Source organism: Paraglaciecola polaris LMG 21857, from assembly GCF_000315055.1.
GTDB lineage: Bacteria > Pseudomonadota > Gammaproteobacteria > Enterobacterales > Alteromonadaceae > Paraglaciecola > Paraglaciecola polaris.
On sequence record NZ_BAER01000064.1, the window covers coordinates 1 to 57,671 of the forward strand.

58 protein-coding genes (1 of these 58 running past the window's edge) are annotated in these 57,671 nt (G+C 42.6%); 36 read left to right on the top strand and 22 right to left on the bottom strand.

Annotation, left to right across the window (positions count from 1 at the left end; translation table 11 throughout):
• The 8 genes from GPLA_RS12375 to GPLA_RS12415 all read left to right on the top strand — a co-directional run.
• Positions 1-479, top strand: a 479-nt coding sequence (locus GPLA_RS12375) for a glycosyltransferase family 52 (protein WP_040514669.1), incomplete at its 5' end; no start/stop codon positions are given.
• 28 nt (positions 480-507) lie between these two features.
• Positions 508-1,584 (top strand): glycosyltransferase family 4 protein, encoded by a 1,077-nt coding sequence (locus GPLA_RS12380; RefSeq protein WP_007105261.1) that lies wholly within the window; start codon positions 508-510, stop codon positions 1,582-1,584.
• On the top strand, positions 1,584-2,606 hold the full coding sequence (locus tag GPLA_RS12385; protein WP_007105262.1) for an EpsG family protein: 1,023 nt from the start codon (positions 1,584-1,586) through the stop codon (positions 2,604-2,606). The genes GPLA_RS12380 and GPLA_RS12385 overlap by 1 nt, the downstream gene beginning before the upstream one ends.
• A 910-nt stretch (positions 2,607-3,516) precedes the next feature.
• Positions 3,517-4,641 (top strand): glycosyltransferase, encoded by a 1,125-nt coding sequence (locus GPLA_RS12395; RefSeq protein ID WP_007105264.1) that lies wholly within the window; start codon positions 3,517-3,519, stop codon positions 4,639-4,641.
• A 513-nt stretch (positions 4,642-5,154) separates the two neighbouring features.
• Positions 5,155-6,288: a glycosyltransferase family 4 protein gene (locus tag GPLA_RS12400; RefSeq protein ID WP_007105265.1), complete on the top strand. Its 1,134-nt coding sequence runs from the start codon at positions 5,155-5,157 to the stop codon at positions 6,286-6,288.
• A gap of 2 nt (positions 6,289-6,290) precedes the next feature.
• Positions 6,291-7,235, top strand: a complete 945-nt coding sequence (locus GPLA_RS12405) for a UDP-glucose 4-epimerase family protein (protein ID WP_007105266.1) — start codon at positions 6,291-6,293, stop codon at positions 7,233-7,235.
• Positions 7,236-7,248: 13 nt separating this feature from the next.
• A complete protein-coding gene (locus GPLA_RS12410) occupies positions 7,249-7,806 on the top strand; it encodes a sugar transferase (RefSeq protein WP_007105267.1) in 558 nt (185 codons plus the stop codon).
• 128 nt (positions 7,807-7,934) lie between these two features.
• A complete protein-coding gene (locus GPLA_RS12415) occupies positions 7,935-9,887 on the top strand; it encodes a polysaccharide biosynthesis protein (protein WP_007105268.1) in 1,953 nt (650 codons plus the stop codon).
• A 470-nt stretch (positions 9,888-10,357) separates the two neighbouring features.
• Here the strand turns inward: GPLA_RS12415 and GPLA_RS12420 are convergent, their stop codons facing one another.
• The 4 genes from GPLA_RS12420 to GPLA_RS12435 form a co-directional block, all read right to left on the bottom strand.
• Entirely contained in the window at positions 10,358-12,505 is a 2,148-nt protein-coding gene (locus GPLA_RS12420; protein WP_007105269.1) for a YjbH domain-containing protein, read from the bottom strand.
• On the bottom strand, positions 12,505-13,239 hold the full coding sequence (locus tag GPLA_RS12425) for a capsule biosynthesis GfcC family protein (RefSeq protein ID WP_007105270.1): 735 nt from the start codon (positions 13,237-13,239) through the stop codon (positions 12,505-12,507). The genes GPLA_RS12420 and GPLA_RS12425 overlap by 1 nt, the downstream gene beginning before the upstream one ends.
• 18 nt (positions 13,240-13,257) lie before the next feature.
• Positions 13,258-13,932, bottom strand: coding sequence for a YjbF family lipoprotein (locus tag GPLA_RS12430; protein WP_007105271.1), 675 nt, complete (start codon positions 13,930-13,932; stop codon positions 13,258-13,260).
• 109 nt (positions 13,933-14,041) lie between these two features.
• Complete coding sequence (locus tag GPLA_RS12435) at positions 14,042-14,389, bottom strand: hypothetical protein (RefSeq protein WP_007105272.1); 348 nt, start codon at positions 14,387-14,389, stop codon at positions 14,042-14,044.
• Positions 14,390-14,803: 414 nt separating this feature from the next.
• On the opposite strand from GPLA_RS12435, the gene GPLA_RS12440 reads away from it, so the two are divergent.
• Both GPLA_RS12440 and galU read left to right on the top strand, forming a co-directional pair.
• Positions 14,804-16,144, top strand: a complete 1,341-nt coding sequence (locus tag GPLA_RS12440; RefSeq protein ID WP_007105273.1) for a UDP-glucose dehydrogenase family protein — start codon at positions 14,804-14,806, stop codon at positions 16,142-16,144.
• 1 nt (position 16,145) lies between these two features.
• Entirely contained in the window at positions 16,146-17,039 is an 894-nt protein-coding gene (gene galU, locus GPLA_RS12445) for a UTP--glucose-1-phosphate uridylyltransferase GalU (RefSeq protein ID WP_007105274.1), read from the top strand.
• A gap of 76 nt (positions 17,040-17,115) precedes the next feature.
• On the opposite strand, the gene GPLA_RS12450 is transcribed toward galU, so the two are convergent.
• The 7 genes from GPLA_RS12450 to queF all read right to left on the bottom strand — a co-directional run bounded on the left by GPLA_RS12450 (position 17,116) and on the right by queF (position 23,243).
• Positions 17,116-17,424 (bottom strand): ComEA family DNA-binding protein, encoded by a 309-nt coding sequence (locus GPLA_RS12450; RefSeq protein WP_007105275.1) that lies wholly within the window; start codon positions 17,422-17,424, stop codon positions 17,116-17,118.
• A gap of 156 nt (positions 17,425-17,580) precedes the next feature.
• On the bottom strand, positions 17,581-18,588 hold the full coding sequence (locus GPLA_RS12455; protein ID WP_007105276.1) for an isocitrate dehydrogenase: 1,008 nt from the start codon (positions 18,586-18,588) through the stop codon (positions 17,581-17,583).
• A gap of 163 nt (positions 18,589-18,751) precedes the next feature.
• Entirely contained in the window at positions 18,752-19,546 is a 795-nt protein-coding gene (locus GPLA_RS24030; protein WP_007105277.1) for an HDOD domain-containing protein, read from the bottom strand.
• Positions 19,547-19,606: 60 nt separating this feature from the next.
• Complete coding sequence (locus GPLA_RS24035; protein WP_007105278.1) at positions 19,607-20,497, bottom strand: RasGAP domain-containing protein; 891 nt, start codon at positions 20,495-20,497, stop codon at positions 19,607-19,609.
• A 13-nt stretch (positions 20,498-20,510) separates the two neighbouring features.
• Positions 20,511-20,885 carry a DUF3192 domain-containing protein gene (locus tag GPLA_RS12465; RefSeq protein WP_007105279.1) on the bottom strand — a complete coding sequence of 125 codons (375 nt, stop codon included), beginning with the start codon at positions 20,883-20,885 and terminating at the stop codon, positions 20,511-20,513.
• Positions 20,886-20,973: 88 nt separating this feature from the next.
• A complete protein-coding gene (gene ppnN, locus GPLA_RS12470) occupies positions 20,974-22,329 on the bottom strand; it encodes a nucleotide 5'-monophosphate nucleosidase PpnN (protein WP_007105280.1) in 1,356 nt (451 codons plus the stop codon).
• Between the two features lie 74 nt (positions 22,330-22,403).
• Positions 22,404-23,243 carry an NADPH-dependent 7-cyano-7-deazaguanine reductase QueF gene (queF, locus tag GPLA_RS12475; RefSeq protein ID WP_007105281.1) on the bottom strand — a complete coding sequence of 280 codons (840 nt, stop codon included), beginning with the start codon at positions 23,241-23,243 and terminating at the stop codon, positions 22,404-22,406.
• A 128-nt stretch (positions 23,244-23,371) separates the two neighbouring features.
• Here queF and syd point away from each other — a divergent pair, with 128 nt between their 5' ends.
• On the top strand, positions 23,372-23,935 hold the full coding sequence (gene syd, locus GPLA_RS12480; protein ID WP_007105282.1) for a SecY-interacting protein: 564 nt from the start codon (positions 23,372-23,374) through the stop codon (positions 23,933-23,935).
• Between the two features lie 3 nt (positions 23,936-23,938).
• Here the strand turns inward: syd and GPLA_RS12485 are convergent, their stop codons facing one another.
• Positions 23,939-24,232 (bottom strand): hypothetical protein, encoded by a 294-nt coding sequence (locus tag GPLA_RS12485; protein ID WP_007105283.1) that lies wholly within the window; start codon positions 24,230-24,232, stop codon positions 23,939-23,941.
• 196 nt (positions 24,233-24,428) lie between these two features.
• Between GPLA_RS12485 and GPLA_RS12490 the strand changes: the two genes are divergently transcribed.
• The gene (locus tag GPLA_RS12490; protein WP_007105284.1) at positions 24,429-24,797 is read left to right on the top strand and encodes a DUF3192 domain-containing protein; all 369 of its coding nucleotides are present in this window, start codon (positions 24,429-24,431) and stop codon (positions 24,795-24,797) included.
• Positions 24,798-24,853: 56 nt separating this feature from the next.
• On the opposite strand, the gene GPLA_RS12495 is transcribed toward GPLA_RS12490, so the two are convergent.
• On the bottom strand, positions 24,854-25,084 hold the full coding sequence (locus tag GPLA_RS12495; protein ID WP_007105286.1) for a DUF2789 family protein: 231 nt from the start codon (positions 25,082-25,084) through the stop codon (positions 24,854-24,856).
• A gap of 113 nt (positions 25,085-25,197) precedes the next feature.
• Here GPLA_RS12495 and GPLA_RS12500 point away from each other — a divergent pair, with 113 nt between their 5' ends.
• Entirely contained in the window at positions 25,198-25,842 is a 645-nt protein-coding gene (locus GPLA_RS12500) for a GNAT family N-acetyltransferase (RefSeq protein WP_007105287.1), read from the top strand.
• 915 nt (positions 25,843-26,757) lie between these two features.
• Here GPLA_RS12500 and GPLA_RS12505 read toward each other — a convergent pair.
• The gene (locus GPLA_RS12505) at positions 26,758-27,000 is read right to left on the bottom strand and encodes a DUF3301 domain-containing protein (RefSeq protein WP_007105288.1); all 243 of its coding nucleotides are present in this window, start codon (positions 26,998-27,000) and stop codon (positions 26,758-26,760) included.
• Between the two features lie 60 nt (positions 27,001-27,060).
• Positions 27,061-28,086, bottom strand: a complete 1,026-nt coding sequence (locus GPLA_RS12510; RefSeq protein ID WP_007105289.1) for a DUF3549 family protein — start codon at positions 28,084-28,086, stop codon at positions 27,061-27,063.
• 91 nt (positions 28,087-28,177) lie between these two features.
• Here GPLA_RS12510 and GPLA_RS12515 point away from each other — a divergent pair, with 91 nt between their 5' ends.
• The 3 genes from GPLA_RS12515 to GPLA_RS12525 are packed head-to-tail and all read left to right on the top strand — an operon-like array spanning position 28,178 to position 29,759.
• Positions 28,178-28,525, top strand: coding sequence for a YqcC family protein (locus GPLA_RS12515; protein WP_040514675.1), 348 nt, complete (start codon positions 28,178-28,180; stop codon positions 28,523-28,525).
• On the top strand, positions 28,522-29,280 hold the full coding sequence (gene truC / locus GPLA_RS12520) for a tRNA pseudouridine(65) synthase TruC (protein WP_007105291.1): 759 nt from the start codon (positions 28,522-28,524) through the stop codon (positions 29,278-29,280). Before GPLA_RS12515 ends, truC begins: the two co-directional genes overlap by 4 nt.
• A 32-nt stretch (positions 29,281-29,312) precedes the next feature.
• Positions 29,313-29,759 carry a flavodoxin domain-containing protein gene (locus GPLA_RS12525; protein ID WP_007105292.1) on the top strand — a complete coding sequence of 149 codons (447 nt, stop codon included), beginning with the start codon at positions 29,313-29,315 and terminating at the stop codon, positions 29,757-29,759.
• Between the two features lie 98 nt (positions 29,760-29,857).
• Here the strand turns inward: GPLA_RS12525 and GPLA_RS12530 are convergent, their stop codons facing one another.
• Positions 29,858-31,276 carry a M28 family peptidase gene (locus GPLA_RS12530; protein WP_007105293.1) on the bottom strand — a complete coding sequence of 473 codons (1,419 nt, stop codon included), beginning with the start codon at positions 31,274-31,276 and terminating at the stop codon, positions 29,858-29,860.
• A 170-nt stretch (positions 31,277-31,446) separates the two neighbouring features.
• The gene (gene rpsT / locus GPLA_RS12535; protein ID WP_040514677.1) at positions 31,447-31,710 is read right to left on the bottom strand and encodes a 30S ribosomal protein S20; all 264 of its coding nucleotides are present in this window, start codon (positions 31,708-31,710) and stop codon (positions 31,447-31,449) included.
• 377 nt (positions 31,711-32,087) lie between these two features.
• Between rpsT and murJ the strand changes: the two genes are divergently transcribed.
• The 11 genes from murJ to GPLA_RS12590 all read left to right on the top strand — a co-directional run bounded on the left by murJ (position 32,088) and on the right by GPLA_RS12590 (position 46,403).
• The gene (gene murJ, locus GPLA_RS12540) at positions 32,088-33,659 is read left to right on the top strand and encodes a murein biosynthesis integral membrane protein MurJ (RefSeq protein WP_007105295.1); all 1,572 of its coding nucleotides are present in this window, start codon (positions 32,088-32,090) and stop codon (positions 33,657-33,659) included.
• A 126-nt stretch (positions 33,660-33,785) separates the two neighbouring features.
• Positions 33,786-34,712, top strand: a complete 927-nt coding sequence (gene ribF / locus GPLA_RS12545; protein WP_007105296.1) for a bifunctional riboflavin kinase/FAD synthetase — start codon at positions 33,786-33,788, stop codon at positions 34,710-34,712.
• 41 nt (positions 34,713-34,753) lie between these two features.
• Positions 34,754-37,582: an isoleucine--tRNA ligase gene (ileS, locus tag GPLA_RS12550; protein WP_007105297.1), complete on the top strand. Its 2,829-nt coding sequence runs from the start codon at positions 34,754-34,756 to the stop codon at positions 37,580-37,582.
• Positions 37,575-38,069, top strand: a complete 495-nt coding sequence (gene lspA, locus GPLA_RS12555) for a signal peptidase II (protein ID WP_007105298.1) — start codon at positions 37,575-37,577, stop codon at positions 38,067-38,069. The genes ileS and lspA overlap by 8 nt, the downstream gene beginning before the upstream one ends.
• Positions 38,062-38,505 (top strand): FKBP-type peptidyl-prolyl cis-trans isomerase, encoded by a 444-nt coding sequence (fkpB, locus tag GPLA_RS12560; protein ID WP_007105299.1) that lies wholly within the window; start codon positions 38,062-38,064, stop codon positions 38,503-38,505. Before lspA ends, fkpB begins: the two co-directional genes overlap by 8 nt.
• A 46-nt stretch (positions 38,506-38,551) precedes the next feature.
• Positions 38,552-39,496 carry a 4-hydroxy-3-methylbut-2-enyl diphosphate reductase gene (gene ispH / locus GPLA_RS12565; RefSeq protein WP_007105300.1) on the top strand — a complete coding sequence of 315 codons (945 nt, stop codon included), beginning with the start codon at positions 38,552-38,554 and terminating at the stop codon, positions 39,494-39,496.
• A gap of 273 nt (positions 39,497-39,769) precedes the next feature.
• A complete protein-coding gene (locus tag GPLA_RS12570; RefSeq protein ID WP_040514692.1) occupies positions 39,770-40,351 on the top strand; it encodes a PilV family protein in 582 nt (193 codons plus the stop codon).
• On the top strand, positions 40,348-41,235 hold the full coding sequence (locus tag GPLA_RS12575) for a PilW family protein (RefSeq protein WP_007105302.1): 888 nt from the start codon (positions 40,348-40,350) through the stop codon (positions 41,233-41,235). Before GPLA_RS12570 ends, GPLA_RS12575 begins: the two co-directional genes overlap by 4 nt.
• The gene (locus tag GPLA_RS12580; RefSeq protein ID WP_007105303.1) at positions 41,232-41,831 is read left to right on the top strand and encodes a PilX N-terminal domain-containing pilus assembly protein; all 600 of its coding nucleotides are present in this window, start codon (positions 41,232-41,234) and stop codon (positions 41,829-41,831) included. Before GPLA_RS12575 ends, GPLA_RS12580 begins: the two co-directional genes overlap by 4 nt.
• Positions 41,832-41,842: 11 nt before the next feature.
• Entirely contained in the window at positions 41,843-45,928 is a 4,086-nt protein-coding gene (locus GPLA_RS12585) for a PilC/PilY family type IV pilus protein (RefSeq protein WP_040514680.1), read from the top strand.
• Between the two features lie 28 nt (positions 45,929-45,956).
• On the top strand, positions 45,957-46,403 hold the full coding sequence (locus GPLA_RS12590; protein ID WP_040514696.1) for a type IV pilin protein: 447 nt from the start codon (positions 45,957-45,959) through the stop codon (positions 46,401-46,403).
• Positions 46,404-46,441: 38 nt separating this feature from the next.
• Here the strand turns inward: GPLA_RS12590 and GPLA_RS12595 are convergent, their stop codons facing one another.
• A complete protein-coding gene (locus GPLA_RS12595; RefSeq protein WP_007105306.1) occupies positions 46,442-47,014 on the bottom strand; it encodes a GspH/FimT family pseudopilin in 573 nt (190 codons plus the stop codon).
• A gap of 110 nt (positions 47,015-47,124) precedes the next feature.
• Positions 47,125-47,517 (bottom strand): type IV pilin protein, encoded by a 393-nt coding sequence (locus GPLA_RS12600; RefSeq protein WP_007105307.1) that lies wholly within the window; start codon positions 47,515-47,517, stop codon positions 47,125-47,127.
• Positions 47,518-47,744: 227 nt separating this feature from the next.
• Here GPLA_RS12600 and GPLA_RS12605 point away from each other — a divergent pair, with 227 nt between their 5' ends.
• From GPLA_RS12605 to GPLA_RS12630, 6 genes are all read left to right on the top strand, one after another.
• Entirely contained in the window at positions 47,745-48,263 is a 519-nt protein-coding gene (locus GPLA_RS12605) for a GspH/FimT family pseudopilin (protein ID WP_007105309.1), read from the top strand.
• On the top strand, positions 48,257-48,889 hold the full coding sequence (locus GPLA_RS12610; protein ID WP_007105310.1) for a hypothetical protein: 633 nt from the start codon (positions 48,257-48,259) through the stop codon (positions 48,887-48,889). Before GPLA_RS12605 ends, GPLA_RS12610 begins: the two co-directional genes overlap by 7 nt.
• A gap of 34 nt (positions 48,890-48,923) precedes the next feature.
• Positions 48,924-50,003 (top strand): hypothetical protein, encoded by a 1,080-nt coding sequence (locus GPLA_RS12615; protein ID WP_007105311.1) that lies wholly within the window; start codon positions 48,924-48,926, stop codon positions 50,001-50,003.
• Positions 50,004-51,668 carry a prepilin-type N-terminal cleavage/methylation domain-containing protein gene (locus tag GPLA_RS12620; protein ID WP_007105312.1) on the top strand — a complete coding sequence of 555 codons (1,665 nt, stop codon included), beginning with the start codon at positions 50,004-50,006 and terminating at the stop codon, positions 51,666-51,668.
• Between the two features lie 97 nt (positions 51,669-51,765).
• Positions 51,766-52,596, top strand: coding sequence for an ammonia-dependent NAD(+) synthetase (gene nadE, locus GPLA_RS12625; protein ID WP_007105313.1), 831 nt, complete (start codon positions 51,766-51,768; stop codon positions 52,594-52,596).
• Between the two features lie 24 nt (positions 52,597-52,620).
• The gene (locus GPLA_RS12630) at positions 52,621-52,959 is read left to right on the top strand and encodes a P-II family nitrogen regulator (RefSeq protein WP_007105314.1); all 339 of its coding nucleotides are present in this window, start codon (positions 52,621-52,623) and stop codon (positions 52,957-52,959) included.
• Between the two features lie 70 nt (positions 52,960-53,029).
• On the opposite strand, the gene GPLA_RS12635 is transcribed toward GPLA_RS12630, so the two are convergent.
• On the bottom strand, positions 53,030-53,515 hold the full coding sequence (locus tag GPLA_RS12635) for an FKBP-type peptidyl-prolyl cis-trans isomerase (protein ID WP_007105315.1): 486 nt from the start codon (positions 53,513-53,515) through the stop codon (positions 53,030-53,032).
• Between the two features lie 68 nt (positions 53,516-53,583).
• Complete coding sequence (gene ygfZ / locus GPLA_RS12640; protein WP_007105316.1) at positions 53,584-54,543, bottom strand: tRNA-modifying protein YgfZ; 960 nt, start codon at positions 54,541-54,543, stop codon at positions 53,584-53,586.
• A gap of 159 nt (positions 54,544-54,702) precedes the next feature.
• Here ygfZ and GPLA_RS12645 point away from each other — a divergent pair, with 159 nt between their 5' ends.
• Genes GPLA_RS12645 through GPLA_RS12655 form a run of 3 tightly spaced genes read left to right on the top strand, consistent with a single transcriptional unit; the run spans position 54,703 to position 56,464 of the window.
• A complete protein-coding gene (locus GPLA_RS12645) occupies positions 54,703-54,954 on the top strand; it encodes an FAD assembly factor SdhE (RefSeq protein ID WP_040514682.1) in 252 nt (83 codons plus the stop codon).
• A complete protein-coding gene (locus GPLA_RS24040) occupies positions 54,902-55,417 on the top strand; it encodes a protein YgfX (RefSeq protein WP_226993105.1) in 516 nt (171 codons plus the stop codon). The genes GPLA_RS12645 and GPLA_RS24040 overlap by 53 nt, the downstream gene beginning before the upstream one ends.
• Positions 55,418-55,477: 60 nt before the next feature.
• A complete protein-coding gene (locus tag GPLA_RS12655; RefSeq protein ID WP_051997673.1) occupies positions 55,478-56,464 on the top strand; it encodes a MaoC/PaaZ C-terminal domain-containing protein in 987 nt (328 codons plus the stop codon).
• Here GPLA_RS12655 and nadB read toward each other — a convergent pair.
• A protein-coding gene (gene nadB / locus GPLA_RS12660; protein ID WP_007105320.1) for an L-aspartate oxidase crosses the window boundary here: on the bottom strand, positions 56,457-57,671 show its 3' portion. The gene runs 390 nt beyond the window's last position; only the last 1,215 of its 1,605 coding nucleotides appear in the window; its start codon lies beyond the right edge, outside the window; the stop codon is at positions 56,457-56,459. The two genes, GPLA_RS12655 and nadB, sit on opposite strands and share 8 nt — an antisense overlap.

The window sequence follows — 57,671 nt, forward strand, 5'->3', positions numbered from 1 at the left end:
TTTCTATTTATGGTGACATGGATAACATAATTGATAATGTTATTTCTATAACGTTGTTTGATGAATTCAAGATACGTAGTCCGGAGAAAGTTTTAAAAAAAGAATGTAATATTCTTCTTGGAAGTTACTTTAACTATGTTTCAAAAAATGAAAGTCATTTATTAATTGATAAGTTAAGTACATATTTTGAAGAAAAAGAAAATAAATTTTACATACCTCACCCTATGGAATCAAAAGAATATTTCCACTTTATAGAAAGACTACCCCAGGGGGTTCTAGCTGAAGATTTGATATTGGAGCTAGGACAAGAATATGAAAAAGTCAATGTGTATGGTATTGCTAGTAGCGCTCTCTTTAATTTACTTGGGGTAAGTTGGGTAAATGTATATACGTTGATTTCAATCGAATTGACGGATAACTGCAACTCATTATCCAAGTCATTAGTTAATGACGGCGGAAGTCCATTTTATATTGAATAGGTTTCTTTAACCTAAGTTGGAGTTAGTGATGAAAAAAATTTGTTTCTTCATAAATAATATGGGCTATTCAGGGGGCACTGAAAGAGTAACTAGTGTTATAATAAACCAATTGTGTAATGATGGTTTTGAAGTTCACGTAGTTAATTTAAATGGTAGCGATGAGCCTTTTTTCTCACTGAACCATGCAGTTGTTTATTCCAGTCTTTCTAATGTCTCAGGTGGGGGCGTTAAAAACTTTTTTAAAACAGTTTTAAACTTACGCAATTACTTAAAAAAACATTCTATTGCGACATTAGTAGATGTCGAATCAATGTTAGCCATTTATGCAGTTCCTGCAGTTCTTTTTCTTGGAATAAATCATATTGTCTGGGAACATTTTAATTATCATGTTGACCTTGGCCGTAAAATACGACGTCTAGCGCGACATTTAGCCGCATTATTTGCAGATAACATAGTGACACTTACTGAGCGAGATAAACATTTTTGGCTTAAGGGAGCGTGTTGCCGTGCGGTTATTACAGCAATACCTAATCCTGTTTCTTTTGGAGTATCGTTGAACAAAGCTGATATAACAAACAAAGTGTTTTTGTCAGTTGGGCGACTTACAGATCAAAAAGGTTTTGATTTGCTTTTGGAATCCTGGCAAGAGGTAGTTAAATTTTATCCGGATTGGAAGTTAAAAATTGTCGGAAGTGGCGACAAAGGGGATTCCCTAAAGTCATTAGCTTTTAATCTCGGTTTAGCCGATTCAGTCGTCCTTATTCCGGCGACACCAAATATTCAGGAGCATTACATGAATGCTTCTATTTATGTGATGAGCTCAAGATTTGAAGGATTCCCTATGGTCTTGCTTGAAGCAATGCACTTCGGGTTACCAATAGTTTCATTTGATTGTGATACTGGACCTAGGGAGTTGATTGAGCCGGGTATTACAGGTTGGTTAGCTAAACCGGAAGATATAAATTCATTATCTGAAGTTATGATAAATGCTATAAACGCTTTTGGTGATACTGATTTTTATTCAGAAATTAGCTTTAACGCGGTTACTCGGGCTCGACTTTTTAGCGTTTATTCGGCTGTGGGTAAGTGGAAAAATCTATTATAATGCAAAAAATAGAACGTATTTTATTAGTTCGTAGAAATAGACTAAAGAATTTTTACCTTTTGGTTTTTTCTTTTTTATATGCTTTATCTTTTTCTCTATTATCAAATGATATTTTTAGAGATCGAGATAACTACACCGCATATGCTAGGAGTTTCGAAGAGATTTTTTTTCGATATGATTCTTTATTAGCTAAGTTTTTTAATGAACCATTGTTTTTGTTTTTTAATTACATAGCTTCTTTTTTTCTACCATCAGATTCTGTTCCAAAGTTTTTTGTTTTTATTATTTCTTTTACTATTTCTTTCTTTGTTTTCAAATCGAGTAAGAATTTTATAATGCTTTTGTTGTCGGTATTATTGTTACTACTTATACCACAACTAATTCATTTGCAATTAGTTACCCTAAGGCAAGGGCTGGGTGTTAGTCTAATAATTTGGGCTGTAATATTATCTAAAAAACAATCATTTATTGCTATTTCCATTTTTGCTGCCGGGTTCATTCATTCTTCTTTTTTCATTGTTTTTATTTTATTTATTGCAGATATGTGCGTCGGAGGCAACCATGGTGATAAGAGATATTATCTTAGGTTGTTGTTGCAGGGGGTTATTGCGATTTCCATCTCTTTAGTTTTTCTTTATCTGGCCCAAATGTTGGGTGTTAGGCAAGCTAACGCTGAACATTTGACTGGTAGTGTGAACATTAGTGGTGGTGGATTAATTCTGTGGTTTTCTGTCTTTTTTGTTTTTTTGACTAGATCTAGGTTTTACTTTTATAAGGATTTAAGTGTTAGGCTGTCGTATATTGGTTTGGTGTCATATTTATCTATGTATCTTATATCTCCTCTGGCAGGGCGATTTATAATCACGTTTTTACCGTTTATATTGGTAACTATGGTCAGTAGATTTAATTATAGAGAGATGTCTATTATTGTCTTGGTATTATTCCTTAATTCATTTTTCTATATAGATACTCTTAAAAATAACAGTCTAACTTCTTATGGTATAAAGTTTTTTAATTTATGAAATGGTTGTAGGACAATTAGCTGGGGACTTTGATATAAAATAATATCCAATAATTCAGTTTCCTGATTACCCATAACCAGCAGCGAGTCTCAATAAGCGTTATGGCATAGGCGGAGTTTTTAAAGCGATCTTCGCTAGCTTTGGCAGTAACGCCCTTAGATCGAATCCAATATTGAACGGGTAACAGCAATCCATCAAATACATTGACAACTGCCATCGCTACTAAATGTAAATGCAGTGCTTGAAATTGTCCCAAGTGTCAGGATTATATTTCACTATTTAAATAATTATTTAGTATTCAGGAGAAAAATAGAACTTTGATTATATAGAAGGGGGATGGTTAATTATATGATAAGTTGTATCAGATATGTTATTCAGAATGTATAGATAGTCATATAGTGGGTATTATTTATGTTTTGTTTCGATCTATCATGAAAAGAGATTTGAAGTTGTTTATAGTTATATTTGTCGCGCTAGCTTTTCTTCTCGGATTATTTATACTCGATATCATAGATATGAACATTATTGTTGATAAAATGATAAACAGAATTACAGACTCATCAAATACTAACATGGAACGGTATTTTTACGCGCAGGGGGCTTTATATTTAGCCAGAGAGAATTTTATTTTTGGGGTGGGCGCAGGGAATTATGAGAACGCGAGTTTGTATTATGGGTTCCACCAAACAAAGGATCCTCTTAATGCACTTATTTCATTTTTGTTTATTTTTCTGACATCGTTCGTTTTCCTAATTAAGAAAAGTAAATATAGCTCTAATATTAAATATAGCCATATTGTCGCTTTTTGTGCCCATTGTATTAAATATTCCTACTCAAGGAACTCCTTTATCTATGAAATATTTTTGGTTTACCTTAGGGTTGATCGTGGCAATAAGCAGGTTGATAAATTATGAAAAATAGTACAGTTATTCACGTAATATCAGGCTTGCAACAAGCTGGTGCTGAAACCTTACTCTTTCGATTATTGGGTTCTTCGCAGAAGAATGATTCGACAGAGCATATTGTATTATCATTAACGACCTTGGGGTATTACGGTAAAAGACTTCAGGATATCGGTATAGAGGTCCATGTCTTTAACTTAAGTAAATGGAATTTTGCTTTACAGCTTATTAATATTTTTAACTTTCTCAATAAGATTCGGCCTGCTTGTGTTCATTGTTGGATGTATCACGGTAATCTAATTGGAGGAGCGGTGGCAAAGTTATCAGGCATTAAAAATATTATCTGGAGTATTCATCATTTAGATGTTAACAGAAAATCGTTGAGCTTCTCATCGTATATAGCTTCGAAACTTGGCGGTTTTTTTTCTTCTGTAATTCCTCATAAAATTATTTATGTTTCTCAAGCGTCAATGGATGAACACACTATTAATGGTTATCATAATGGAAATAATTTGTTAATTAATAATTTTGTTGATACAGAAAGTTTTTTCCCATCTGTAGAGAAAAGATCCTTTATGCGCTCTAAATTTAATATAGATTCAGATGTTTTTGTGGTCGGGTGTGTGGCACGATGGAACACTTGTAAAGGTCATAAATATTTGTTTGCTGCACTCAATAAATTAAAACGTCAGGGGCGAGATTTTTGTTGCGTTTTAATCGGTGTTGGAATGAATCCATATAATGAAAATTTGATTCAGCTATTAACTACATTTGATCTTAATGAAAATATTATTTTAATGGATTGTGTTGATAATGTGGAAGATGTTTACCCTATGTTTGATATGCACGTCCTTCCAAGTGTCAGTGAGGCATTCGGATTGGTTACTATTGAAGCAATGTCATGTGGGATACCTGTCTTAAGTTCAAACGTTGGTTCAAGCTTTTTAATTATTAATAATAGTGAATACATTTATAATTATGATGATATTAACCTTCTAGCAAGAAGACTTATAAGTAGGATGGATAATTATAATGACAATAATTCTATTGGATTGATTTTAAGGGCTCGAGTACAGGAGTTTTTTAGTTTGAAGTCAGCGTTAGATAATTATCACATAGCATGGTTTCGGTAATGTCATAATTATTAAAGTCGATAAATTACTTATTAAAAAAATAGCGGCACATCCAAACATTAGTACTATGGTTATTTAAAAGAAATTCAAATGAATCTTTTTTAAGTTCAAGAAGTTTTATTTATGAACTAATTATGTACGTATATAGTTTAAAATAACTATTGTTGTTTTTAGTCGACGATGATTCGTCCGACGAACTTTTTTGATTCAACGTTGAATATATTTAAGGAAGATAATCAGATGGGAGCATTAAATACTCTAAACTTTCGTAACACATCGTATCAAGTATTTCGTTTTTAAACTGCAAGCGCCAATAATGGACTGTGTTAATTATTAATAAACTGGGTCGTGTCTGATAATCGTTAGAAATTTTATTCCAATGTTAATAACAAATGACCACGCACTTAGAAGGGAACTAAACACTTATCAAAAACCGATGAGTTACGGGGGCGAATAAATTGCTGATGCAGTTGTTCAAGTGTTTTTTGTGTGATTTAGAGAATTTTATCTATTATGAAAAAAATATTATTTATTGTTAACGTCGATTGGTTTTTTGTCTCTCATCGTTTGCCAATCGCATTAAAGGCTATCGAAGATGGTTATGACGTTCATCTTGCTTGTAGTTTTACCGATAAAAAACAGGAATTGGTTGATCAAGGAATTCACGTTCATGAAATAGATTTTTCTAGAAGCGGAAATGGCTTATTTAATGAATTACGTACATTGATAAGTGTTCGTTTATTAATTAAATGTATTCAACCTGATTTAGTGCACTCTGTCACCATCAAACCAGTTATTTATACTGGCTTGGTGATACGTAGCCTTAAACAGAGGCCAGCGTTTGTTGCCGCTATTTCTGGATTGGGTTATGTGTTTTCTGCAAAAGATTTTAAAGCTAAACTTACTAAAAAATTAGTTTCTTTTTTATACAGGTTTGCACTTTCTCACAAGAATAAAAGAATTATCTTTCAAAATAACTCGGATGAAAATATTTTAACAAAAGTTGCAAAACTTGATTCATCGCAAAAGGTTTTAATCCGTGGTTCAGGTGCAGATCTACAACACTATTCTTTTTGTAATGAACCTGACGGATCAACAATAAAAGTTGCGATGGCATGTCGTTTATTAAAAGAGAAAGGCGTTTATGAATTTGTAGGGGCAGCTAGGTTATTACTCGAGCAAGGGAAAAATGTGGAGTTCGTGTTGATTGGCTCTCCGGATCCAGAAAATCCTAACTCTGTATCAGCAGAAGAAGTAGAGTCGTGGCACAAAACAGGTTTAGTTAATGCGTTAGGACAGCGTAATGATATAAATCAAATTTTTTCCGCTTCTCATATTGTTACTTTACCGTCATATTACGGGGAAGGTGTACCTAAAGTGTTGATCGAAGCAGCTGCCTGTGGCCGCCCAATTGTAACCACAGATAACCCTGGATGTTGTGATGCTATTATTCCGTCGGTGACTGGTGTGTTGGTGCCGATAAGAAACGCTGGAGCTTTAGCTGAGGCAATTCTAACATTAGTTGAAGACCGAGCGCTCCGAATCAATATGGGAACTAAAGCCCGGGAGTTTGCTGAGCAAGAGTTTGATGTTAATAGTGTTGTTAGAAAACACATGGACATATACAGGTCTTTGTTGAGGGAATAAATTTGAACCAAGTTAAACAAAAGTTATTACTGACAGGTGCCACGGGCTTTCTTGGTACAGCTCTATTGAGTGGATTAGATCGATTTGAAGTCACAGTTTATGGACGGACTAAACCTAAAAAAATAGATTCAACACATTTTATTCATGGCGATATTGGATTACATTGTCGATGTATCAGTGCCTTTAAAGAAGTTGATATAGTGATACATTGCGCCGCTCGCGTACATATAATGCATGATAATTCATCGGCTCCTCTAGAAGACTTTCGCGAGGTAAATACCTACGGCACACTTAACCTCGCACAGCAGGCTGCAGATGCTGGTGTAAAACGTTTTATATTTATTAGTTCGATTAAAGTAAATGGTGAATCTACAGAGTTAGGCCTGCCATTTAAATCAGACGATAATTTTGTCCCGACAGACCCTTACGGTTTGAGTAAATATGAAGCGGAGGTCGGTTTACGGGAAATCGCAGCAAGAACGGGTATGGAAGTAGTTATTATCCGCCCACCATTAGTTTATGGGCCAGGGGTGAAGGCCAATTTTGCCTCTATGATGAAATGGGTAAATAAGGGGATTCCTTTACCGCTAGGTAGTGTTAATGCTAATAAGCGGAGTTTAGTTTATCTCGATAATTTAGTGGATTTAATTGTCACCTGTATTGATCACCCAAATGCGGCTAATCAAACTTTCCTCGTAAGCGACGACCACGACGTTTCTACTACCGAATTGCTACGTGAAATGGCCCGCGGAGATGAGCGGCCTAGTCGGCTAATACCCGTGCCTGTTGGTGTAATGCAGTTTGCCGCTAATCTAGTCGGTAAAGGTGCTGTTGCAGCGCGTCTGTTTGGATCGCTGCAAGTTGATATCGAGCATACTAAAAAAGTGTTAAACTGGTCACCTCCGGTTTCCTTTTCTGAAGGAATACGTCGTTGTTTTTATAAATAGGCTCGTCATTTCTATGTTATTGCGTTTATTCGATATTATTTTTTCCCTTTTGGGTTTGATTTTTGGTTTCCCCATCCTTGTCATTTTATTTTTTGTTGGCTTGTTCGACACAGGCTCGCCGATTTTTTGTCAAGAAAGGGTCGGGCGAAATAAAAAACCGTTTACACTGGTTAAGTTTCGTACCATGAAAAAAGATACAGCCTCAGTAGCGAGTCATTTGGCGAGTAGTAGTTCGATAACTAAGTTCGGGTATTTTTTACGCAGAACCAAACTGGATGAATTGCCCCAATTATGGAACGTGCTTTCGGGTGATATGAGTTTAGTTGGGCCAAGACCTAGCTTATTTAATCAGCTCGATTTAATAGCTGAGCGTGAATGTCGTGATGTATTAAATGTACGCCCAGGCATTACAGGTTTGGCACAGGTCAATAAAATTGACATGTCAGTGCCGATTTTATTAGCCGATACAGATGCTAAAATGTTACAAAATTTGACCCTAAGAACCTATTTCAAGTATATACTATTGACCCTCCTTGGTAAGGGGGCTGGGGATCGAGTGATCTCTGGTTGATATTTAACCAATTTCTCGAATTTAACTTCGTTTCGCTAAAATAATTTATGGTTGAATCTTTTGTTTGCTCACGGTTTAGAATTTTTAGTGTCGCTAATATTGATGATTGCTAGATAAAGGAGATGTAAATGGACTTTATGCAGGTGTTTTTTGCACTTCCTCGTTCTCAAAAACGTTTGGTTAGTGTCATTATTGATACCGTTTTTATTATCACCGCTTTTTTCTCGGCAATAGCGATGAGGTTAGACAATTTTCAGGTCTTATATGATGCTCATTATTGGCTTTTCATGCCGATTGTATGTTCTGCAAGTCTTTATGTTTTTGCTAAATTAGGCCTGTATAGGGCAGTGCTTCGTTATATGGGGTTACAGGCTTTGACCGCGATTGTGGCGGGTGTTCTTATGTCCACTTTAACCATCGTTTTAACTGCTTATTTTACGGGGCTGAGCTTACCGCGCACAGTGCCAATCATATATGCCGCATTTGCACTTGTTTTTGTCGGCGGCTCTAGAGCGGTAGTAAGAGCTGTATTTGGCAATGGAATTAAACGCGTTGGCGAGCATGTAATTATCTACGGGGCAGGTGTGAGTGGTCGTCAACTGGTTACTTCTTTGGCCCAGAGCAGCGAATATAGAACGATGGCATTCGTCGATGACGATCCCACTCTACACGGTACGGTTATTCAAGGGGTGAATGTTCATTCTCCATCGATTATTCGAAAGTTAGTTCAACAATATGGCGCGAGTAAAGTATTGCTAGCCATGCCCAGTGCTAGTCACTCTAGGCGAAAGCAAATCTTAATGACCTTGGAGCCTCTAGCGATACAGGTTTTAACGATCCCTGCTACTTGTGATTTAGTCAGTGGCAATAAAGTGTATTCCGATATCAAACAAGTTGAAGTAGATGATTTGTTAGGTCGAGACACAGTTGCTCCACGTGAGCAGTTGATGGCTGCGAATATTAAAGGTAAAAGCGTGATGGTGACCGGGGCCGGTGGCTCGATAGGCTCTGAATTATGTCGTCAAATCCTCAATTATTCTCCCAAAAAACTCGTACTTTACGAGTTGTCAGAATACTGCTTGTATTCAATAGAAAGTGAATTACGAGGCCAGGCTGAGTTACTCAATATTAAGGTTGAAATATTGCCCGTACAGGGGTCCGTACAAAAAGAAAACAGAGTGTTGGCTGTAATGGAGTCATTTAATGTGCAGACGGTTTATCATACCGCAGCATATAAACATGTTCCCTTGGTCGAACAAAATGTAGTTGAAGGCGTTAGAAATAATATTTTTGGTACTTTCTACACCGCTCGTGCTGCTATTGCGGCAAAAGTGGAAACATTTGTTTTAATCTCTACAGATAAAGCTGTCCGTCCGACCAATGTGATGGGAGCCACGAAAAGAATGGCCGAGCTTGTATTACAAGCATTAGATAAAGAAACGCATGATACACGCTTCTGTATGGTGCGATTTGGGAATGTATTGGGGTCATCCGGTTCTGTTGTACCTTTATTTAGAAGTCAAATTGCCGCAGGCGGTCCCGTAACTGTTACTCATCCAGAAATTACACGATTTTTTATGACGATACCTGAGGCTTCGCAACTGGTTATTCAAGCGGGGGCTATGGGAGAGGGCGGAGATGTTTTTGTTCTTGATATGGGAGCTCCGGTAAAAATTGTAGACCTCGCATATAAAATGATTCATCTAAGTGGATTTAAAGTCATTGATGATCGAACTGCTGAGGGGGATATAGCTATTCAATTTACCGGCATGAGACCAGGTGAAAAATTGTACGAAGAGCTATTGATAGGTGATGATGTAAGCGGTACTGCGCATGAACGCATAATGACCGCGCACGAGGTGATGTTAACCTGGGAAGTGCTTGAGCCAATCTTAGATAAACTTGATTTGGCCTGCCACGAGTTCGATCATCGAGTTATTAGGGACATTTTACTGACCACTCCTATAGGGTTTAATCCTAGTGATGGAATTTGTGATTTAGTCTGGTTAGAACGTAACAAAGATAAAATAGATACACCTGACACTAAAGTGGTTTCTTTTGCGTCTCGAAAGTCTTCGTAGTATAAGTTCCTAATGGCCTACTTAGAAAGTAGGCCATTTATTATTTATCTGTTCTTCCTACTCAAACTTTACTAACCACGTTTAAGAAGGAAGCGAAGGTCTCGTAAAGCACAAGCCGTTAGTAAATCTCCATATTCATCAACTGTAGCTTAGACAGCAAACTGAGATTACTCACCAGACGACCTTTTCCCTGACCCTCCCTTGATAAATCCCTTGAGGGACAATCTCTTCTCCTACACACTCTCGCTTGATTGTTGCAAAGGTTTACAGATTTGAATATTTGATCATTATTAGTCGTGTTCGTTGGTTAACCGAAATTGTTTAAATACCACTGATAACGAGTAATAAGACAGACTTGTCTCTACGGAGTTACTGCAAGCTCTTATTTCTAATTCATATAAAAACCGCTTAAGTGTCCTTAAGCGGCTTTATAGTTTTACGCTGACGTTATAAAGATAACGCTAAGTGCGTTACCTAGAGAAGGGGGAGCGTTCATCTGTGGTGTTGTATAGGGTTACAGGGCGTATTAAGGGTTGTCCGCCATCACGAGCAATAGGTATCCAAGGTAACTGACCTCGACCTTTCGATGATTTGAGTGAAAACAGATCAAATGGTATGGATAAGTAAAAGCCCTTAGTAAAGCTGCCTTCACCATATTCATCAGCACTCACATTCGTTATCGAAGCAAAAGCTCCGACCACGATGCCACTGTCGAAGCGTTTAGCGAAGTCTACTGTTACCCCTTTATCTTTTGCCAAATATTGACCAATGTTAAACGTTAACTGAGTATCGGGTAAAAAGCTTGGTTTCCAATAAATATTGGCGTGTCCAGTGAGCACCTTATAATCAAAAAATTCAAAATCATCTCTATATGAACGTTGTTGCACATAATTTATATCAAATCCAAAGGCAATGTTGCTGTCCACTGGGCGATAGAGCAGTTCGCCGCCTACACCACCGTACATGGCTTCTAGATAGCCACCATACACTTGCGCATATAGGTTTGGTGCTATGCGGTCGTTCCAATGTAAATATAGGTTTTCTAGGGTGACGTTTCTGTCAGAAACATATTCACGCACATTAGTACGCACTCTTGGCAAAGTGCTCGCTGCGCCGTCTGTAGTGAAGTTAAATTTGTCGAAGTTCTCAAACAAATTCACTTTTAATGTGCCGGCGACACTGGTTTTACCATTAAAGCTATAGCCACCGTTTAGCAATACGCCAGCTTGGTATAAGTAGAAGTCTTCAGGGTTGCCAAAAGTTTGGATCCAGAAGGTTTCAATACCGGTGAAGAAGCCTGACGTGTTCGCTGGATCATAGTTGGCTAACGTTTCTGCTTGTAGATCTTGGCGCTGATATGTGCTTTTTATATCAGGCTCAATGGTCTCGTAACGTGCTTGTTTTTTAAATTCATCAGCGTTTACCAGTGTTTCCACTATTGGCACCGAGCCGTTGGTATTGACGACTTTATAACTTTTTACTGACTCTGGAAGCTCAGACGCCATTATACGACCCATACGCTGTATTGCTTCGTCAGTGTCCCGATAACTAATTTGTTGCCCGTATAATGTTACTTGTTGCTCGTTTACGTCACTGGATGTGGTGATAAAACCGGCTTCGCTATAGAGATGTAAATTCATGCGCGCTAAGTTAACGTCGTCAATGACGGTCGCTTTGGGTTTAGCGGCTAATTCCCGTGGTGGGGGATCGAATTTTAATTGGCTCAACTGGTGCAGATTAAAGTTATAATTTATGCCAAAGCCTATGGTGTTGCCACGCTGGTAATTCACACTAAAATCGAAGTTATTCCATCTGTACGCAGCACCGAAATTCCAATTACTGTCTTGCTCTAATGCACCCGCTCGATCAGTAAGGTAATTATTGCCTTCGTATTCTACTTTTAAGCGCAGTGGCGCCCATGGGGTTTGATACTCAATGCCGCCGAACACTGACGCTGGGCCCTTAAAGAAGCGCTGATAATCTATTTTGCCGCCATTACCGGTGAAACCACCAGGGCGATTGCAATAACTATCAGAAACTTCGCAAAATGGGTTTGAAACGTTGCCAGACGTACCTAAGTATCCCCAACCCATATTGATATGAAAATTGATATCACCGACTTGTTTGCTTAAACCAATAAATTCACTTTCGAAAAAACCGGTACCGCCAAAGTCACGAAAACCCACCGAGAGCTCAGGCAAATAATAGCTTTCTTTGAGTAATCTAAATTTGGCGTCTATGCCCTTATCCTTAAGGGTTTGATTGCCGCTAAAACCAGGGAAAATACTGTAAGGACGATTCCGTACGTCTGTATATCTTACGGTTGCTTGCATCCATGGGAATAGCTGTAGGGTTGCTGACCAAAAACGATATTCGTCGTTGTCAGTGTAACTAACCCGTAAGTCACCTTCCGCTAACATGCGTGAGGTGGGAGTTTGAATAAGCCCGGTACCGCCGTGCACCATGAGTGAACTGCCCACTGGGGAGATATTCCAGTCGTCAAGGCTATTCGCGCTGTTTTCTTGTCCGTAAGCAATTGAGCAGCTAAAAAAAGATGCGATCGTTAGCCATTGAAGGGGCATTTTGTGTTTATTTTTTATTGTGTTGGATAGCGGCATTACAGCACCCTATTTGTAGCTAGGGAAACAAGAAGTGTGTTAATTTTCTCAAATTCTGGGTGAAACAAAGACTCTTTGAAAGGCACAAATAGCATGCTCCCTGGCATGGCTTCTTGATGCTGTTTATTCCAATAAGCCGAAGGTGTCAGTATGGCCCTTCCATCGGTTTGAATAATGTAAACGTAGTCTTGATTAGCAGCACTGATCCGTGCGGAACTCGCTACATATTCGCTCACATCAGTGTGTGGTTGATGTGCAACCACTAGTGTTTGTTCAACTGCGCCAAAAATGAATACAGTTTTACTACGCGAGCCTGCACTTAATATATAGCGCTCGTCGATTAGCAGCGGATTTTTTGCCGGCTGAATACGGGCTAAATCAATATCTATTGCAATGGGCGAACGTTTAGCTACCTGCCAACTCGATACCACTTGCATGAGTTGATCCGTCGCGCTAAGTAGTGACGTATCGTCTGCAGAAAAGCGTTTTTTAATGATGTTCAGATTATCCAGCAGGGCTTGGCGTGTTTTTTCAACCTCGCTATTTGATTGGTAAAGGGCCGCAGCGGGCCAGTAGATATTATTCTGGTCGGCCAAAGGGGCTAATGCATCTGATAAGCGAATAGAGCTAGGGTAGGTGTATGACTCATCTCCCCAAGTTAATGTGACTTCAGCGCGAAGTTCAGCACTCAGGAAACATGCAGCTAGGGCTGCGAGCGTTAAATAACTTTTCATGGTTTGAAACTTCACTTATCAGTTGAGTCTGGCGATGCGGCTAAGGTAAATAAACTCGATAGCTTCACTAACGGGTGACAACGTTTGCGTACTTTTTACTAAGGTTCCGCTTTGTTTATCAAACCAATAAAAGTTTTGCCATTCTCGGTTTAATCTTATGTAATCTGTTGGGGCATCGTAATCTAGTGATTCTACATATAAAGTGGTGTTTATATTTTTGTTCAATATATGCAAAGTTTCTGACCTTGGCTCACTGAACGATGAGCGAATGGGGTAGCCATATTCGTCTTCAGACCAATCTGCGCTGCGTTGCCAAGCTGATGCCTTGGATTGAAGCGGCAGTGTTTTTAGCGGATCAGAGTCCGTGTTTGATAGGTAAAGTAAGTTTTTATCTAAACCCAAGGTACGTACCACCCGGCCTTTTTCTAATATCAGCATGGCATTATCACCCGAAACCCATTTATGTTGCCCATTTTCGAGATAGGCGAGTGCCATAATGGCTTTAGGGCGCTCCCCTCGTTTGACTGACATAACGTCGGTTTTTGACGCGGAGACTTGCTCTGGGGTCATGCTTGCGTCTTGGGGGTCAGAGAACGCAATTTTTAACGTGTCGTAATATGCGTGATAGGTACCACTGCAACTGGTAGTGCCAGCTAATACAAATATGGCAAACACAATAGTTTTGATGTTCATGGGTGGGCGTGTGTCCGAGTTATTCTAATAAGCGCATTGTACTGAATGAAGATTAATGCCGTGGCAATAAAAAAGCCGCCAAAAGGCGGCTTTCAAAAATAACGTTATCTTATAAAGAAGTTGCTGTTGCAGTAACCGTAACTGGAGTCGTAACTGTTGCAGTAACTGTAGACGTCACAGTAGTCGTAGTTGAAGGTACACATTCACCGTCAACTAACGTTTCGCCGTCACCACAAGTTGGATCAATTGGATCAACAACTGTGTTTGAGTTACCGCGGTTGTTAGAAACAATTGCGCCAGCGATAGCTAAGCCAACAACCCCAGCAGCGATAGTACCAACGCCTACACCGCCTACAGTTGACTCAGATGCATTGTTGCCACCTGTGTTTTCTTGTGCCATTACTGAATTACCAGCAAGTGCTAATACTGCTGTTGCAGCCATAAGAATTTTTTTCATAATGTGATCCCTTCGTGTTAAGTAAAATCAAGACTGTCTAGATTCTAATGGAATAATTTACTGACCTCAATAGGTGTAGATAAAACAATCATTAAAATATTGATTGTATTGTAAAAACGTGTGACGTCGGAGACGTTTTTACAAGTACCCCAGGACGTTATATTTTGACTAATAAATTATTTTAAAGGGGCATCAGACGTCATTGAACGGCAAATCTTAATTAATACCATTCCCAATGGGGGGCAATAAAGGGTAAAATGTAAAGTTAGTCGCGAAAAAAAGACAGTTGGTAATGCCGCGAGCCCGAAAACCCTAGGGTTACATTTCGGCATTGTTTTTGCTGATAGGATCAAAAGTTTGTCATAATTGGGCGGTAACATTCGCCTGAATTTACAGTTAAGGAATATTACTTCGATGAAAGTTACAGTATTTGGGATTGGTTATGTCGGTTTGGTACAAGCCGCGGTGATGGCAGAAGTGGGCCATGATGTGGTTTGTGTTGATGTGGATCAAAATAAAGTCGACAGATTAAAACAAGGCCATATACCGATTTATGAACCTGGCTTGACACCTTTAGTGAATAGCAACTACGAAGCTGGACGTGTTGATTTTACTATTGATGCTGCGCGCGGTGTGGCCCATGGGGAAGTGATTTTCATTGCAGTAGGTACTCCCCCTGATGAAGATGGCTCCGCGGATTTAAAATATGTTCTTTCAGTCGCTAAAACCGTTGCTGAGCATATGGACTCTCACAAGATCATTATTAACAAATCAACTGTACCTGTAGGTACCGCTGATAAAGTCAGTGCTAAGGTTACCGAAACCCTTGCGTCTCTTGGTAAAGAACTAACTTTCGATGTGGTTTCCAACCCTGAATTTTTAAAAGAAGGGGCTGCGGTAAATGATTGCATGCGCCCTGACCGCATCATTATTGGTACAGAAAGTGAATCTGCTGAGAAAAAATTACGCGAGCTATATTCGCCGTTTAACCGTAACCACGACAAAATCATCGTTATGGATATTCGTAGCGCTGAGCTAACGAAATATGCAGCAAACTGTATGTTGGCCACCAAGATAAGCTTTATGAATGAAATGGCAAACTTGGCTGAGTTAATGGGTGCTGATATTGAAAACGTGCGCCGTGGTATTGGTTCTGACCCACGTATTGGTTACCAGTTTATTTACCCAGGCTGCGGCTATGGGGGTTCATGTTTCCCTAAAGACGTTCAAGCTCTTGTTCGCAGTGCTACAGGTGTTGGTTACAATGCGCGCGTGCTTGAAGCGGTAGAAGCGGTTAACTACGCCCAGAAAGAAAAATTATTTGAGTACATCATGCGTCACTTTGGTGGCGACGTGAAAGGCAAAACAGTGGCAATCTGGGGGCTTTCATTTAAGCCTAATACTGACGACATGCGCGAAGCATCTAGCCGTGTATTGATGGAAAGCTTGTGGGAAGCCGGTGCCAAAGTTAAAGCATACGACCCAGAAGCAATGGAAGAAACCCAGCGTATATATGGCAGTCGTGATGATTTGAACTTGGTCGGTACTAAAGAGTCTGCGCTTGATGGTGCTGACTTCTTAGTTATTTGTACTGAGTGGCAGGCTTTCCGTGCCCCTGATTTCGAACTAATTAAGCAGAAACTTGCAACACCGTTAATCTTTGATGGACGGAATTTATTTGAACCCAACATGATGTTGGAATACGGCTTGCATTACTATGCTATAGGCCGTGGATTATCAGTAAAAGGACAGTAAAATGAGTCAAGTAAAGAAAGCCGTCATCCCAGTTGCGGGATTAGGAACACGTATGTTGCCGGCAACCAAAGCAATTCCTAAGGAAATGCTACCCGTTGTTGATAAACCGCTTATTCAATACGTGGTTTCTGAGTGTGTAAACGCAGGGATAAAAGAAATTATCTTGGTGACTCATGCCAGTAAAAACAGTATCGAAAATCACTTTGACACCAGCTTTGAACTTGAAGCCACGTTAGAAAAACGTGTTAAACGTCAGTTGCTTGAAGCGGTACAGGCTATATGCCCTAAAGACGTGACCATTATGCACGTGCGCCAAGGCGTAGCGAAAGGGTTAGGGCATGCGGTATTGTGTGCACGCCCTATGGTGGGGGATGCGCCATTTGCTGTTGTATTACCTGACGTTATTGTTGATGACGGAACGTGTAATCCTAAGAAAGATAATTTAGCGGACATGGTTGCTAAATTTAACACCAGCCAAGTCAGCCAAATCATGGTGGAAAGCGTTCCTCAGGAAGATGTGAGTAAATACGGTATCGTGGATTTAGACGGTGCGACGCTTTCTCCTGGTGAGTCAGCGAAAATGCACGGCATGGTTGAAAAACCGAATCTTGCGGATGCGCCTTCTGATTTAGCGGTTGTTGGCCGTTATGTATTGTCTGAAAAAGTGTGGGATCTACTCGCTAAAACAGTGCCTGGTGCAGGTGATGAAATTCAATTGACTGATGCAATTGACTCGCTTATGCGAACCGAGCAAGTCGATGCGTATTACATGAAAGGCAAAAGCCATGACTGTGGTAGCAAGCTGGGTTACATGAAAGCTAACGTAGAGTTCGCCTTGCGTCACCCAGAATTAGGTACTGAATTTAAAGAGTTTTTACACACGATCGTGAAATAAATTCAGACTTGCTATAAGAAAAGCCGCATGATGTTTTCCATCATGCGGCTTTTTTGTACCTTTTATAAGTGAAGACTTATTTAACCTGTACGTGATCAGCTAATTTAGCCAGCATTTTTTTACCGATCCCTTTTACATTAGTAAGATCGTCAATGCTGGTAAATTTACCACTTTTCTCACGATACGCTATGATAGCGGCTGCTTTTTTCTTACCTATACCTGGCAAAGTGACTAACTGCTCGGCTGTTGCCGTATTCAGATTGATTTTTTGCGACTTCATTTGAGATACACTGCTTTTGTCTACTTGGGCCTCAGCAACTACATTGCCTACATAGCCAGTCAGTAAAACACCTGCAAAAAATAGGGTAGCGATAAACTTCTTCATAATGAAACTCCTTGTTTAATTGATCCATTTCGGTGCAATTGCACAGCATTAAGACTAGTCTGGGTTTCAAATTTGGTAAAGAAAAGTGCCGGAATAAAAGTCAGGCAAAAAAAAGTGGCCTCAATGGACCACTGCTTTTAAGGCATAAAATCGCTTTTACAGACGTTCTAACATGGCTTGTGTGAAATCACTGGTGCCGTGCTCGCCACCTAAATCACGGGTTGTTCTGTCGCCAGACTCGATCACTTGTTTAAGTGCGTAGCGAATTTTCTCTGCTTGCTCGCCCATTGCCAAATATTCAAGCATTTGTATTGAGGCAAGTATCACTGAAGTTGGGTTTGCGAGGTTTTTACCTGCTATGTCAGGCGCAGAGCCATGAACGGCCTCAAAAATGGCACAATCCGTACCTATATTTGCCCCTGGTGCCATACCCAATCCACCGACTAAGCCAGCGCAAAGATCAGACAAAATATCGCCAAATAGGTTAGTCGTGACAATAACGTCAAACTGGTGTGGGTTCATCACCAGTTGCATACAGCAGTTGTCTACGATCATTTCGCTAGACTCGATTTGCGGATAACGCTGGGCGACTTCACGGGCAACTTTGAGGAATAAACCTGATGTAGACTTAAGAATATTGGCTTTATGAACCGCTGTCACTTTTTTGCGACCATCACGTATGGCCATTTCATATGCATACGTTAGGATACGTTCAGCACCAGCACGAGTGACGATACTTGTGGCTTTTGCTTCGTTACCATCTTCAGATACCACTTGACCAAGGCCTGAATACATACCTTCGGTATTTTCACGAACCGTGACTATGTCAATATTCTCGTAGCGAGCTTTAGTGCCTTTGAAGGAAAGTACTGGGCGTAAATTAGCGTACAACTGGAATTTTTTACGCAAACTAACATTAATGGATGTAAAGCCTTCACCAACTGGGGTAGTGAGGGGGCCTTTCAGGGTCACTTTATTTTTAGCGATTAAATCTAATGTCTCTTGTGGTAATAGCTCGCCGTGATTTTCTAAAGCAACTAAACCTGCATCAGCGAAGTCATACTCAAAATCGCAACCGACTTTGTCTAAAATCTGTAATGCTGAATCAATGATATCTGGGCCTATGCCGTCTCCGCGAATTACAGTAATGCATTGTTTAGTCATAAACTATTCCTTAATGTTGGTATTAACGATGGTACGTCAAATCTTTGCTGTCGATAGCTGCACTAAGTGCAGTCTTAATAGGTCAGTGAGCCCGTATTTTTAGGGCGCGATTTATATCATGAATAAGCCGTAAAAACCAGCTGTGATGCGCTGTAACACGTTTTTATACGGGCGAATAGCTGTGACAAACTGAAAATGCGTTTTGTGATATTGACTGCACGTCCTCTTCACTTATCTGTAGAACGTTAAGGGCGTTTTGCCAGTAAACCTGACTTAGTGCGCAGCGCTGTGCACTAGCAAAATATAATTCTCTGGTGATCATCAAACTGATACCCAATAAGGCGGCGAGCTTTACTGAAATACTCGATCGCTGCGCGTCAATATAATGCACGTCATGGTAGTTCCCTAATGCGACAATTTCGTGACGCGGTTGCTGCCAGGATTCAGCCATAGAGATTGAGTGGCTGCGAAGCTGTTCTGGTTTAACACAACGGATCAACGAGCGAATATCATAGGCACAAGCGTTTAAAGGTTGCCATTTCAGCTGAATTTTTAACTGCGGATGCGTAAACAAACCCACACATGCGAAATACGACAAGGTGCAGGCTTGCTCTGGAATACCAATATCAGCAGCCTTGGCTATGCTGGCGGCTACGTGGCCACGTAGTTGGGCAAAATTAATGAAGTAACGCTGCAGGGGGAAATAATGCTGGTTCAGGCGGCTGAGTAATGCTTGTTGCATAATAATGCTGCCAGAGCGTTCGAAGCCGTGCATCATTAAGCCATGTTGTATGTCTTTACTAGGCAGTTTTTCACGGCTACTTTGTGACGCTGTATGGCGTAAATGTTGCGCGAATGCCGGCTCTCGAGCAATGGCTTGACTCAAGGCTTTCACGTCTTGAACGGGTTTATTTAATTGCCCCTGAATCGCGGTTAAGGTCGCGGGCGGGCGGCTCATTTTATAACTTTGCGTGAACGGCGATAGAATGGTTAATTTAGAGTCTTGCTTAAATGCCTGTCAATCTTTACCCCACCAGGTATTAAGCTGACTAAATTGCTTCATTTTTTGGACAGGGTAAACCCGTTTGATACGAGAGCGTGGCACCTTAAAGTGGGCTGTATGCTTCGATTGTTGACCTGAGGTGCTTTGTGGATAACAAACAACGCTGTTGTCGCACACCCCGATAACCATCCCTAACGCGCCATCATCCAGCATGATATACGCGCCGGGAGGCGTCATGCTTGGGAATTCCATTAAAGGGGCTAATAGTGGGGCTTCGGCGCTTGAGGTATATTGCAGTAAATGGTGTATCGCAGCTTGGAAACCGAGCTTTTTGTTACCTGTTTCGCCATTGATTAATAGCGCTAATCGAGCGGCCATCGCCACACATACCACGTCTACATTACTGCCGGACAAAGCTCGCATGTGGCGCTTTAGATCCTTATTCAACCATTGTACTTGGCGGAAACCTCTTAACCATACTCCTTGTTGATATTGGGTTAGTATCCGGCCAAAAGAGCGCTTTATCGAGTCTGAAGAGTCACTTTTATGCTCTTGGTCGGCGTTACCGGTAAGTGATCCGTTTAACGTACTTTGCTCAAACGCGAATAAGCTGATGGCCGCACACAGTAATTGCTGGGTGGTGGTTTCGTTGAATCGGTGGCGCGTACTGATCAATGCCGTCAGTAAACACGTGCTGAATATTAGATTATAGCTGTAGGGCAGGGATGTTTTGTAAAGATGGATTTGCGCAAAGATGAGTTCTGGGTGCTTTTTCGCGACCCCAAGTACGTCATTGCTAAAGTTTAACGTTTGCTGAACCAGACTACTTGGAGGTTCAGGTAGTCGGTATTGTGAAAGCAGTTTATGTAGGCTCTGATACTGCTGTTTAATCAAACTGTCAGGCAAAGAGTGTATAACCTTATAGGGTTAAATAATCTTGGTAAGCACTGTCACCCCAGGCGATCAGTTCATCATTTTTTAGCAACAATGCAGTGCATTCGTCTTGGGTGGTAATACCATCAGACTTGACATGTTGAGTCCGAAAAAACATCACTTGAAAAGTATCGTCAGCGGTTTTTTTGGCTTCACTGATATCTGGGCCACCTAAGAGCGCGAGTATTTGTTGTTTATGCAGGCCCAGTTCGAGTTTGGCGACTTGCACTTTGTTGTATTCTTCGCGGTCTTTCCAATCCATATCCTGAGCGTTATCAGGATAAAACAGCAGCACAGCCGCAACAAACACGCCATATAGAGCAGCGCCAATACCTATGCGAGTTACTATCTTTTTATTCATCAGATTTTATTTCTATCGTTATTCACATTAAAAAGCTGAGCGATATTTCGCCTTATGGATTAAAAATACCACGCTCAGCCTTATTTTATTACATAATTTCGTAACAAGGCACGTATTCGCTGCCAGGTAATTTCATGCGTTGCTGGACCACAAAGGATTGCAGTAACTCATCCATTAATGTCATAAGTTCACGATCCCCGTTGAGCTGAAATGGCCCTTGCTCTCGGATCAGTTTTACCCCATCGGCCTTGACATTACCTGCGACTATGCCGGAAAACGCTTTACGCAGGTTGGCTGCTAATTCGGCTTTTGGCTGGTCAAAATGCAGGTTCAACGCAGACATGCTGGTGTGCGTTGGTAGGAATGGCACTTGAAATTCAGGCTCTATTTTTAAGGACCAGTTAAAATCAAAGGAATCGCCTTTCGCTTTACGATAAGCACGTACGTCTGTACGTTTAGTATTGATGGTTTGCGCCACCAACTTCGGATCATCGACAATAATTTGATATAAAGATTGGGCTTCTGACCCCAGCGTGGCGGCAATGAACTTATCGATCGCAATGAAGTAGCCTTCACATACTTTAGGGCCTGTTAGAATAATCGGTAGCACCTGCTCCTTATTCTGCTCGTTGAGCATCAAGCCAAGTAAGTACAGCAACTCTTCTGCTGTTCCTGCGCCGCCAGGGAAAACGATAATGGCGTGGGACATGCGCACAAATGCTTCTAGGCGTTTTTCGATGTCTGGCATAATAACGAGTTCGTTAACGATGGCATTTGGTGGCTCGGCTGCAATAATGCTTGGCTCTGTGATCCCTAAGTATCGGCCATTACGATAGCGCTGTTTCGCATGGCCTATTGTCGCGCCTTTCATGGGGCCCTTCATGGCTCCTGGGCCGCAACCCGTGCAAATATTGAGTTCTCGCAGGCCGAGTTGATAACCCACTTCTTTAGTGTACTGGTATTCTGTTTCGCCAATGGAGTGGCCACCCCAGCACACCACTAAGTTCAATTCGGCAGTGTTTTTAATGGTTTGCGCATTACGCATCATGTCGAACACTTTATGGGTAATGTAAGCGGATTCGGCAACCCCCGGAAACTCCCGTCCATTAAAACTTTCACCCATGTGAAGTAAGTCTCTGAGGACTGAAAACAGGTGTTCGTGTACGCCTTTTATTAATTTTTCATCCACGAAGGCAATGGCCGGCGGATTTACGAGTTCGATTTTTACCCCTCGTTCACGACTGACTAAGCGGATGTCGAACTGTTCATTTTCATCAAACAAGTTTTCGCAGTTATCGGTTTCGGCACCACTGTTTAATACGGCAAGGCAACAGCTGCGAAATAGGTGATAAAGCGGGCTGTCAGCAGAGTGATTAAGTTTATCAACTTCTAACTTGGACAACTGGCTCATGGCCCCAAGGGGATTTAACTGAATACTTTTCATTTGCTTCCTTAAGTAAATAACGCCACTGATAGCTGAATGTTGACACTCAACGAGATAAAAAAACAATGAACGCTTTATTGACGAGCTAAACGTAGCTCAGGATAAATACTCTCAAAATTACTTCTAAATGGATTAATGTCTAAACCACCACGTCGGGTATAGCGGGCGTAGACAGTCAATTTTTGGGGCTTACAAAAACGCATGATGTCACTGAATATACGTTCAACGCACTGTTCATGAAACTCATTATGCTGACGAAAGGATATTAAATAACGTAATAAGTTTTCTTGGTCAATTTTGCGACCTTGATAACGGATCAATACACTGCCCCAATCCGGTTGATTGGTGATCAAACAATTGGACTTGAGTAAATGACTGCAAAGGGTCTCTTGCACATCTTGCTCTTCAACGGTCAGAATCGAAGGTTGTAAGGCATAGTTATCGATACTGATGTCCAAATCGTCAATGCACTGTGCCTCTAGTGTGCCTAGTTTTAGGCTCGGGAATGCTTTTCGAGCAAACAACTGCACATTGACTGGTAATCCTGCACACGCTGATAAGTCTTCACTGATCATTTTTTGCACATGATGAATAGATTCGATTTTACTTTGATTAAAGCTGTTTAAATACAGTTTGAAAGACTTAGATTCAACTAAATTGACCGAGTCACAGGGAACTTCACAGCGTAAAATAGCGACTTGGGGTTTACCTTTTAAGTTTAACCAAGATAATTCATAACCATTCCAGCGATCAACTCCATTAAATGGCAGTGAGTCGCCAAGATTAAGTTCATCCCTATTTAAACTGCGGGGCACTCCCTGAAGTAATTCTGGGCTGTAATACTCTTTGTACAGAGTCGCTTTACCTAACGTTAAGGTGCTTAAAATATCGGAGGGAAGCGATTTGTCTTGCATGGTAAGGACCTCAAGGTGATTAACAGGTTAGCTATATTTTACATCAGGTTATGGGGTATTTTATCAGAAGATAGCGCCAATTTAATGCTACATTACCCCGCATTTACAACTAAGCAAGAGCATATTTTATGACCTCAATGGTAAATCAAGCTTTAGACAACTTCATGATGCGCTTTTCAAGCTTTGCACAGGCGCATTCAGAGGTGACGACTATCGAGTTTGATGCTGACTGGCCATCGAAATGTTATCAATTAACGGATAGCGCTCAGCCTGTAAGCCCCACCTCGTGGAAGCCGATATTACGGACCGAAATGTCGGATTTCGCTGAGTTATCTAGCGCACTGGAGTTGGAGCTTCATCCTGATGTGGCAGTATTTTACTCACGTTATTGGAGTGACAATATATTTGCTGAACACCCAAGTGGCCGACTGCAAATTCTGCAAGCGTGGAATGGAGACGATTTTGATCGCCTACAGCAAAATATTGTTGGGCATATTTTAATGAAGCGGCGTTTACGTCAACCAGAAACGATATTTATCGCCTTAACAGATGAAGATGACTTTATTTTAACGGTGGATAATCAAACGGGGGCGGTCATGCTCGAGCAAGTTGGGCTAAAACCCAAAGCGCAAATATCGCCTAATCTTGCTCGTTTTTTAACTGAAATAGTCCCAACAACAGACGGCTTCTAGATTTTATTCTTCGTTTGATGCAAGTACGGTTGCTAAACGTGTGGTCAGCTCCAGCACTTGTTTTTCGAGCAGGGCAACCCTTACTTCCAATGATACTGGTGGCGGGGTTTGTTCAATAGAATGGTTAATTTTTATCACTTGATTCGGTTGAGCTTGCCAGCTTTGAATACCTTTTATGGTTTCAGGTATAGATAACTTTCCACCTGCACGACTTCTGACTAGCCCAACACTGGGTTTTTTACCTTCCTTTGCTAACGATTGGCACAAAGAAACAATATCCGATAAACGATTATTCATGGTTTTGGTCAATTCTGCGAAAATTTAGTCTTAACGACTATTTAACCCCAATGTATATACATTGTAAATGTAAAATATCCTTTAAAATCAGATGGATATATTTATGGCCTTTTTTTTGTATAGCTTGATTCATGTGAATATGGCAAACCCGCTAATTTCGCCTAAACCTCAGAATAAATAAAAACAGGAGTTATAAATGAAGCCACAAATATTGGTAGGTGCATTAGGATTATCCTTGTTGTTGTCCGGGTGTGTTATTTCCGTCGATGGGGACGGGCATGATGGTTACCACTCGGATTGGAAAAAACAAGAAAAAAACAATCGTAAAGAAGTAGCACGACTTGAACCAAACTTGTCCACCGGACAGGTTATGGAACGCTTAGGTGTCGCGGATTTTAGCGAATTTGTCAAAAAAGGCGATGATCAATATCATGTATTATATTATCGCACGCAGCGAAAAGAAGACGATGGTGTGACAACGAAAGATGAATGTACACCATTAGTGTTGAAGAATGATCAACTTGTTGGCTGGGGAGATGCTGCTCTAAGTATGTTGAATCAGTAAAAGCACTGCTAACATCATGCTCGTACTGAGCATGATGTTTACGTCTCGATTTGGATTTAGCGTATCCGGGTATTCAACTGATCGATCAACTCGGCCCATTCTGCATCTTCCAAAAGGGCGTTTTTAATAAATCCAGCTTGTGACTTTGTCCAGAATTCTGCATCTTCAATATGCACGCCTTGGCGCAATCCCTTGTGCTCATCAATGAAAGCTAAAATATCACGTTCTTCACCACCTAGACCCAGTTGTTCGAAAAGGTCGCCCATTGTTGTGTGATAATTTTCCATTGAATACTCCTGAAATTTTAATGGTTTATGTTTGACTTATATGTCGTTTTACAAAATATTAACATGTATTATGAATTTATAATGCGAATAAAAACCTCCTAGGAGAGATCAGCATGCCATTATCTCAAGCCGTTGTCGCCCCTGATATGGATAACATTAAAGCCGTCTACCTAGCGGCTGAAGATTTGAAAATAGCCGCCTCGATTCTATATCAGGCGTATCACGACGATCCGTTGTTCATGGACATATTTCAGTTTAATAAAGAGGGCTATGAATCGAGGTTGCGCTCAGCGATACGTGAAGAGTTGAATGCTTTCTGGCAAGCCCGCCAGCCTATGATCGGCTTGTTTGATGATGGTAGGCTGCTCGCGGTGGCGTGTTTAATTGGCCCTGATGCTGAGTTCGGTCCGAGTCGTTTCTGGCACTGGAGGCTCAAAATGCTATTGACCGCTGGATACTTTGGTACCAAGCAGATGGTAGATAAGGAGCAAAAAGTACGTGAGCATATTCCTGCAAAACGCTATCACATGTTGTCGTTTATCGGAGTTCACCCTGATTATCAACATTATGGGTTAGGGCATATATTGATGAGTGCAATTGATAGTGTGATGAAAGAAGATAGTGGCAGTGAAGGAATTGGTGTGTATGTAACCCTACCTAAATGCTTGTCGTTTTTCGAAGATGGTCAATATAAAATGCTTGAAGCGTTAGAAACTGGGCATATAACTGGGCATTTAATGTTTTGTGATCGTCAATAATGGTCAGGTTTGTCATTTTTATTTACATAAAAAAGACGTTGTAATTGAACTTTTTCAAAACCCTGCCCAATTTAGTTACCTAAGCCGTTTTTAAATTGTAAGTCATATCCCTACTTGCTTGTAAGACATCTCGTACAAGTATGTAGGATAAAGTCATTTTATTCCCTCAGCTTTCTCCCTCTCAATATTCCAACCTATTGTTATTTATAAATATAATCACAGATATTAGACTTTTGGCTAATATGTGTCATCTAAGTGTCACAGAAGCATGTCGAAAATGTTTTTGATTGTTATATAGTTTGTTTCGTCACAAGGAAACACGATGAGTCAGGAAGACACAAGGACGATCTAGGACAGGCTCAAGAAGAGCAACACGGTTTAATGAGTAAACTGTCACATGGATTATCAGGAAAGGCTCAGTAAGAGCAACCCATTTGGAAATGGGAAAAAGGAAAAGGACCCACTCAGGATGAGTGCCCATTCTGGATGAATGGAACAGGGATGGCAAGGAGACTTCTGGATGAAGTTGCTCTACTAAGAGCACAAGGAACGGGACATACTCAGGATGAGTTGCTTAAACGGAATTAAGCGCAAAGGATGCAATTAGGATCGCTGTCGGGAGGATGGCACTCACTTTGGAAAGTGATGAAAATGGATAAGGACACACTTAGGATAAGTGCAGCATTCAGGATGGATGACAGAAGGACAAGACATGGACGGTGAGATGTAGTTGTTGTGACGGAGCGCACAGAGGGACCTTCAATTTTTATGTAGAGGCGTGGCTTGATTCAATTCAGGTCGCGCTTTTGCCGTTTTTGGGGTTTAGTTTTTCATAACTTAACACTCAGAATGTTCACGTTGTCGTAAAGCGACGTATTGCCGCTCATGAGTGCATCGTTATTTACAGCCTTGCGATTAATCCGCTCGGTATGCCGGTGTCTCTACTTCTAGAACATGCTGTCCAGCCATACTTAACGTGCCCTGATAACTGTTTTCGCCGTTTCCTGAAAATTCAAAAATAAAGCTACTTTGCCAATCTAATTTCCCCCGGTAACTGCCGAGTCGTGTCTTGTTCCTTGCCACACTGATAAGCTGTAAGCCGTGTTGGTCACAGTATTGGGCTAGATGCAGGTTAGCTTTTTCAGTGATAGCGCGCATTCGCCAAAATTGAAAAACGACCAATAAAATAACTAAAAAAAAGTGTTAAATCGAATAAATTCATTGTTGTTGTCCACTGAATAAATGCCCGATCACTTGCGTTAAGGCGGGTGATTTATCTGGCCAACGAATAACAGCGAGCATGTGCTGACGAATATCCGGCAACTGCACTAAATCGCTGTATAAATTAGCACATAACGCCGTATCAATAGCAGCGAGCTGATTGATGTATTGGCGAAGTAGGGTTTCATCGGTCAGGAATTGCCAATGTCGTGCTGCAATTAATAACATGATATCCGCATTTGTACCGTGTTCTGAGTCGAGTACCCGTTGAATGGTGCGTTGCACCAAGGTTTTAGCAACACTTTGGCTAAGTGCGCGCAGCATCCATTGCACCTTTAACGGATCGTCAAATTGCTGTTCAGCCCAATCAATTAGATGCTGGCTGACATGTTTGTCTATAGCTTGATTCTCAAGTGACGAGGTAAGTGCTTGTTGTACTTGTGGGGCAACTGTCTGCATATGATTAATGATTAGCTGTGCACCGTCTTTACGGCGCACGCTGGCTGCGACATCGGCAATGCCTTGCAGCGCAACTTCCTGCCAGTTATACATGTTCGGTTGCGTAAAATAACGTAGTGCTGCAGCGTAATATTCGCTAGGGGGGAAATTAAGTGCAGTGCGACTGATGCTGTTAAAATCGGCTAATTGCTGTTGGTTGGGGACAAACGTATAAGGATTTTCAGGTAAACGCCCTTTAGCTTCTTTATTGCGCTCTAACTGTGCCCCAAGGGCATCGGTGATAATCTGCAAAAAGTGATTACGCGTGGCGGTAATGACTAAACCTTGCTCATCTATCGGCAGTTTCACAAACCAAATATACTGTTCGCGACTCAATTGGCGACTATAAAAAACAATACCAAACCAAGCATGTTGTTGGCGAGGGTAGGGGGCGACGATACTGGCGTTTTCAATATCTAAAAATGTTTGGGTGTCAGTAGCGCGAATGGTTCTGCCCATATCAAATACACTGTATTCGGTTTGCGCATGGAGAAGAAATTCACTGATGGAGCTGATTTGATTCATGTTTACCTATAAACTGCCGCGAAATATGCGGAAATAACCTGAATGTGGTGAAATAACACCCAATTTGAGACAACTAAATATGTGCCGAAGCATGCCATGTAGCGAGCAAGAAGTCCAAATACAGCGATTGTTAAATCGTCTGGAATCGGCGCTAAAGACAGCTGAACAATGGTCGTCTACCTCGCCGTCCTCTTGGGCGATGGAAAGTGAAGCCCCCTTCGCTTGCGACCGAATGAGCTTTGCCCAGTGGCTACAGTTTATATTTATTCCCAAAATGAACGATATTCTTAAGACACAAAATCCGCTACCCACTCGTATGGCATTATTACCTATGGCCGAGGAGTGGAATAAAGGTCGGCAAAAAAGTGCACCAGAGCGTCGTCAGGTGCTTGAGGTCATTGCACAAATTGACAGCTTATTCAGTGGTAAATTTATATGACGTTAAAAATTTTATATCAAGATGAGTATATCGTTGCTATTCATAAGCCAGCGGGCTTGTTGGTGCACAGAAGTATGATTGACCGTCATGAAACGCAGTTCGCGATGCAAATGTTAAGGGACCAAATTGGTCAACATGTATTTCCAGTACATCGTTTGGATAGGCCGACTTCTGGTGTGCTTATTTTCGCATTATCGGCAGATGTGGCGCGATTACTGGGAGAGCAATTTGCTGGGCATGATATTGCCAAAACCTACTTCGCTATTGTGCGAGGACATGTTAAAGAGCCTGGTACGATTGACTATGCCCTTAAGGAAAAGCTCGATAAAATAGCGGATAAGCGTGCTAATCAGGACAAAGCGCCCCAAGATGCGCAAACTGAATACCTACCATTACAGCATTTTGAATTACCCTTTTCCGTCAGCCGGTATCCATCTGCGCGATATACCCTTGTGCGTTTGCATCCTAAAACGGGGCGTAAGCATCAACTGCGTAGGCATATGTGCCATATCAATCATCCCATACTTGGAGATACCACCCATGGTGACGGTAAGCATAATAAATTTGCGCGGGATCAGTTTGCGTTTAACGGCTTGGCACTTACGTGCCAACAGATGAGTATTTATCATCCGGTCAGTAACGAAAAGCTGATAATAATGAATGATTTTGATCAAAGGATGTCTACTTTAATGTCACAATGGGGTTGGCAATTTCCGTCGACAGACGGGTTAGATTTAGTATCCGTTAATGGGTAAACTAGTTTCGTTTTAGTAATGGAAGAGCATGTATGAGTAAAGTAGGTATTTTTGTTGGTTCGGTATACGGTAACGCCCAACATGTGGCTGAGCAAGTGCAAGAATTGCTCACGAATAAACAAGTGGTTAGCGAAATTTATGACGATCCAAGCGTGGATGACTTTAAACGCTGTGACGGTTATATTTTTGTTTCTTCCACCACAGGACAAGGTGATATTCCACCTAACTTGGAATTTTTTGTATCTGATTTAAAAGATATGTTTCCCTTGATGGAGCAAAAACCATTCGCCGTTATCGGATTAGGGGATAGCAGTTATTGTGATTCGTACTGCGGTGCCGGTGAGCAATTGCAGGAGTTACTGCTTGAATTACAAGGGAAACCCGTCGCGGATATGCTTAAAATCGATGCTTGTGAAACCTTAGAGCCTGAGAAAGAGGCATTAGCATGGATTGAGCCCTTAACTAGTGAATTTGCCTAATCGACAATAATTAGCTAGGTTGCGGGGAAAAATGCCACATGAAAAGCGGCGTGATATTACCAATATCACGCCGCTTTTTTGTGCTGTTTATTCACAAATTAATGTGAGGGGGACTCACTCGCTGGAGCGGGTCGGGTGTCGACATCGGCATTGGCCATGAAGTAGGTCAGTAGGGCATAAGCTGCTTGGCTTTGGGCAAGTGACTTAGGATCCACTTTGTCTAAAGTATCATTGGCCGTATGGTGATAATCAAAATAGTAGGTTCCATCTTGTAACAATGAGACAACCGGCACCCCATGCTTAGGCAGCATAGAAACATCCGGTCCACCACCTGCTTGATTATTGCCTTGTTTTACGCCAATTCTTGCGAGCGCAGTAAACAAAGGTTTAGCTGCTTGAAGGGCATCTGGGGCGAATAAGGTATCTATTTGATAAATTTCACCAGCACCAAAGTCCGATTCGGCCGCCACGATAATGTTGCCTAATTCCGCTTTATGACGACGAGTGTATTCTTGCGCGCCGGTTAGGCCAAACTCTTCAGATGCATATAATACCACGCGGATTGTGCGTTTCGGTTGACCCGTAAGACTGTTAATCAACTTCGCCGCACCGGTTACTATGCCGACTCCTGCGCCGTCATCTAACGCACCAGTGCCTTCATCCCATGAATCGAGGTGGGCGCCGATAAGTACGATTTCTTCAGGGTGTTCACTGCCTGTGAATTCACCGATGACATTATAAGATGTTTGCCAGCCGTGTTCTTTTGCTCGCATTTCAACGGCGAGAGTGACGTCTTTACTTGCTGCCAGCATGGCTTCAAGATTATCCGCATCAGCATTTGATAGAGCGCCCGCCGGAATTTTTTCGACTTTTTCAGAGTATTGCATAACCCCCGTATGAGCAAAGCGTGAGTTATCGGTGCCCACCGAACGAATAAGCACTGCTTTCGCGCCAAGTTTGGCTGCCTCGATAGCGCCTTGTGAACGGCCTATTACCACAGGACCATACCCTTTTCCTGCTCGGTCACGTTGCATACGTTGATTGATGAACACGATTTTGCCTTGCACGCTGGCTGTTTCAGCTTGCTTTAAGGATGCAAGCGAGTCGAACATGACCACTTGCGTAATTAGCCCTCCTTCTGGGGTGGCGACCGAGCCACCGAGAGCGCTAATAAAAAGCTTTTGCTGATAAGGAGAAATGACTTTTGCATCAGCAATCCCCCGGGACCAGTTGCGTACTCGCACGGGCTCTTTGTAAATTTTATCGAAACCAAGCTCTTTAAATTTATTCTCTGCCCACAGCACTGCCCGTTTATCACCTTCACTACCGGCAATGCGTGGACCAACCTCAACCGTGAGTGATTTTACCACCTGATACGCCAAATCACTGCTCATAGCTTGTTCACTTATAAGCGCTAACTGACGTGCGTGGGGAGACGCGTTTTCCGTGGATGTGCAAGCACTGAGTAATAGTGTGCTGGTTAAGGCCAGTGCGTGATAAAAATGTTTGCCTGTCATGAGCTTCCCTTTAGGGTGGTTTTTTTTATGAGTTTGCAGTAATTTAAAGCAAACTGTCGTGAGCTGTCTGAAATAAATTGTTTCAAAGGGTGAGATTAGCTTCTGACAGGAATTTTAGGCACAAAAAAAGCGCCTAAGCGCTTTTTGACAATAAACCTTCTAAACAGATATTAAGCTAGTGCTTTAATCTGTGCAGACAAACGGCTCTTATGACGAGCAGCTTTATTTTTATGGATTAGACCTTTAGTTGCCATGCGGTCAATTAAAGGTGTTGCAGCTGCTAATGCAGCTTGAGCAGATGCTTTGTCGCCAGAAGCGATTGCAGCAAGTACTTTCTTCAAAGATGTACGTGTCATAGAACGACGGCTAGCGTTGTGCTGGCGGCGTCTTTCTGATTGTAGTGCACGTTTCTTAGCAGACTTAATGTTAGCCAAGTGGAACTCCCAAAAAATTCTAGTCAAAATTCAAGGGTGCGGATTTTGCCTATCAGACCTGCGTTTGTCAAATGCTTTCGCGTATTTATTGCGCAAAGTAGCAGTTAATTCTCAGGGTATCGTAATGCTGGATCTGAATTGAATTCACAATCAGCGAAATGGGCGACGTCAATAGGCATTCGCACCTGCCAATGCATAGTCTACCTGAGTTCTTCGGCAGAGCGAAGACAGAATGAGGGAAGATTGAACATTTAGTTTTTAAAATGACTCAACCAAAGCTTTTGACTGTTTTTTGTTTGAGTACTTCTAACTATTTAGGCCTTGGCGCATAATGCCCCGTCATGTTATTCGGATTAGTTCTTTTGTAAGGAAGTGGTGTGTCGAATCGTTTATTGAAATCCGGATTAATCGTCAGTTGTATGACTTTTTTATCGCGTATCTTAGGTTTGGTCAGGGATGTGGTCGTTGCTAACCTTATGGGCGCAGGTGCGGCGGCAGATGTATTTTTCTTTGCAAATAAAATCCCCAATTTTTTGCGGCGTCTTTTTGCTGAAGGGGCCTTTGCACAAGCATTTATTCCGGTATTGACAGAAGTCAGCAGTGAAGGTGATAAAGACGCCATGAAGCAGTTTGTGGCCAAGGTGTCAGGCACCCTAGGGGTGATTGTGACCGTTGTAACCTTTTTCGGTGTTATTGGCTCACCAGTGGTGACTGCGCTTTTCGGTGCAGGTTGGTTTATGGAATATTTAAACGATGAACCTCAAGGGGCTAAGTTTGAGTTGGCATCGTTAATGTTGAAAATTACTTTTCCGTACTTGATGTTTATCTCACTTGCTGGTTTAACGGGGGCGATACTCAATACCCTGAATCAATTTGCGGTATCAGCTTTCACACCTGTATTGTTAAATGTAGCGATTATCAGTTGTGCCATCTTCATGGCTGACACCTTTGATGAGCCTGGTTTTGCGTTGGCGTGGGGGGTCTTTATAGGCGGAATAGTGCAATTTGCGTTTCAGTTGCCCTTTTTATATCGAGCTGGTTTATTGGTTAAGCCCCAGTGGGGTTGGTCAGATCCTAAGGTGACTAAGGTTCGTAAATTGATGATCCCTGCGTTATTTGGTGTGTCAGTAGGGCAGATAAACCTATTGTTTGACACTTTTATTGCCAGTTTTTTGGTCACGGGCTCTATTAGTTGGCTTTACTACTCTGATCGTTTATTGGAGTTCCCCTTGGGGTTATTCGGTATCGCTATTGCCACCGTAATATTACCGACTTTATCCCGCAATCACGTAACGAATGATGCCAAAGGATTTAGCGCTAATATTGACTGGGCACTGCGCATCGTTTGTTTACTGGGTATTCCGGCGGCTGCCGGTTTGATGATCTTAGCTGAGCCGATGTTAATTGTACTTTTTAAACGCGGAGAATTTACGGCTCTGGATGCCACACTTGCGTCATACAGCCTTATTGCTTATGCGACTGGGTTATTAAGCTTTATGCTTATCAAGGTGCTCGCTCCAGGGTTCTTTTCTCGGCAAGATACAAAAACACCGGTTAAGTACGGTATTTGGTGTATGGCATCCAATATGCTGTTCAATTTAATTTTTGCTATTCCGTTTGGATATTTGGGCTTAGCGATTGCGACAAGTTTATCGGCGACCATGAACGCGGGATTGCTTTATAGCAAGTTACATCGTTTAGGGGTGTATCAGGTGTCCTCTGGTACGCTACGTTTCTTAGCTAAGGTGATGCTTTCTTCATTGATCATGGCCACTGGTTTACTCTACTATCGCCCAGCTATTACAAGTTGGTTAGCTTGGTCTCCTGGAACACAAATGGCCCAGTTAGCGATTATGATCTCAGGTGCCGGAGCGGTATTTTTAGTGAGTGCAGTCGCGCTCGGTATCCGGCCAAGACAGTTGCTGTCAAAAGCAATTCAGGTAAATTAACGTCAACATGCCTATAACGGGCTGTATCTCTGCGTGTAGTTCGTTATAATCCGTCGCTTTGATTTTAGCCAAACAGTATCAGCCTCGAGATTACACTTGAAACAGCTGACGTAAATGAGGAACAAAGTGGAATTAGTCCGCGGTTTACATAATCTTCGCGACAAACATCGAGGGTGTGTACTGACAATTGGTAAGTTCGACGGTGTTCACCTTGGTCATCAAGCGGTACTGAGCCAGGTCGTTGTGAAAGCTCGAGAACTGGGCTTGCCTGCGACTGTGATGGTCTTTGAACCTCAACCTGAAGAACTGTTTACCCCTGATAATGCGCCGGCGCGCCTGAGTTTGTTACGCGACAAATATGTGCAGCTTAAAGCATTAGGTGTGGATCGATTGCTGTGTTTGAAGTTTGATAAACGCTTTGCTTCTTTTACCGCTGAACAATTTGTTGAGCAGCTATTGGTAGAAGATCTTGGGGTGAAATTTCTAGTGGTAGGGGATGATTTTCGCTTTGGTAAAGGTCGAGTGGGTGATTTCTCTATGCTGCAAGACGAAGGCCGAAAATGTGGCTTCAGTGTTGTCAGTACCCAGAGTTTCCGCTTCGAGGATTTTAGAGTGAGCTCCACTGAAGTGCGCACAGCCTTGAGTGACGACAACTTTGAGTTAGCGGAAAAGATGCTAGGTCGTCCCTTTACGATTTCAGGCAAAGTACTGCATGGTGATAAAAAAGGTCGCACAATAGGATTTCCTACCGCTAATCTATTGCTGAAACGCTGTAACGCCCCCATCAATGGTGTGTTTGCCGTGCAAGTTGATATAGCAGGAAAAATGTACTCAGGTGTAGCGAATATTGGTACCCGGCCCACGGTTAATGGCCAGCGTTCTCAGTTGGAAGTGCATATCTTCCATTTTACTGGCAATCTTTATGGTCACTTTATTTCGGTGGCAATAAGGGCGAAATTACGCAATGAGGTGAAGTTCGATTCATTCGAGCAGTTGCACCAACAAATACAACGTGACGCCGAGCAAGCCAAGCAGCTACTCGGGGTTAACTGAAATTTAATGACGAATAACGACGATTTTGGATTTAGCAATCAATGAGTGACTATAAACATACTTTGAATTTGCCTGAAACTGAGTTTCCTATGCGTGGAAACCTAGCTCAGCGCGAGCCTAAAATGCTGCAAGACTGGACTAATAAAGCTTTGTATCACAAGATCCGCGCTGCTAAAAAAGGTAAAACACCTTTTATCTTGCATGATGGCCCTCCCTACGCCAATGGTGATATTCACATTGGCCACGCAGTGAATAAAATTCTTAAAGATGTGATTGTTAAGTCAAAAACTCTATCTGACTTTGATGCGCCTTATGTTCCTGGTTGGGATTGCCACGGCCTGCCTATCGAGTTAATGGTAGAAAAGAAAGTTGGCAAACCGGGCAAGAAAGTTACTGCCGCGGAGTTCAGACAAAAATGCCGAGACTATGCTGAAAAGCAAATTGCGGGTCAAAAGACAGATTTCATCCGCCTCGGTATTTTGGGCGAGTGGGATAAGCCATATAAAACGATGGACTATAGCTCCGAAGCGAACATTATCCGTGAGTTAGGTAACGTCGTGCGTTCAGGTCATCTCGAAAAAGGTTTCAAGCCGGTTCATTGGTGTACAGACTGTGGCTCAGCATTGGCTGAAGCTGAGGTGGAATATCAAGACAAAGTATCGCCATCTATTGACGTACGTTTCAATGTTGCAGATGAAAGCAGCTTTAGCGCTAAATTTGACACCACCGGCGCTGATGTAGGCGAAGGCACTATTTCAGTCGTTATTTGGACCACAACACCTTGGACGTTACCTGCTAACCGAGCTATTTCTCTTAACCCTGAGTTGGAATATAGCTTGATACAAGTGCAGTCTGATAAAGGTCCTGAGCGCTTAGTGATTGCTTCGGACTTGCGCGAGGAGTGTCTTAAGCGTTTCGGCTTTGAAGAAAGCAAAGTACTAGGCGTTGCATTAGGTCAATCACTTGAAAATATGCAAGTGCAGCATCCATTCTATGACTTCAGCGTACCGCTTATTTTAGGTGATCATGTTACCACAGATTCTGGTACCGGCTGTGTGCATACCGCACCGGGTCACGGGGTTGAAGATTTTAATGTAGGCCGTCAATATAATCTTGAAGTTGCTAACCCAGTTGGTGCAAACGGTGTGTATTTAGATAGCACTGAAATATTTGCTGGTGAGCACGTATTCAAGGCTAACGATCATGTAGTTGAAGTGCTTAAAGAGCGCGGCGCTTTAGTGCATTTCTACAAATACAGTCACAGTTATCCACATTGCTGGCGCCATAAAACGCCATTGATTTTCCGTGCTACCCCCCAGTGGTTTATCAGTATGGATAAAAATGGACTGCGTAAAGCTTCGATAGAAGAAATTCATAAAACACAGTGGATCCCAGAGTGGGGCGAAAGTCGCATTGAAAGCATGGTCGCTGGTCGTCCTGATTGGTGTATTTCACGCCAGCGTACGTGGGGCGTTCCGATTGCCTTGTTTGTGCATAAAGACACAGGTGAGTTACATCCTAATACCGACGCGCTTATTGAACAGGTTGCTGAGCTGGTTGAAGCTAAAGGCATTCAAGCGTGGTGGGATATCGATACCCAAGAATTGTTGGGTGATGATGCTGACACCTTCGTTAAAGTACTTGATACCTTAGATGTATGGTTCGACTCAGGTGTGAGTCATTATTTCGTGGTTGATAAACGAGATGATATTCCTGCGTCTGCAGATCTGTATTTAGAGGGCTCCGATCAGCATCGCGGCTGGTTCATGTCCTCACTGATGACTTCGGTTGCAACCAAAGGTCACGCCCCTTATAAGCAAGTGCTTACTCACGGTTTTACCGTTGATGGCAATGGCAAAAAAATGTCTAAGTCACTGGGTAATACTGTGGCACCTCAACAGGTAACCAACAAGCTTGGTGCAGATATTTTACGTTTATGGGTAGCATCAACGGATTATCGTAGTGAAATAGCGGTGTCTGACGAGATCCTTAAGCGCTCAGCGGATGCATATCGCCGGATCCGAAATACGTCACGCTTTTTACTCGCAAACTTAACAGGTTTTAATCCGAAAACTGATTTAGTGCCGTTTGCGGAAATGGTCGAACTGGACAAGTGGGCTGTTAGTCGTGCTCAAGCAATTCAGACCGAAATCATTAAAGCTTATGAAGATTACGACATGTTAGTTGTGACGCAGAAACTTATGCAATTTTGTTCAATCGAAATGGGCAGTTTCTACCTTGATATTATCAAGGACCGTCAGTATACCGCCAAGGGCGATAGCCATGCACGTCGTTCTTGCCAATCTGCGTTGTACCATATCGTTGAAGCGTTAGTACGGTGGATGGCACCTATTACTAGCTTTACCGCTCAAGAAATTTGGCAAGAAATGCCATGGCAAGAAGATGAATTTGTTTTCACTGGATCATGGTACACAGGCTTGAGTACACAAGCTGATAATACCGAGTTTAATGATGCATTTTGGCAGCAAATTTTAGCCGTTAAAGACGAAGTTAACCGCACGATTGAGCTTGCGCGTAAAGAAGGCACCATAGGTGGTTCACTTGAAGCGGAAGTCAAAATTTATGCAACGGCAGAACTTGCGAACCTGTTAGCTAAATTAAAAGACGAAGCGCGATTTGTATTTATTACCTCTTCTGCTTCTGTACAGTTAGTTAGCAGCAAACCTGCTGAGGCAACTGAGACTGACGTTGCGGGTTTGTGGTTGCATATTAGCGCATCAGAAGGCGAAAAATGTGCCCGCTGCTGGCATCATCGTGAAGATGTTGGCAGTGACGACACGCATCCTGAGTTATGTCAGCGCTGCGTGACGAACGTTGATGGTGAAGGTGAAACTCGCGCTTATGCTTAATTTATTTAAACAAAGTGGCCTGCGTTTTTTGTGGTTATCTGTGGTGGTGTTTGTCATTGATCAGGTAACCAAACATTGGATTGTGGCAAATTTAGAACCTTACCAAGCCATTCAATACACGTCATTTTTTAATCTGACTCACGTATATAACTACGGCGCCGCATTCAGCTTTTTAAGTGATGCTGGTGGCTGGCAACGCTGGTTATTTACTGGTATTGCGATTGCAGTATGTGGCTTAGTTACGTGGTGGCTAAAAGAAACGACTCGTCAACAAGTGATGTTGCCGGTAGCATTTTGCCTAATTATAGGCGGTGCCCTGGGTAACGTTTTTGATCGCTTGTTGCATGGTTTTGTTATCGACTTCTTGGTGCTTTATTATCAAGATTGGTATTGGCCTGCGTTTAACGTTGCTGATAGTGCGATATGTTTAGGTGCCATGTTGTTAGTGATAGATATGTTCAAAAATAAGGATAACGAGAATGAGTGATTCAACTGTAGTCATAACAGACAACAGTGAAGTGGTATTACACTTTGATTTGAAGTTGTCTGATGGTTCAGCGGCTGATAGCACGCGGGTGAACAATAAACCGGCTAAACTGGTTATTGGTGACGGTAATTTAACCCCCGGATTTGAAAGCTGTTTGTTGGGCTTAGTGGTTGGGGATAAAAAATCATTTACCCTTGAGCCTAAGGATGCGTTTGGCTCCCCCAATCCGGATAATATTTATCATTTGGATCGCAGCAAGTTCGACGGTGATACGCCAGCAGAAGAGGGCATGATCATGACTTTTTCTCAACCGGACGGCAGTGAATTGCCCGGTATCGTGCGCTCGGTGGCAGGGGCTTCGGTAACGGTTGATTTTAATCATCCATTGGCTGGACAAACTATTACTTTTGATGTGGAAATTATTTCAGTCGTTTAATTGTCAAATACAATGACCTCGGCTTCAGGAAAAACTAGGAAACATAATGCAAATTCATTTGGCGAACCCACGAGGCTTTTGTGCCGGTGTTGACCGAGCTATTACAATTGTCGAACGAGCTCTGGAAATTTTTTCACCGCCAATCTATGTACGCCACGAAGTGGTGCACAATAAATTTGTGGTCGATGGTCTTAAAGAGAGAGGCGCGGTGTTTGTCGACGAATTGAACGAAGTGCCTGATGATAGTATCGTGATTTTTTCTGCCCATGGTGTATCCCAAGCGGTGAGAAGCGAAGCCAGCGCTCGTGGGTTAAAGGTTTTTGATGCCACGTGCCCTTTGGTTACAAAAGTACATATGGAAGTCATGCGCGCCAGTTCAAAAGGAACGGAATGTGTGTTGATTGGCCATCAGGGACACCCTGAAGTCGAAGGGACCATGGGACAATATGATAGCGCCGATGGTGGCATCTATCTCGTTGAGTCGGTGGATGACGTGGCAAGCTTGGTAGTGAAAAACCCAGCGGCATTGTATTACTGTAGCCAAACCACTTTGTCGGTAGACGATACTGCCGATGTAATTGATGCTTTGCGCGCTAAATTTCCAGCGATTGAAGGCCCTCGTAAAGACGATATTTGTTATGCCACGCAAAATCGTCAAGATTCGGTTCGTGAGCTCGCTGCAGATTGTGATGTACTGCTAGTGGTCGGTGCACAAAATAGCTCTAATTCTAATCGTTTGCGAGAATTGGCTCAGAAAATTGGTGCTAAAGCCCACCTCATTGCAGATGCTGATTGTATTCAAAAAGAATGGTTGGCTGGTGCGACCAATATAGGTGTCACCGCCGGTGCTTCTGCCCCTGAGGTATTGGTTCAAGGTGTGGTAGAGCGCTTGAAGCAGTGGGGCGCAACTCATGCACATGAACGAGCAGGGCGCTTAGAAAATATTGAATTTGCAGTACCTAAAGAATTACGAGTAAAACAAGTTAGTTAGTCAATTCTATACATTAAACCTGTCAATGTTGTTATTAAGGTCGTTTTAGGGCCTTGATAATAGCCGATTTATGTATGTTCAGTAGCACGCCGCCAGCCAGTCAAATAACCGCATTTATACCTATAGCCTAAAGTCGATAACTAATCTTACCTATTAGTGCGCTAAGCTTCCCTATCATTATTATGCATGTGGTTAGCCGTTATCAGCAGCAAAAGCGCTAGTTTTAACCCGTTATCAAACGCCCTTTCATTGATCGCTATGAAAGGGGTGGGTATGGTTGAAATATTAGTGACGCTGTTTATCTTAACCGTGGGGCTACTTGGCGTGGCCTCATTGCAATTTGTAAGTGCGTTCTCCAATGCAGATGCTTTGCATCGTAGTCAGGCAGTCTTAGTGGCTCAGCAATTTAGCGAACGTCTACGCGCGGCCGCTGCACCATCTGTTACAGGTGCGGGCTTGGTGGTCGATAATCAATATTATGCTGATGATGTCTACAACTTTGCTGACTTGTCTTGTGATTCTTCAGCATTGCCTTACGAATGTTTTTGCTTGGCGATACCAGCGAGCGTTCCAAATTGTCAGCAGAATCAATGCAATGCCGCCCAATTTGCGCAGTTTGATACCTATGAAGTGTCATGCGCCGTTACCTCAGCCGCTCCCAGTCTGTTAATTTCATTGACCTGCGCAGATAATAATGTGCTCGATACCGACCGCTGCAGTGCTGGTGCTCGACAGCAAATTATGGTCACTTGGCCTGTTGAAAATTGGCAGAACCAGCAACGTATTCTCAACCCAGAATGTAATACCAATAAAGACAGTCCACACGATTGCGTAACACTGGATCTTACCCTGTGACCAAGAATGACCGTAATCCTAAACACCTATACTCAGCGTCTGGTTTTAGCTTGATTGAGTTGATGATTGCCCTTGCATTGGGGTTAGTCATATCGGGTGCCATTATTCAAGTTATGGTGAGCTCACGAGTGACCCAAGGTGTTAATCAGGCTGTGACGTCGGTGCAAGAAAATGGCCGATTTATTATCAGTCGCTTGCGCCAAGAAATGCTCATGGCTGGGCGTTACGATTTGCTTGAGCCTAGCTTGAATAAAGTTGTTGATGTGATTGAGGAGGCGAGTTTTGTGCTAAACCATCCCATTATTTTACCGGGAGATTTTGCATCCATGCCCCAACTTGGGACAATACAAGGCGCGACTGGGGCCAACGATGTGCTAGTTATCGGTTTACAAGGAAGTACCGACTGCAGAGGCAACCGCTTGGGATACGATCAAGGGGAAGAATTCTACGTGATAAATCATTACTTTGTGCAAAGTAATACACTGCGCTGTCGAGGTTTCGATGGGCGAGTATTAAGAGGCAAAATAGCCAGCAATAATTCGGTCGACAATAGTGCAGAGATTATTCTGGATGATGTTTATAGCTTTCAAGCGTTGTACGGTATCACGCACAACACGTTATCAGGGGATAATTCAGGACGACCAATTCGTTATGTTAGAGCTGATGAGTTGGCAGCATTGTTAGCAAACGGAAGCCAAGTTGTGGCCATCAAATTTTCTTTGCTTTTACGCGGTGATGGCGAAATAAAGTTGAATACCAGTAAGGCATATAAGCTTTTGAATGAAACGCCGATTACGCCAAACGGGACAGGCTTATTTAAACCTTTTGAAACCATGGTTACCTTACGAAATGTGAAAAACACCATGCGTAATAGAAAACTATGAGCACCCTACAAAGCAACGTTAATCGCTTTGGGGTAAAGCAGCGTGGTCTGGTTATGGTGTTTGCCTTATTAGTACTGGTGAGCTTGACCGTGCTGGGAATTGCCTCAGTCTCAAGTGGCTTATTGCAAAATAAGATGGCAGTGTCATTGCAAACTCAGACTCTCGCATTCGATGCTGCCGAAGCCGCTATTGCCGGGGTGGTATTTGAGTCAGAAGATAATATTGTGATAAGCGACTTAGTCATGGTTGATCCTCTTACTCAAGCGCGGCAGGCTCCCGCTTTGGATATACAGAATCAAACGCTACGTTGCCAAGAAGATGAAAGCTGGACCAATAGACGTGTAACGAGTGCTGGCCTTACATCCGGTGCACAGCATCAAGGGGAAGGGCATTATGATACCAGTCCCGCCATTGATAGCTGGTCACGCACAGCATACATTCGGGAACAGGCGTGTCTAGGCTCAAGCAACGTTATCAGCGGCAGCCACATTACTTGTCATGTTTTTATCATTAAAGGTTGCGGTCAAATGCAAGGCAGTAGCTCAATTGTCGCCAATAGTTTAACTGCTGCCGTGCTTGCGCCAGCGTCACAATAACCGGAGGGATTATGTTGCAGTCTAGAGTGTTATTTTTGCTGATTTGCCTGATCTCATCGGCGCACGTATTGGCAGACGATCTGGAAATATACTTCGGGGCCAGTACCGAGCAAGTTAAATACGATCCTAATGTGCTCTTTATTATGGATACATCTGGAAGCATGACCGCAAACGACGATACCAATGAATCGCGAATGCTCAGAGTGCAGAATGCGTTAAAAGAAACATTACGCTCGGTCACGAATGTTAATGCTGGATTGATGCGTTTTTCGGATTACGGTGGACCAATACTCTATCCTGTACGTCCTATTGATGACACTGTATCACCGGAACTCATTACGCCGATTGTTCAAGGTATTGATGATGCCACAGAGCGTGCTGGCTCAGTGAGTCTGACTAATAGTAGCTTGACCCTTTCCGCAGGGACTGAGCGCATCTATGCAGGGCTGCGTTATCAAACACTGAACATTCCCCAAGGTGCGACAGTGACAAGCGCTTATTTACGTTTCAGTTCTCGCGGCTATGATGCGTCAGCCACGCGCATTGATATAGCGGCAGAGCTAAGTGCTAATTCAACGCCTTTTGACAGCACATTGCAGAATATTAGCAATCGCGAACTCACCTCGAATCAAGTGGTATGGGAACAGAACAATAATTGGCCTTCTGTCGGCGATACCGTTGCTTCTGTTGACTTTAGTTCGGTGATCCAAGAAGTGGTTGATCAAAGTGATTGGTGCGGGGGAAATGACCTCAGTATTATTTTGATCACAGACGGCCTTAGTGCCCAAAGCAATCGTGTGGCCGACAGCTTCGAGCAAGGCGGGGGGTTATCACCACAATTGGTGGTGGTTTATGACGATACGACGGCAACTGGCTGTATCACAGGTGATTTAACCTATCAAATTGATAGTCAGTCGAATAACGCTGAAGAGCGCTCAAACGGCTATCCGTCAACGGGTAGCGAATTAACGTTTAACCCTAACAGTAATGATTATGTTGGTTTGCGCTTTCGCAACATTGCTTTGCCTCAAGGGGCAATCGTCAGTAATGCCTATCTAGAATTCACTGCTTATCAAAATAGTCAGAACAATAGTACCTCTATGACGATACAGGCGGCAAATGAGGCAGACCCAAGTAGTTTTCAAAATTACTCACGTTACTTACTGAGAAATAAAGCGAAAACGGCGTCCGTGACTTGGAGTGGCATTGGCCGCTGGTATCGAAATCGCGATTATCAAAGTCCGTCGGTGGCAGGTATCGTCAATCAGTTGGTTAATCGTGGCGATTGGCAGTCAGGTAATGACATGATGTTTATTTTGTCCGATTTTAATAATGCACGTGGCGCTTACACTTACTCAGAGCGCCCATCAGGTGCTGCAAAGTTAGTGATTGAATTTCAGGGAAACGCTACCCCAGGACAAACCTCTACCGTACGTGAGCACCTGGTCAGTAAAGTTGATGAGTTAAGCGCAAGTGGTTATACACCTATTGTTGATACGTTATACGAAGGTGTACTGTATTACGGTGGTTTAGATGTGGATTATGGGTTAAACCGCGGTAATAATTCCGTATCGAATACCGTTAGGCGAAATACTCGAGTCAGCCATAGACTTTCGTATGTCGGGCAAGATGCGACACTGCCTTCAGGGTGTGAAGAAGACAATTTAAGTTCATCTAATTGTATTACCCAACAAATTCCCCAGGGCGCACGTTATATTTCCCCAGTGACGGATCGTCAATGCCAGGTGAATAACCATATTGTTTTACTGTCCGATGGTGAGGCTAATAATAATCACAGTGTTGACGAGATAGAAAATTTACTCAGTGCTAGCTGCACCGGTAGCGGCGGTGAGAAATGTGGTTTGAGTTTGGTACGAAATGTCGCCGACTCAGAAGAGTCCGTTATCGATAGCCGCATCATCACTCATACAATTGGCTTTGCCGCTAATACCCAGGCGAATAGCTTTTTGAATCAAATCGCTCTGCAGGGTGGTGGTGGCTTTTATCAAGCCGATAATAGCCAAGAGTTACTCGGTGCGTTTCAATCGATTTTAAAAACGGTCAAAGACGTGAATGCAACCTTTGTTTCCCCGGGTGTGGCAGTGAATCAATTAAATCGTTTAACGCACAAAGATGAATTGTATTTCGCCTTGTTCAAACCCTCTGAAGGAAGCAATTGGCCTGGCAACTTAAAAAAATACAAGATAGATGGCGATACCATTCTTGATAAAAATGGTTTGCCTGCGGTGGATGATGGAAATGGCTTCTTTTCCGAGCAGGCGCACAGTTATTGGTCTGTATTAACCGATGGCAATGATGTGCGTCAAGGTGGTGCGGCGAGTAAGATGAGCCTTGCGCGAAGTCTGTTTACTTTTGCTGTGCCTGGTGCACTGTCTAATAGCGATAACCGGTTGCACGAAAGTAATACAAATATAACTGGGCAAGCATTAGCCATTGATATGCTGGACGATGCTAGTACAGTGCGCAGTAATCTTCTTAAGTGGGTGAGGGGCGTAGATTTAAAAGATGATGATGGTGATGGTGACACCTCAGATATACGTTTACAAATGGGCGATCCTATTCATTCACAACCTGTTATTGTTAATTACTCAGCGAATGACAGTGCCATTTTTGTGGCCACGAACCAAGGTTTTTTACACTCCTTTGATGCGCAAAGTGGTAGTGAGAATTTTGCGGTTATCCCCCAAGAATTACTCACCAATTTATATGAGTTTTATCGAGAAAATACCACTTCAAATCATATTTATGGCTTGGACGGGGATCTGGTTTTACGCCATTTCGATAACAAAATCTATCTCTATGTGGGTATGCGTCGAGGCGGCAGAAATTATTACACCTTTGATATTACCAGCAAAACCAATCCCCTTTTAGTCCATCAAATCATCGGCGGAAGCAGTGGCTTCGAAAAACTGGGGCAGTCTTGGTCGCGGCCTACGGTAACGAAAGTTAAAGTAGGTGAAACGATACGTAATGTACTTATTTTTGGTGGTGGCTACGACGTCGAGCAAGATAATAAGCTGGCGCGCAGTGCTGATACATTAGGTAATGCGGTTTTTATAGTAGATGCTGATAGCGGTGAATTGATTTGGTCAGCGAGCAACAGTGGGGCCGATTTACTGCTAAATGATATGCAATATAGCATTCCGGCTCGTATTTCGGTCATTGACAGAGATAATGATGGTCTAGCAGATCATATGTACGTGGCGGATCTAGGCGGGCAACTGTTTCGACTCGATATACACAATGGAACTGGGCGAAGCGATCTGGTCAGTGGTGGTTTGCTGGCGGATCTAGGCGGTGATCTCGCGGAAGACAACAGACGTTTTTATTACGCACCAGACGTTGCTCAAATAAGCAGTGTTGATCAAAATTTTTATGCGGTGGCGATTGGCTCTGGATATAGAGCGCACCCGTTAAATTCTGAAATCCAAGATAGCTTCTTTATGTTAAAAGATTTTGGTGTTTTTGCTCTCGATGAGCAGGGAAAGTATGGCTTACCTGAAAGTGCATTCACCCGAGACAATTTGTACGATGCCACGGCGCACCTGTTAACGTCTTCGGATGAATCTGTGCAATCTGCACAGGCAGAGCTATTTGCTAATCGAGCTGGTTGGCTGGTGGATCTGGCAAGTGGCGGTGAAAAAGTATTGGCTTCGCCGTTAATATTAAATTATCAGGTATTTTTTACCACTTACCTGCCCGCAACCGCTAACGACAGCCTTTGCGCTCCGCCAAGTGGCAATAGCCGAGCTTATTTAGTCGAGTTGATTAACGGTAACGCGGTAGTTGATTTAAATAATGATGATCAAACCACCCATCAAGATAGATACGCTAATTTGAAGCAAACGGGTATCGCTCCAGACACCAAGATTTTAATTGAAGATATTCTGCAGCCTGTTGTGTGTTTAGGTACTGAATGCGCTTCAGCGGTCATTGAAATGGATGAGCAAGGGGATGAAATAGCATGCACATCAGCATTTGGTTGTTTAGCGCAAAATATCTATGGTCGCTTTGAGCGGATCCAAAAAAGTAGTTGGAAAACTGAAATTGAAATTGAAAGACAAGAAAATGAATAAAACACATACGGAATATCAAGCACAGTCAATGGCTTGCAGTGGTTTCTCCTTAATGGAGTTGATGATAGCCGTTGCCATTGTGGGTATCGTCAGCACCGTAGCGTACCCAAGTTATCAGAGTTATGTTGTCGACAGTAAACGCAGCGTCGCTCAAGCTGACTTGATGGGATTTGCAGGGCAATTGGAGCGTCATAAATTAGCTAATTTTAGCTATGCAGGTGCAGCACAAGGCGGCAGTGATACGGGAGTACCCGTTATATTCTCATCACATTCCCCGGCCAGTGAGCCCACAGCCTCTAAAGCATATAACCTGACGATTGATACGTTAACAGGCAGTGGTTCAGCTTATCGTATTAAAGCGCAGCCATTAGTGACAAGTCATGGCGCGTTATATTATTACAGTGATGGGCGTAAAGCGTGGGATCAAAATGCGGATGGCAGCTTAACGACCGCGGAATTTTGTTGGCGATGTTAACCGACAAAAATATAACTGACTGATTATCAGCTTTCCTATCATGAACAGCTTAATGCGTTGCCATTTCGGTCTTCATATATCCTGTTGTTGTCGCTGTCTTGACTGGTTTTTACCCGCCCCTGTAAACTAACCATTAGTGCACGATGGGCAGACGCTTCACTGCCGCAAAACAGAATGTCTGCATTATTACTCGCGCCACCATTGGCTAAAAAACGCAGCGAAAATTGCGGCCCTTGCACTGAATGGCTGCTTTTTTCTATCCCCAAGGAAGCCAATAATGGCTCATTAGTGTTGCGTTGCCCATCAGCATTGGAATCAACAAAAACGATTTTTGCTTGGCTCCAGTTATTTGTACACACCTGATAATCGCTGCTCGCGCACATGATGGTTTCGACTTGATTGTCGATGGCGTGACCCCGGGCAAATTGTGCCAACGCACTAATTTGATTCATTTGGGCGGCAATCGCATTTTGCGAAATCGTCGCTTGTAAGCTAGGTGCTACACTTGCAGCTAGGACAATAACAATACTGACACTCACCATTAATTCAATGAGTGTGACACCTTGTTGGGTAAAAGGTTTTTTCAATTCGGATAGATAAACATTTTTCATCTTACTAGCTTATCGCTAATGTGTTTAGAATTACGTATGCACCAACACGTTAAGGTATTAAAAGCCGATTTATCGTTACAACTTTGGTCGCGTACTATTTCTGTGTAGAGCTACTTTGGCCAGCAACTTAACGGTTGTCGAAGCATAGATTGATCGATGCTCAATACAGTGCAACCACTATCCGTCAATTGTTGTTCTAAAGCTTGGGCCTGCAGCGTGAAGGTCGTGGCCGATATATTCGATACGCTAAATTCATACAAGTCGCTTACCGGAGGAGGCAATGCAATGGCATTCGCATATAGGTTGTGAGAAATGCGATAGCGCTCTTGTTGCAATTGCCATTTTAATAAGCTGTTTTGAGCGTCAGATCGGCGACTTTGGGTAATATGACTTTGGTAACTTGGTAGTGCCACCACTGCCAATATACCGACAATGGCAACGACCATCATCAGTTCAAGTAATGAGAATCCGTTGATGCGATAAATAATGGGTAAATGTTGCATGACGTTTCCTTGTAATTTGCTGCTCTTCACTGAGTTTTTTAATTGTTGAGTAATATATTTCTCAAACTTGACTATATTTATAAGCACAAATTTTATTTTTCGCTACGTAAAATGCAGTCAAAGCCCTATGTAATCGGCAGTACTGGCATAAGTTGATTACAATGCTCTTCGCTTTTGTTTGCGCGTTAACTTTCACGCTGTACCTTATTTTATGCACACGGATCGTCATGAAAACTTACCAAGGAATGTCATTGTTAGAGCTGATGGTGGTGATATCTATTAGCATGATATTGATGACAATCGGTGTACCTTCTCTTCTTGGTTCCAAACAAAAATTACGAACAAAGCAAGCAGCACAGGCGAGTTATTTTTTAATGCAACACGCCAGATCAAGTGCTATTGCATCAGGGCAGGAGATGTTTGTGAGCATTAATAGCTCCCAAGCATGGTGCTTGGGCTTAAATGTATCTGAACCATGTGATTGCCAATTGGCAGACAGCTGCACCGTATTTGGTGTTGAGTCACGTGTTCAATATATAGATTTCCCGGTTGTGGCCCTTTCTCAGTTACGCTTTGGTCAAAACAGTAGTGCTGTATTTGATGGTGCAAGAGGCATAGCCATGGGAAATTCTGGCTCTGTTGTGTTTGGCAGTGGTGGTGACGAGCTCAAGCTGATAGTCAGTAACATGGGCCGAGTTCGTTTGTGTGTGCAGGCCGGTGATATACGGGAGTACTCACAATGTTGAAGCAACTCAAAAGTGTTCAGGGCAGTTCATTGATAGAGCTGATGATTGCAATGTCTTTAGGTGTGTCGGCGTTATCCGCATTTTCTGCCTTTATTGGATTTGGGATAGGGGTAAACGCGAATTTACTCACGTCTTCACGCTTGAATGAAGAATTTACTGTGGTTACACAGCTTTTAGCTCGGGATATTGCTAGGGCAGGGTTTAATGGCAGTGCGTCTATACAGATAACAGATCCTTTGGCGGCAACTCAGCCTTTCTTAAATTCATTGAATGTGGGGCAATATCCAGACGAAAATGCGCAGAGTTGTATTTTATTTGCGTATGATCGTAATGCCAATGGTGTACTCGACACGCAAAATGGCAATGAGAATTACGGCTATCGTTTGCGCAGTAATGCCATAGAAATGCGCACAAATGGGGCTCAGTGTGACGCAGGTGGCTGGCACGATTTAACGGATCCTAATGTGGTACAAGTCACGCGTCTTCATTTCACCTTGCATGAATTTGTCAGCGGCGATCGCGTGCTCACTCAGGTTGAGATGAGTCTTGTCGCGCATTTAAAGCATAAACCGGATATTTCGCGCCAAAGTACATTACGTTTTATGGTGAACAACCATGGCCAATAAACATGTTTGCCGCAAAAGGCAGCTAGGAGCAGTCATGCTCGTGAGCGTTTCACTGCTATTAGTTATTGCTAGTTTGGTTACTGTGCATACCGGCCGGGTCAAATCTTTAGAACATAAAATATTACTCAATAGCCAGAATCAGGTACTGTCAGTCGCCGCTGCACAAGGTGGATTAGCTCATGGCATAAGCCGTATGAAAACTGATCCCAATTGGTTAGGAGAAGAGCATAGCGTCATAATGGAAAATAGTACCCGGGCAATCGTGAGGGCTGATTTTAACCAAGTACAACGCAACGATATGAACACACGCTGGGCTACTATTGAGTCTACTGGCCTATCTCCTGATGGGCTGAGTCGCCACAACGTAAGTGAACAAGTACTGCGTTATCCGTTATTAAATATTATTCCTAAGGCGCCTTTAATAAGCACCGCGCCCGTACCCGAAGCTCTTACACTGACATTAGGGGCAAACCCTAATGGAGGTGGCGTGGGCGTACCTGTTTCTATTTGGAGCGGTGAAGGTATTACGGACCTGAGTATTAACAGTGCAACCTGCACGTTGCAAATATTTGATGAAAACCGATGTGCCTTAGATGCGTACTCTGATCATACGCAAATCAGCAGTGATATTTTATCTCGTCATGAACAATTTCCTATCGACGTGCTGCAACACTATTTTCATATCCGTATGCCAGATTGGCAGTTTTTAAAAAGTGAAGCATCAAAGATAGTTAACGATTGCGAAGAGGCGACGTTGGGCGATAGCCGCGTTATTTGGGTGCACGGAGATTGCGAACTGGATGTTCGTCAGCACATTGGCAGTGAGCACACTCCGGTGATTTTAATTTTGGCTGAGGCTGCCTTATTGATGCCGAATGAAAGCCGTGTTTTTGGTATGGTGATATATATTAGTACCCACCTTCCTGCTGTGCCTAAGCGTATTGTAATGGCAACTGGTGCCCACATAAGCGGTACCTTGCTGTTACTTTCATCCATTGATAACGATATGAGCCAGCTCGTTATTCGGTATCACACTGATTTATTAGCTAGATTGCAGCAAGATGATGATATGCAGCGTTTGGGGAAAATCAGCGGTAGTTGGCGAGATTTTTAGATGAAAATTCAGTCAGGTTTCAGCTTGCTAGAAGTGCTTATTGCAACGGCCATTATGCTCTTTGGGATTGCAGGTTATGTGCAATTGCAATCCCACTATATAAAGTTGGATCACACATTAAATCTACGCCAACAAGCACTCACATTAGCGACGAAAAAATTAGATGACTTAAATAGTTTTAGTGTGCTGCAAAGGAGTGCTGGTCAAATTAGTTATCAGGATATTAGTTCTGATACGGGAGGGCTCATTGCTGCTGGGGAAATTAGCGTAAATCTATGGCGGGAACAGACGCAAACGATTCCTTTCGATTTACATTGGCGTGTGACCAATATGTATTTTGTCGATACAGACAATGATGATGAAGCTGACACTTGGTTGCCCGAGGGCAATGCTAACTTACCTGAAACCTTGCCAGCCATTGCACCTAAAAAAACATTACTCATTTCAGTAAGCTGGCAAGATCAGTTTGGTGAAGCCCTTGAAGTTACTCTGAGTAGTCAATTGACACCAGTACCCTTCGCACGTAGCGCACAGGCAGCAAATATGAACTTAGGCAGTGACACCCCTTTGCGCGTAATTTATCAGCCACCGATAGATGATATAGATGTGCTGCATAATGTGAGTTCAACGCAAGCGATACAAGGACGAGCACCCATTATTGACGCAGTCGGCGAAAATATCACGGTTGAAATTGAACAGACTCGCTTTGAAATTACCATACCGGAATATGAAAAAACCAACATCGAAAACCAACTTATTGTTAATTGTAATTGTCGACTAGCGGAACCTGGTTTAGGGAAAACGCCCGCCATGACAGTCATTGAATCTCAGGGGTTAGTCACCAAGTTAGGCCAAAATGTCATTAAAGGGCGGGGAACCGCTGCAAACGCCCAGCATTTCCAATGTGACCAATGTTGCAATAATCACCATGACAACCCTGATTCGGTGGCAACACAAAATTATTACCGTCTAGAGAATGGGGCTGCACACCATCACTATAAACGACTTGGTGAAAACAGTTTTCAAGAGGCGACTTTGGCTGGAGACGAATATCAAGAAGTCTGTCGTTTCAAACAAGTTGATGGATTTTATCATCTGGCAGCAGATTGGGAGTTATTGTCTATCACAGAATTCGAAATTCGCCATTTACACCTTGAAAATAATCAAAATGCCTACACCCATTTCATTAGGCAGAGATTAAAAGCATATATTCAAGGTAATGGCGTTTTGCCGCAGCTTGGCGGCAGAGATATACAGCTTCCAACCGGGCAATTTCAAATGGTAGGGCGTGCATTATATATGGAGCGTTTATACCGTCAGGATACTGAATATCTTAATGAAATTATTATTGATGGAGATGAAAACTGGTTAGCGCGAGTCCCGTTTTATGATGTGAATGTTACTTTAGTAGCAAATTGGCATTCGAGCGACGTTCAAACCGTAAATATCCTGCAACAAGCGATACAAACTGTTGAGAATGTTGAGCAAGATTATTATGCTAGTTACCAAAGAGGCGTAATTGAAACATTAATGTTAGGTCGAAGCAGAATTCATGCATCGATGAGTGGTTCTAATAGCGGTGTGGTTGGGCATAGCCCCTTGTCACCGTTTGAAGCGTCACGTACTACCGACGGTAGTGGGATTGAAGTAAATGTTCAGCCTTAACGAATACTGCTAATGCTTGTTAATTGTATTGGCAAATTAAAAGTGAGCTATACGTTTGTCGCCATTAATATCGGTTTACCCATAAAGTGAGAATGAGATGCACAAACAAGCGGTTATTGATCAAATGCGCGTGAAACCGCAAATTGATGTCGAGAGTGAAGTAACAATACGTGTAGAATTTATCAAAAACCAATTGATTACCTCAGGATTGCAAACGTTGGTTCTTGGGATAAGTGGTGGTATTGACTCATGCACGCTTGGGCGAATGGCTCAGATTGCAGTGAATCAACTGAATTCACAGTCAAAAAAAGAGTACCAATTTGTCGCCGTGCGATTGCCGTACAAGGTACAAGCTGATGAAGCTGATGCGCAGCTTTCCATTGATTTTATCCAGCCTAGTCAGTCGATCTCGGTCAATGTGCAGCCTGGAGTTGATGCTATTGATGAACAAACTACTGAAGCACTAAAACAAGCAGGGTTATTACCCTCGAATGATAACAAGCGTGATTTTGTAAAAGGCAATGTAAAGGCCAGAGCGCGAATGATTGTTCAATACGAGATTGCGGGTATGTTAGACGGACTGGTTTTAGGCACAGATCATTCAGCCGAAAATATTACCGGATTTTATACCAAGTACGGTGATGGGGCATGCGATTTAGCCCCACTATTTGGGCTGAATAAACGCCAAGTTCGACAGATTGCTAGCTATTTAGGCGCACCAGACAATGTCGTTAATAAGCCACCTACTGCTGATTTAGAAAGCTTAAGTCCGCAAAAAGCTGACGAGCAAGCACTGGGAATGAGTTATGATAATATTGACGATTTTCTTGAAGGGAGGCCCGTGCCACAGCAAGTGACTGAACGCCTATTGGAAATTTATAAAAAGACGCAACACAAGCGTGTACCCATTCCAACAATTTATGATTAAGCACACCATCTGGAGAATTACAAAGTGAAGAAAATCGAAGCGATTATAAAGCCGTTTAAAATGGATGATGTGCGTGAAGCACTTGCCGAAGTGGGTGTGAGTGGCATGACGGTTACTGAAGTAAAAGGCTTCGGACGTCAAAAAGGGCACACGGAATTATACCGTGGGGCTGAGTATAACGTAGATTTTCTGCCAAAAATGAAGCTCGAAGTTGTACTTCCTGAAAGCCAAGTAGAGTTAGCGATAGAAGCGATTATGAAAACAGCTCAGACAGGTAAAATAGGTGATGGTAAAATATTCGTTTATGAAGTAGAGCGAGTCATCCGAATCCGTACCGGAGAGGAAAATGAAGACGCGGTTTAGCTGTGTAGTGCTATGATTTAATAATAAAAAACGAGGCTAGCGGGCCTCGTTTTTTATTGAATCAGGTGTGTTAATGAGTATGTTCACATCCATCACCCGAATGAGGGTGACCATGGGCAATTTCTTCTTCTGTCGCGGAGCGTACTTCTAATATTTCTACGGCAAAGGTCAGCGTCAAGCCAGATAATGGGTGGTTGCCATCAACCACAACGATTTCATCATCTACGTCAAGGATCATGACTGATTGTTCGCCCTCATCGGTTGTAGCTCTGAATGTCATACCTGCTTCAATTTCCATACCTTCGAACATAGAGCGCGGTACTTCCTGTACGAGAGTATCGTGACGTTCGCCATATGCTTGTTCGGGCGCGATATCAACAACGAACTTTTCACCAACCTGTTTGCCTTCCAAATGGTCTTCTAACCCTTGAATTAGGTAGTGACTGCCTTGCAAAAACACCATCGGTTCGGCTTCTTTTGATGAGTCGATTTGAGTGCCATCTGGGGCATTCACAGTGAAATGCATAGTAACGACTGTGTTGGTGGTAATATTCATAGAGTATCCATAACGATTGTTGGCGAGCACATGAAATACCCGCCGATTAAAAATTTAGTATTAGTTTATTATTCTAATGAATATGGTAAGGATTGCACGGTAAATACCGTATCAGGGTGGGCTTTTAAGCGCATTTGTGAATTTACTTCCGTGTCATTTGCGACAACCGCCAAAAGCCAGCACTCTTCTCCTAAAGAAGCTGCACGTAACACAGTGCCGCCTCTGCGCCAGTTTTCGCCCGCAGGGGCTTCGAGAATATCGCCAGCAATGACATTTGCCGCTTGAGACGCTTTAAGTATAAATGCGGCACGTTTGTTTTTACCTAAAAACTTGGTGCGTGCCACTACTTCTTGGCCCATATAGCAGCCTTTGCTAAAATTGATCCCTTCAACCGCTTGCAGATTCATCATTTGCGGTACAAATTCGTTGCTCGTTACGGTACTTAATTGCGCGAGTCCTGCTTGAATATCAAGTACTTCCCACAAGGTGCTATTAGCAAACACGAAACTTGAATGTGCTGCAAGTTTTGCCTGACCGTCTTTAGAAAGAATGAGCATAAATCGAGGATTGGGATAGGTCAATGCCATGACGACGCCGTTGGCATTGCTGAAGGTTTGCCGATGTTCAAACGGTACATCACCAAATAATTCACTGATCGCCGATTCCAATTGTGGGCCTTGCCCTCCAAAACATGCCCATTGTTCTGTTTGCTCTGAAAAGTCGACTTTGGCAAATACGCCGTATTTTTTAAGTTCAGGCAAAGACACGGCGCTACTTTCTTTGTGGCTCACTAAAAGTACCGACTCATCATGCGCTAACGCGTAAAAAACATTCCAAGTCTTACCTTTAAAGTCACAGTGGCAGCCTAGAAGGGCTTCATGAGCACTCAATTGTGTCATATCAGTAGTGACTTGGCCTTGTAAGTACTTAATGCGTTCTTCACCACTGACGTTTACTACGCTTAAGTCGTCTAATAGGCAAATGAAATCAGCTGGGATATTGGCCGCGGTATCGATAGTGTTTATCACAGGTTCTTATCTCTGTTGGAAAGCATAATTGCTAAATAATATGAGGCTTAATTACTAATAAGCAAGGGTAAGTTGTGAGAAAGCAATCGCACTACGGAGAAGGATTCAAGTGTTAAAAATATGGTAAACTGCAGATGAATTTTCACAATAGGACGATCCATGTTTACCAAACAAAGATATGCGCGCTTGAAATGGGCTTGTCGGCGCGGAATGTTAGAGCTAGATGTTATCTTTATGCCGTTTGTAGATGACGGCTTTAATGATTTATCAGAAGCAGATAAAGTTATTTTTGAGAGCTTGCTTACCAGTGATGATCCAGATCTTTACGCTTGGTTAATGGGGCATCAGGCTTGTCATAATGCAGATTACAAGCGCCTTATCGAACATATTCTTAGTCGTGTCAAAGTATAGAATTGAAGTAAAACCTTCAGCAATACAGACTAAAATAGCCTGTATTGCCTATGCGGTAATGGTTGCCAGCGTGTTTGTATGGCAACCAAATGTTTTCACTTATCAACTGTTAGTACAAAGTACTTTGCTCTTACTTATATCTGTCTACTTCCTGTGGCGTTGGCTCAACCGAGAAAAATGCGACTTTGTTGTGCAGGTCAGCTACCTAGGGGAATGGAATTACCTCGATCAACGTGATGACGCTAATTGGTGGATAGGAGAGCAGTCTAAAATGTTTGCTGGTTTGTTGTGGGTGCAATTGATACCGTTTTTAAAACGTAATCAGCCAAACGTCGGGTCATCAGCTTGTTGGTGTTGGATATATCAGGATAGGGTGAACGAACAAGATTATCGTAGGTTGTGTCGTTGTATTATAGCCGCCCAGCAGCGCAGAGAAAAAGTAGATACGAATGCAAAACTTTGATTATATAATGATGAAATGCAAGCCATTCATTTATATTGCCCTCTATAGCAGCTATGTTGAATGACGGCACTAGTGACCCTTAGTAAGCTCCCAAGTACGGCTAACTTATTGTTACGAGCAGCACTGAAACGCGACCGGTTTTCTCATTTTATAACGTCAAATGACGTTTTACCTGCCACTGTACTGAGTTACGCACCCAAACAGATGAATAGGTTAAAAATTGACGCGTTTCATGCGGTCACTCAGTGGAACGTCCCAGCGTTGCATCCATGCTATTTGCACGTAATGAGCTTTCCGCTGCATTTAATGTTAATGCTGGATAAAGGATTTCCCTTTTCCTTGTTAGGATTAGTGCATATCAGTAATGAAATTATGCAGTCTCGGCCTATAAGTGCTGATGAGGATTGTGTTTTTTGTTGTTACTTCGGGAACTTAAAGTTACACCCTAAGGGTTATACATTTTCGATTCACACTGAGGTGCGGGTCAAAAATCAGCTATGTTGGTCATCGGTCAGCACCTATTTATATCGTCGTGCCCATACTGGCTATCAGGCATTGCTTGATAAAGAGGCCTATGCAGAGCCTGATAGCCAAACCTCACCAGCATCTGAGTTCGTAACAGCAAATCAAGCTGATAACGGAATTAGGGAAGAAAAGACGGTTGCGATTGAGCAAAGTTGGCTTTTAGAGCCTGCATTAGGACGCCAATACGCAAGAGTTTCCGGTGATTACAATCCAATTCATCTTACAAAAATAAGTGCAAGACTATTTGGTTTTAAGCGCGCTATTGCACACGGTATGTGGTCGAAATCCCGTTGCTTGTCGGCAATTGAGCACATTGAGACAGGGATATTTAACCAGGCATTTGAAACAGGTGTTCAATTTAGCAAGCCGGCTTTATTACCTAGCAATGTTATATTTTTGGCAAACTTAAACAAAAAAATAGGTTGTGATGAACAGGGTGCAAACAAACTACACATAAATTTTTTATTAAGCGGTGCGGGTGGCGGTACTCCCCACCTAAGTGGGAAGTTGCACACTATTTAGTGACCTTTCCAGGAATAATTGATGGGCTGGAGTTCTCGAGTAAGTCAGGATAGTCCAAATTATAATGTAATCCACGACTTTCTTTGCGCTGCTGAGCACATTTAACGATCAACTCGGCCACCGTTAGTAGGTTGCGCAGTTCTAACAAATTGTTACTGACTCTGAAGTAAGAATAGTACTCATCCACTTCTTGTTTTAGTAACTCTATGCGATGCTGCGCCCGAGCTAAGCGTTTGTTCGTGCGCACTATGCCCACATAGTCCCACATAAAAAGCCGCAGTTCGTGCCAATTGTGTTGGATGATGACTTCTTCGTCCGAATCTCCCACTTGAGACTCATCCCATGGCTGAATATCTTCACGAGAGTCTTTGTCGCCAAGGCGTTGAATAATATGATCGGCGGCAGAGTGGGCAAATACAATACACTCAAGTAATGAGTTGCTGGCCATTCGGTTCGCGCCATGCAAGCCTGTGTAGGCTACTTCACCTAAGGCATAGAGGTTATCTATGTCAGTTTTTGCATTGAAATCCGTTACCACGCCACCACAGCTATAATGAGCCGCAGGTACCACAGGTATTGGCTGTCGCGTAATGTCTATACCCAACGCTCGACACTTGCGATAGATATTGGGAAAGTGCTTTTTGATGAAATCTGCTGGTTTGTGACTGATGTCTAAATACATACAGTCAGCACCAAGGCGCTTCATTTCGAAATCGATCGCACGTGCCACTATGTCCCGAGGTGCTAGATCACCTCGTTCGTCAAACTTTTGCATAAACGGGCTGCCATCCGCATGGCATAAAAAAGCACCTTCACCACGTAGGGCTTCACTAATAAGAAAGTTTCGGGCTTCTGGATGAAACAGACAAGTTGGATGGAATTGGTTGAATTCCATATTTGCTACGCTACATCCTGCACGCCATGCCATAGCAATACCATCACCGCTTGATACGTCGGGGTTTGAGGTGTACTGATATACCTTGCTGGCGCCCCCAGTAGCTAAAGCGGTGAACTTACTACGGATAACTTCCACGTGCTCGTGTTTGCGATTCCACACATACGCTCCCAGTAATTTGTTAGGGGAGTCGGAACTTTTTATCAGATCAACAGCATTGTAGCGTTCAAAAATGTGTATGTTTGGATGGTGTTTGACTGCTTCAATTAAGGTTACTTGCACCGCCTCTCCGGTGGCATCGGCAGCGTGCAG

What these genes read in the sequence shown, in the direction of transcription:
- GPLA_RS12380 (WP_007105261.1), top strand. Translation starts at nt 508, where the DNA reads ATGAAAAAAATTTGTTTCTTCATAAATAATATGGGCTATTCAGGGGGC.
- GPLA_RS12385 (WP_007105262.1), top strand. Translation starts at nt 1,584, where the DNA reads ATGCAAAAAATAGAACGTATTTTATTAGTTCGTAGAAATAGACTAAAG.
- GPLA_RS12395 (WP_007105264.1), top strand. Translation starts at nt 3,517, where the DNA reads ATGAAAAATAGTACAGTTATTCACGTAATATCAGGCTTGCAACAAGCT.
- GPLA_RS12400 (WP_007105265.1), top strand. Translation starts at nt 5,155, where the DNA reads ATGAAAAAAATATTATTTATTGTTAACGTCGATTGGTTTTTTGTCTCT.
- GPLA_RS12410 (WP_007105267.1), top strand. Translation starts at nt 7,249, where the DNA reads ATGTTATTGCGTTTATTCGATATTATTTTTTCCCTTTTGGGTTTGATT.
- GPLA_RS12415 (WP_007105268.1), top strand. Translation starts at nt 7,935, where the DNA reads ATGGACTTTATGCAGGTGTTTTTTGCACTTCCTCGTTCTCAAAAACGT.
- GPLA_RS12420 (WP_007105269.1), bottom strand. Translation starts at nt 12,505, where the DNA reads ATGCCGCTATCCAACACAATAAAAAATAAACACAAAATGCCCCTTCAA.
- GPLA_RS12425 (WP_007105270.1), bottom strand. Translation starts at nt 13,239, where the DNA reads ATGAAAAGTTATTTAACGCTCGCAGCCCTAGCTGCATGTTTCCTGAGT.
- GPLA_RS12430 (WP_007105271.1), bottom strand. Translation starts at nt 13,932, where the DNA reads ATGAACATCAAAACTATTGTGTTTGCCATATTTGTATTAGCTGGCACT.
- GPLA_RS12435 (WP_007105272.1), bottom strand. Translation starts at nt 14,389, where the DNA reads ATGAAAAAAATTCTTATGGCTGCAACAGCAGTATTAGCACTTGCTGGT.
- GPLA_RS12440 (WP_007105273.1), top strand. Translation starts at nt 14,804, where the DNA reads ATGAAAGTTACAGTATTTGGGATTGGTTATGTCGGTTTGGTACAAGCC.
- galU (WP_007105274.1), top strand. Translation starts at nt 16,146, where the DNA reads ATGAGTCAAGTAAAGAAAGCCGTCATCCCAGTTGCGGGATTAGGAACA.
- GPLA_RS12450 (WP_007105275.1), bottom strand. Translation starts at nt 17,424, where the DNA reads ATGAAGAAGTTTATCGCTACCCTATTTTTTGCAGGTGTTTTACTGACT.
- GPLA_RS12455 (WP_007105276.1), bottom strand. Translation starts at nt 18,588, where the DNA reads ATGACTAAACAATGCATTACTGTAATTCGCGGAGACGGCATAGGCCCA.
- GPLA_RS24030 (WP_007105277.1), bottom strand. Translation starts at nt 19,546, where the DNA reads ATGAGCCGCCCGCCCGCGACCTTAACCGCGATTCAGGGGCAATTAAAT.
- GPLA_RS12465 (WP_007105279.1), bottom strand. Translation starts at nt 20,885, where the DNA reads ATGAATAAAAAGATAGTAACTCGCATAGGTATTGGCGCTGCTCTATAT.
- ppnN (WP_007105280.1), bottom strand. Translation starts at nt 22,329, where the DNA reads ATGAAAAGTATTCAGTTAAATCCCCTTGGGGCCATGAGCCAGTTGTCC.
- queF (WP_007105281.1), bottom strand. Translation starts at nt 23,243, where the DNA reads ATGCAAGACAAATCGCTTCCCTCCGATATTTTAAGCACCTTAACGTTA.
- syd (WP_007105282.1), top strand. Translation starts at nt 23,372, where the DNA reads ATGACCTCAATGGTAAATCAAGCTTTAGACAACTTCATGATGCGCTTT.
- GPLA_RS12485 (WP_007105283.1), bottom strand. Translation starts at nt 24,232, where the DNA reads ATGAATAATCGTTTATCGGATATTGTTTCTTTGTGCCAATCGTTAGCA.
- GPLA_RS12490 (WP_007105284.1), top strand. Translation starts at nt 24,429, where the DNA reads ATGAAGCCACAAATATTGGTAGGTGCATTAGGATTATCCTTGTTGTTG.
- GPLA_RS12495 (WP_007105286.1), bottom strand. Translation starts at nt 25,084, where the DNA reads ATGGAAAATTATCACACAACAATGGGCGACCTTTTCGAACAACTGGGT.
- GPLA_RS12500 (WP_007105287.1), top strand. Translation starts at nt 25,198, where the DNA reads ATGCCATTATCTCAAGCCGTTGTCGCCCCTGATATGGATAACATTAAA.
- GPLA_RS12505 (WP_007105288.1), bottom strand. Translation starts at nt 27,000, where the DNA reads ATGCGCGCTATCACTGAAAAAGCTAACCTGCATCTAGCCCAATACTGT.
- GPLA_RS12510 (WP_007105289.1), bottom strand. Translation starts at nt 28,086, where the DNA reads ATGAATCAAATCAGCTCCATCAGTGAATTTCTTCTCCATGCGCAAACC.
- GPLA_RS12515 (WP_040514675.1), top strand. Translation starts at nt 28,178, where the DNA reads ATGCCATGTAGCGAGCAAGAAGTCCAAATACAGCGATTGTTAAATCGT.
- truC (WP_007105291.1), top strand. Translation starts at nt 28,522, where the DNA reads ATGACGTTAAAAATTTTATATCAAGATGAGTATATCGTTGCTATTCAT.
- GPLA_RS12525 (WP_007105292.1), top strand. Translation starts at nt 29,313, where the DNA reads ATGAGTAAAGTAGGTATTTTTGTTGGTTCGGTATACGGTAACGCCCAA.
- GPLA_RS12530 (WP_007105293.1), bottom strand. Translation starts at nt 31,276, where the DNA reads ATGACAGGCAAACATTTTTATCACGCACTGGCCTTAACCAGCACACTA.
- ileS (WP_007105297.1), top strand. Translation starts at nt 34,754, where the DNA reads ATGAGTGACTATAAACATACTTTGAATTTGCCTGAAACTGAGTTTCCT.
- lspA (WP_007105298.1), top strand. Translation starts at nt 37,575, where the DNA reads ATGCTTAATTTATTTAAACAAAGTGGCCTGCGTTTTTTGTGGTTATCT.
- fkpB (WP_007105299.1), top strand. Translation starts at nt 38,062, where the DNA reads ATGAGTGATTCAACTGTAGTCATAACAGACAACAGTGAAGTGGTATTA.
- ispH (WP_007105300.1), top strand. Translation starts at nt 38,552, where the DNA reads ATGCAAATTCATTTGGCGAACCCACGAGGCTTTTGTGCCGGTGTTGAC.
- GPLA_RS12570 (WP_040514692.1), top strand. Translation starts at nt 39,770, where the DNA reads ATGGTTGAAATATTAGTGACGCTGTTTATCTTAACCGTGGGGCTACTT.
- GPLA_RS12580 (WP_007105303.1), top strand. Translation starts at nt 41,232, where the DNA reads ATGAGCACCCTACAAAGCAACGTTAATCGCTTTGGGGTAAAGCAGCGT.
- GPLA_RS12585 (WP_040514680.1), top strand. Translation starts at nt 41,843, where the DNA reads ATGTTGCAGTCTAGAGTGTTATTTTTGCTGATTTGCCTGATCTCATCG.
- GPLA_RS12590 (WP_040514696.1), top strand. Translation starts at nt 45,957, where the DNA reads ATGGCTTGCAGTGGTTTCTCCTTAATGGAGTTGATGATAGCCGTTGCC.
- GPLA_RS12595 (WP_007105306.1), bottom strand. Translation starts at nt 47,014, where the DNA reads ATGAAAAATGTTTATCTATCCGAATTGAAAAAACCTTTTACCCAACAA.
- GPLA_RS12600 (WP_007105307.1), bottom strand. Translation starts at nt 47,517, where the DNA reads ATGCAACATTTACCCATTATTTATCGCATCAACGGATTCTCATTACTT.
- GPLA_RS12605 (WP_007105309.1), top strand. Translation starts at nt 47,745, where the DNA reads ATGAAAACTTACCAAGGAATGTCATTGTTAGAGCTGATGGTGGTGATA.
- GPLA_RS12610 (WP_007105310.1), top strand. Translation starts at nt 48,257, where the DNA reads ATGTTGAAGCAACTCAAAAGTGTTCAGGGCAGTTCATTGATAGAGCTG.
- GPLA_RS12615 (WP_007105311.1), top strand. Translation starts at nt 48,924, where the DNA reads ATGCTCGTGAGCGTTTCACTGCTATTAGTTATTGCTAGTTTGGTTACT.
- GPLA_RS12620 (WP_007105312.1), top strand. Translation starts at nt 50,004, where the DNA reads ATGAAAATTCAGTCAGGTTTCAGCTTGCTAGAAGTGCTTATTGCAACG.
- nadE (WP_007105313.1), top strand. Translation starts at nt 51,766, where the DNA reads ATGCACAAACAAGCGGTTATTGATCAAATGCGCGTGAAACCGCAAATT.
- GPLA_RS12635 (WP_007105315.1), bottom strand. Translation starts at nt 53,515, where the DNA reads ATGAATATTACCACCAACACAGTCGTTACTATGCATTTCACTGTGAAT.
- GPLA_RS12645 (WP_040514682.1), top strand. Translation starts at nt 54,703, where the DNA reads ATGTTTACCAAACAAAGATATGCGCGCTTGAAATGGGCTTGTCGGCGC.
- GPLA_RS24040 (WP_226993105.1), top strand. Translation starts at nt 54,902, where the DNA reads ATGCAGATTACAAGCGCCTTATCGAACATATTCTTAGTCGTGTCAAAG.
- GPLA_RS12655 (WP_051997673.1), top strand. Translation starts at nt 55,478, where the DNA reads ATGACGGCACTAGTGACCCTTAGTAAGCTCCCAAGTACGGCTAACTTA.